Below are 54,762 nucleotides of genomic sequence, written 5' to 3'. Positions count from 1 at the left end.
ACCGCCCCCGTGCCCGCCCCCACGCTCCCCTCGGCCACCTCCTCCCCTGCGGCCAAGGCGGCCCCATACCCCGCCTCCCGCGAGGGGGGCCGGAAGACCTCCCCCCGGCCGAGATCGTAGAGCACGGCGGCGGGGACGATGGGCACCACGCCCCCAGGGGTGGGAAACCCCTTCCCCCGTTCCCGGAGGTAGGCCATAACCCCCTCCGCCGCCCCTAAGCCAAAGGCGCTTCCCCCCGTGAGGAGGACGGCCTGCACCCTCTCCACGGTGTTCTCGGGGAGGAGGAGGTCCGTCTCCCGCGTGCCCGGGGCCGCCCCCCGCACGTCCGCCGCCGCCACCGCCCCCTCCTCCACCAGGACCACGGTGCACCCGGTGCGGGCCTTGGGGTCGGTGAAGTGCCCCACCCTAACCCCGGGGAAAAGCGCCTCCTTGCCCCACAAGGCTTCCGCCATAGGGCCAGTATGGGGTAGGCTTAGGGGCAAGACAAGGAGGCGGTATGTGGGAGTACCTCATCCACGGCGAACCCTCGCCCAGGCTCCAAGCCTTTTTGGAAGGGGTGGGCAAGGCGCTGGAGGCCCAGGGCTTCCGCTTTAACCCGGGTGCGGAAGCCCCCAACCTGGTCCTCAACGCCATCACCCCAGAAAACCCAAGGCCTTACCGCCGCAAGGCCCAGGCCACCTTCGTGGCCTCCGCTTTGGAGCTGCCCGAGTACCCGGAAGACCCCTTGCGCGAGCTCTACCCCTACCTGGTCCGGGCCCTTTCCAATGTGCTCTTGGCCTACGTGCCGGGAAAGGGGGTCAAGTTCCTCACCCTGGAGCTCGGCCACTATGAGGAGCCCGAGGGGGAAGGCTTCTTTGAGCGGGTGGCCCAAAGGCTTAAGCCCATCGCCTGTAGCCGCCTCGTCCTCAACAACATCTTTGAGCCCGACCTCGAGCCCGAGCTTTGGCACGGGGATGCGCTCACGGAAAGCATGTACCGGGCGGGGAAGAAGCTCAAGGAATGGGACCTCCTCCCTGCCCCCTTCCCCATTGAGGAGATCCTCCCCCCCGAGGACCTCCGCCACGTGAAGCGCCTCTACGGCATCGGGGGGCTTTCCTACGGCAACCTCTCCGTGCGCAAGGACGAAAAGCGCTTCTGGATGTCGGCGAGCGGGGTGGACAAGGCGAACCTCAGGGAGATCGGCCGGGACATCCTCATGGTGAAGGACTACGATCCGGAAAGGAACGCCATCCTCCTCTCCGTCCCCCCCCACGTGGAGCCCAGGCGGGTGAGCGTGGACGCCATAGAGCACTGGATGATCTACCGGGAACACCCCGGGGTGGGGGCCATCCTGCACGTGCACGCCTGGATGGAGGGGGTGCCCGCCACCCCCTTCAACTACCCCTGCGGCACCTACGAGCTGGCCCAGGCGGTGGCGGAGAAGGTGCGCCAAGCCCCCGACCCCACCCGGGCGGTGGTGGGGCTTAAGAACCACGGCCTCACCATCACCGGGCGGAGCCTGGACGAGATCTTAGAGCGCATTGAGGGCAAGCTCATCCGCACCGTGCCCATGTCATGAAGGCCCTCCTCTATACCCCCTCCCTCCCCCGCTTCCTCGGGGCCCGGGTCCTGGGAAAACGCTTCCCCAAGGGGCTCCTTCCCCTGGCCCTCGCGGAAGTCCCCCTGCCCGAACGGGAGGGCTTCGTGCGGGTGAGGGTCCGGCTAAGCGGGGTCTGCGGCTCGGACCTCGCCCTCCTCTACGGCAAAAGCCCCCCCTCCATAAGCCCCTTCTTCTCCTTCCCCGCCGTCCTGGGCCACGAGATCCTGGGGGAGGTGGAAGGGAACCTGGTGGCGGTGAACCCCCTCCTGGCCTGCGCTGACCGGGGGCTTCCCCCCTGCCGGAGGTGCCAGGGGGGAGAGGAAGGCCTCTGCGAGAACGTGGCGGAGGGGGCTTTGGCCCCGGGGATGCTGGGCTACAACCGGGACCTCCCCGGGGGGTGGGGGGAGTGGGTCCTGGCCCGGCCCGAGCGGCTCTACCCCATCCCGGACGGGGTCCCGGAGGAGCGGGCGGTGCTCGCGGAGCCCTTGGCCGTGGTGCTGAGGGGCCTCAAGAAGCTCAGGCCATGGCCCGGGGAGGTCCTTGTCTTGGGGATGGGCACCCTGGGCCTTCTCGCCGTGCGCCTCCTCAGGGCCTTGGGCTATGGGGGAAGGGTCCTGGCCGTGGCCAAGTACCCCCACCAGGCGGAAAGGGCGAAGGCCTTCGGGGCGGACGAGGTCTTCGCAAGCGCCAAGGAGGCCCAAGGGGCGAGAAGCCGGCGCTACCGCTACCTCCTCTTCACGGGCCACAGGGGCGGGTACCCAGGGGTGATAGAGGCCTCGGGAAGCGGCCGGGGCTTCCGGGAGGCCCTCGCCCTGGCGGAGGAAGGGGGTAGGGTCCTCCTTCTGGGCGCCCCAGGGCTTGAGCCCGTGGACCTTTCCCCCTTCTGGTTCAAGGAGGTGGGCCTTGTGGGGAGCTACACCTACACCCGGGAGGAGTTCGCGGAGGCGGTGAGCCTCCTCCCCGAGCTTGGAGGCCTGGAGGCCCTGATCGGCGGGGTCTACCCCCTTCCCGCCTGGAAGGAGGCCCTTTCCGCCCGGGGCAAGGCCCTCTTCCGGCCAAATGTGCCCTAGGCGGGGATGGCCCCAGGGAGCTAGGGCTATACTCCCGGCAAAGCGGAGGGAGGGGGCATGCCCTGGGAGGAAGAGCCTTTCATAGAGGCCGGGGAGAAGCTTAGGCGGCTCCTCAAAGAGGTCAAGCGGGTCATCGTGGGCCAGGACCACCTCCTGGAGAGGATGCTGGTGGCCCTTTTGGCCCGGGGCCACCTCCTCATTGAGGGGGTGCCCGGCCTGGCCAAGACCCTGGCGGTGCGGACCCTGGCGGAGGCCCTGGGGGGGAGCTTCAAGCGCATCCAGTTCACCCCGGACCTGGTGCCGGCGGACCTCCTCGGGACCCGCATCTACAACCCCAAGGAGGGGGTGTTCCGCACGGAGCTCGGGCCCATCTTCGCCCACCTCCTCCTGGCGGACGAGATCAACCGGGCCCCGGCCAAGGTGCAGTCGGCCCTCCTCGAGGCCATGCAGGAGCGCCAGGTAACCCTGGGGAAGGAAACCTACCCCCTGCCCAAGCCCTTCCTCGTCCTGGCCACGCAAAACCCCATTGAGAGCGAGGGCACCTACCCCCTGCCCGAGGCCCAGCTGGACCGCTTCCTCCTCAAGGTGGTGGTGGACTACCCCGCCTTCCACGAGGAGTTGGAGATCGTCCGCCGCATGACCACGGGGGAGGAGATCCGGGTGGAGAAGGTGCTCTCCCTGGAGGAGCTTTTAGAACTCTCCCGCCTGGCCGACCGGGTCTACGTCCACCCCAAGGTGGCGGAGCACGCCGTGGCCCTGGTCCAGGCCACCCGGAACCTGGAAGGGGCGGGGCTAAAGGAGCTCAAGCCCTACGTGGCCTTTGGGGCAAGCCCCCGGGCCTCCTTGGCCCTGGTCCAGGGGGCCAAGGCCTTGGCCCTGGTGCGGGGCCGGGCCCACGCCCTCCCCGAGGACGTGCGCGACCTCTACCTGGACGCCCTCCGCCACCGCCTCGTCCTCTCCTACCAGGCCCTGGCGGAAGGCATCACGGCGGAGGCGGTGCTCCGGGGCATCTTGGAGCGCCTCCCCGCCCCCTTCGTGCCCCTGCATGACCCTTATGGAGACGCCCGAAGCGCTCCTAGCCCGCCTGGAGCTTAAGGTGGTGCGTCCCCTGGATGGCCTCCTCTTCGGGGACTACCGGGGGGTGTTCTACGGCAAGAGCCTGGAGCTCGCCGAGATCGCCCCCTATAACCCTGGGGACGAGGCGGAGCGCATAGACTGGCCCGCCACCGCCCGCACGGGGGAGCTTCACGTGCGCCGCTTCCGGGAAGAGAAGGAGCTCACCCTCTGGCTCCTCCTGGACGGGAGCCCCTCCATGCGCTTTGGCTCCCGAAGGCGGGAGAAGTACGCCCTGGCCCTGGAGCTCGCCCTGAGCGTGGCCTACATCGCCCTAAGGCACGGGAACCGGGTGGGGGCGGTCCTCCCCTCTGGCCTCCTCCCCCCCAGGGGTGGCAAGGCCCAGGCCCTCCTCCTGGCGCAGGAGGCGCAGAAGGAGGGCCCCGCCAGGCCCCTGGCTGAAGGGCTTGACCTCCTCGGGCGGGTGGCCCGGCGGCGGAGCCTGGTCTTCGTCCTCTCGGACTTCCTGGACCCCTTCGCCGAGGCCCTGGCCCGCCTCGCCGCCCGGCACGATGCGGTGGCGGTCCTGGTGGAGGACCCCCTGGAGCGGGCCCTGCCCGAAGGCGGGGTCTGGCGCTTCCGCGACCCGGAAAGGGGCCTGGAGGTGGAGGTGAACGCCTTTGACCCCCGGGTGCGGGAGGCCTACCGGAAGCGGGCGGAGGCCCTAAGGGCGCACCGGATCCGGGAGATCGGGAAGGCGGGGGCGGACCTCCTCCTGGCCTCCACGGAGATGGACCTCCTCCCCCTCCTGCTCCGCTTCGTGGAAAGGAGGCGCAGGTGGCCTTCAAGAGCCCAGAAACCCTTCTCCTAGGGGCCTTCCTCCTGGGGGTGGCGGGCCTCCTCCTCTTCCTCCTGGCGGAAGGGGGGAAAAGGCGGCTAGAAACCGCCCTGGACCCCCCCTTCGCCCCCAGGCCCAAGCCCATCCCCCTCCCCTACCTCCTTGCGCCCCTCTTCCTCCTCCTCGCCGCAGGCCGGCCCGAGGCCACCCTTCCCTGGCGGGAAAACCTCACCCAGGCCGTGGTGGTGGTGGACACAAGCCACTCCATGGCCGCCGACGACGAAAACCCAAGCCGCCTGGAGAAGGCCAAGGCCCTGGCCCAAGCCTTCCTCAAGGGGCTGGACCCCTCGGTGAAGGTGGGCCTCGTGAGCTTTGGCCCCCAGGCGGTCTTGGTCCTCGCCCCCGCCACCGACCGCCAAGCCCTCCTGGAAGCCCTCTCGGGCCTGAAGCCGGGGGGTGTAAGCCCCTTGGGCCAGGGGCTGGAACAGGCCAGGCGGGTCCTCCGCCCAGAGGGCCCCGAACGGGACCTCCCGGAGGCGAGGCCCCCCGCCGCCATCCTCCTCCTTTCCGACGGGGCGGCCAACGCCGGCAAAGACCCCTTGGAGGTGGCGGCGGCGCTCGCCCGCGCCCAGGTTCCCGTCTTCGTCCGGCCCCTGGGGGACCCCCGGGGGGCGGTGAGCCGCATCGGGGAGGGGCTTTACTTCGTGCCCACGGACCCAGGCACCCTCCTCCGCCTGGCCCAGGCCACGGGGGGTGGGGTGCTCGCGGAGGACTTCCGCCCCCTCTACCAGGCGCTTAAGCCCCACTACGTCTGGAAAAACCGCCCCCAGGAGCTCACCCAGGCCCTAGCGGTGGCGGGGTTTCTGCTCCTCGGGTTTGGGGCCTACCTGGCCCTGGCCCGGGAAGGGAGGTGGCCGTGAGCCTCTTGGCCCCGGAGGCCTTAAGCCTCCTTCTCCTCCTCGCCTTCCTCCTCCTGGGGCTTTGGCGGGGAAGGCCCAAGGCCACCCTGCCCCACCCCCTGGCATCCCTCCTCCAGGAGGCGGCCCGGGAGGCCAAGGGGCCCCTGCCCTGGCTCCCCACGGCCCTCTTCGCCCTGGGGCTTTTCCTCCTGGCCCTCGCCGCAAGCCGCCCCGTCTTGCCCCTCCTAGGGCGGACGAGCGAGAACGTGGTGATCCTGGTGGTGGACGTGAGCCGGAGCATGATGGCCACGGACCTGAAGCCGAACCGCCTCGAGGCCGCCAAGGAAGCGGCCCGCACCTTCCTCGAGGAGGCCCCCAAAGGGCTCCGCATCGGCCTCGTGGCCTTTAGCGGCTCCGCCCAGACCGTCCACCCCCCCACCCCGGACCGCAAAAGGCTCCTGGACAGCCTGAATAGCCTGGAGTTCGGCCGCTCCACCGCCATCGGGGAGGGGATCGTGGAGGCCCTAGCCCAGATCCGCCAGGCGGGGGGGAAGGGGGAGATCCTCCTCCTCACCGACGGGCGGAACCGCACGGGCATGGACCCCTTGGAGGCGGCCGCGGAAGCGGCCAGGATGGGCGTGAAGGTCCACGCCGTGGGCGTGGGGGTGCCGGGCTGGACCCCGGGGCCCGAGGACCCGGTCATGGGCTTCGGCTTCTTCCCGGGGGCCTACGAGGTGGACGAGGAGCTCCTTTGGGCCATCGCCGAGATGACGGGCGGGGAGCACCACCTCATCCGCTCGGAAGGGGAGCTTGCTGAGCTCTACCGCCGCCTGGCCCAAGGGATGCGCCTGGAGGTGGCCAAGGAGGAGGCCACAGGCCTCTTCGCCCTCCTGGGCGGGGTGTTCGCCCTTCTGGGGGTGGGGCTAAGGCGCTACCTCTCCCCCGCCTAGGAGCCGCCAAAGGGGTTGGGCACGGGCTCCACCGGGAAAAGCTCCTGGGGCTCGCCACCCGGGACGGGAAGCATGCGGAAAAACTGCCCGTTTAGGAAGAGGTAGACCTGGGGCTCGCAAACCCCCTCCCCTTGGGCAGGCGGCAAGGCGAACTGCACCGGCGCCGCCTCTCCAGGACGGGCCAGGAAGGCCATCCCCGCCCCCAGAAGCCCTCCCAGGGCTAGGCCCAGAAGGAAGGGTTTCATAGCCCAAGCCTAGCAGCCCTGGCCTTGGCAGAAAAGGCGGAGGCTCCCTTTCCTTGGAGGCCAGGCCACCATTTCTTTCAAACGTCACCCTTACGCTAAGAGTATGCGCGCCCTCGCCTTCCTCCTCCTTCTAGGCTTCCTCCGGGCGCAAGCCCTCGCCCCTGGGGATAAAGCCCCCATCCTAGAAGCCCAGGACAGCTACGGCCGCCCCGTGGACTTCCGGGGAAGCTACGTGGTCCTCTGGTTCTACCCCAAGGCCAAAAGCCCCGGATGCACCGCCCAGGCCAAGCGTTATAGCGAGCTCTATGAGGAGTTCCGAAACCTCGGCGTGCGGGTCTACGGCGTAAGCCACGATCCCGCCAACGAGCAGTGCGATTTTATAGAGAAACTCTCCTTGAAAGGCGGCATGATCCCCGACCCCCAAGGCCGGCTCGCCCGGGCCTACGGGGTGCGGAGCCTCTTCGGCTTCTACAGCCGGGATACTTTCCTCCTGAACCCCGAAGGACGCGTGGAAAAGATCTGGCGGGGGGTAAACCCCTTTAAGGATGCGGACACCGTCTTGGCCTACCTGCGGGAGCACCTGCGTTAAAGGCCATCTCATCCGCAAGCCCCAAGGCCCTGCGTAAGATGTAGGGCGTGTACGCCTTCCGCCAGGGCCTAAGGCAGATCCTCCGCCACCCCACGGCAAGCCTCGCCACCTTCTTCACGGCGCTCGTGTCCTTTGCCCTCCTCTACTTTCTCGGGCTTCTCCTTTGGAACCTGGAGCGGGTGGTGGAAACCCTGGAAAGGGATTTAGAGGTGGCGGCCTTCCTGAAACCCGAGGCCAACCTAGAAGCCATCCTTAGCGCAATCCAGGTCTGGCCCGAGGTGGGGGAAGTCCGCCTGCAGACCAAGGAGGAGGCCCTGGCCCAGCTGGTCCTGGACTACCCCTACCTGGCGGAGGCCAAGGACCTGGTGGAAAACCCCCTCCCCGACACCCTGCGCCTGCGGCTCAAGGACCCCGAGGAGGTGCGCAAGGTGGCGGAGCGCCTGAAGAACCTCCCCGGCGTGGAGGAGGTGGAGTACGGGGGCGAGCTCACGGAGCGCCTGGTGCAGGTGCTCGCGGGAAGCCGCCTCGCCATGGGGGTTTTGGTGGGGCTTCTCCTCCTCAACACCTTCTTCAGCGTCATGGGGGCCATCCGGCTTTCGGTGGAAAGCCGCAAGGAAGCCCTTTCCATCATGCTCCTGGTGGGGGCCACCCGGCGCTTCATCCAGGGGCCTTTCGTGGTGGAGGGGCTTCTCCTCACCCTGGGGGCAGGGGCCTTGGCCCTGGTGTTGGGGGGGCTTCTCTACCGGGGCCTGGCCCAGGCGGTCCAGGGGCTTCTCCCCTTCGTGCCGGTCCTAAGCCCGGGGGACCTCCTGCGCACCGGGCTTGGGGTTTTGCTCCTGGCCGGGGTTTTGGGGGCGGGCGGAGCCTACATGGCGAGCCGGGCTTACCTGAAGGAGGTCTAGAGTGCGGCTTTGGCCCCTTCTTCTCCTGGCCCTCTCCCTCCTAGGGCTCGCCCAGGACCTCAAGGCCCAGGAGGAGGCGGTGCGCCGCCTCGAGGCCCAGACCGCCCGGGCCCGGGCCCTGGAAGAGGAGGCGGCAAGACGCATCCAGGCCCTCAACCGGGAGCTTAGCCGCCTCTCCCAGCGGGTGAAAGACCTCCTCCAGGAAAAGGCCCGCCTGGAAGGGGAAATCGCCCGCCTGGAGGGCGAGCGTGCCCGGCTACGCCAGGAGATCGGGAGGCTCCAGGAGGCGGTGCGGGAAACCGAAGGGCGCATCGCCAAGCTGGAGAAGGACCTGGAAAACCTCAAGGCCAGGCTCCAAGCCCTCATGCGAAGCCTCCACCGGGAAAGGGCCGGGCGCTACCTGCCCCTCCTCAGGGCCCAGTCCTTCGCCGACCTGGCGGTGAGGGCCCGCTGGGTGGGCTACCTCTCCCGGCAGGACGCCGCCTTGGTGCGCGCGTTCCAGGCCACCTTGAAGGCCCTAAGGGAGGAAAGGGAGCGGCTAAGCCTCCTCCTCGCCGACCTTTCCCAGAAGGAGCGGTCCCTGGCGGAAACCCAAGCCGCCCTGGAGCGGGAGAGGCGGGGCCTCGAGGCCACCTTAGCCGCCTTGCGCAGGGAAGAGGAGGGGAAAAGGGCCCTCCTGCGGGACACCCTCCAGGAAAGGCAACGCCTCCAGGCGGAGCTCGCCGCCCTCCAGGCCCGGGTCCTGGCGGAAAGGGCAAGGCTTTTGGAGCTTAAGCGGCAAGAAGAGGAGCGAAGGCGGCAAGAGGAGGCGCGAAGGAGGGAGGAGGCCGCCCGCCGCCAGGCCGCCCTGCGTCCCCAGGTGGTGGTGCCCCCCCCACCCCTCCCCGCCCAGGTGGGCCGCCTGGCCTTCCCCGTGCCCGGGGGGCGGGTCCTGGTGCCCTACGGCCAGGAGGGCCCCTTCCAGGTCATCCAGGGGCCCGCCCCGGGAAGCCCGGTCCAGGCCGCCGCCGAGGGGTACGTGGCGGGCATCCTCTACCTCCCCAACCTGGGCTACACGGTGATGCTGGTGCACACGGAAACCCTCTCCACCGTCTACACCAACCTGCAAGAGCCCCTGGTCCAGGAGGGGCAGAAGGTGGAACGGGGCCAGCTTCTCGGGTACACGGGGGGCGGCCTCCTCATCCGCCCCGAGGAGCTGGAGTTCCGCGTGGCGGTCCGGGTGGGAAGCGAAACCCGCTTCGTGGACCCCGCCGCCTACTACTAGCCCCGCCCCGGGGCAGGTGGGCTTTCAGGCGGGCTCAATGAGCCCGTAGTTCCCGTCCTTGCGGCGGTAGATGACGTTGATCTCGTCGGTTTCGGCGTTGCGGAAGACGAAGAAGTCGTGCCCCAAGGCCTCCATCTGGAAGGCCGCCTCCTCCGGGGACATGGGCTTCATCTCAAAGCGCTTCACCCGCACGATACGGGGGCCTTCCTCCTCCTCGGGCTTGCGCAGGGCCTCGAGGTCCCGCACCTCCGGGGGCGGGGGGCCTTGGTAGGAGTGGCGCTTGCCGATGAAGCGCCGCTCCTTGAAGCGCTTGAGCTGGGTTTCCAAGCGGTCCACCATCCGGTCAATGGCGGCGTAGAGGTCCGGGTCCTCCTCCTCCACCCGCACCAGCCCCCCGGGGAGGTCCACCTGCACCTCGGCCTTGGCCTTCCGCTCCACGTGGGGGCTTGCCGCCAAGGAGAGGACCACCTTGGCCATGAGCTCCCCGTTCTGGTAGCGGTCCAGGCGGGAAAGCTTCTTTTCCACGTACTCCCGGATGGCGTCGGTAATCTCCAGGTTGCGGCCGATGAGCTTGTAGACGTTCATGTGCCCTCCTTTCCGCCCCGGTCAGGGCTTTCCCTTACCCTTATGCTACCACCTTCCCCGGGACGCTCGTCCCGCACCACCTGCCCTGCCTTGAGGACCACCACCCGGGCGGGGTAGGCCTCCAGAAGCTCGCGGCTGTGGGTGGCCACCACCACCGTGGCCCCGCGGCTGTGGGCGGCCTTGAGGATGTCCAGGACCTGGAGGGCGTTTCCCAAGTCCAGGTTGCCCGTGGGCTCGTCCGCCAGGATCACGGGGGGGTCTAGGAGGAGGGCGCGGGCGATGGCCACCCGCTGGGCCTCCCCCACGGAAAGCTCCTCGGGAAAGGCCCGCTTCTTGTGGGCAAGCCCCACCCGGCGAAGGGCGGTGGCGATGCGCTCAGCCCATTCCTTGCGGGGCACCCCCTGCACCTCCAGAACGAAGGCCAGGTTCTCCTCCACGGTGAGGTCGGCAAGGAGGCGGTGGTCCTGGAAGACCATGCCGATGCGCCGGCGGTGGAGGGCCACCTGGTCGCCCCTTAGGTTTTTCAGGTTCTGGCCGGCGAAGTAGACCGCCCCCTGGGTGGGGAGAAGCCGCCTCAGAATGAGGGAGAGGAGGGTGGACTTCCCCGCCCCCGAGTGCCCCACCACGTAGACGAACTCCCCCTTCTTCACCTCGAGGTTCACGTTGTAAAGCGCCTTGGTCCCCGTGCGGGGGTACTCCAGGCCCACCCGGTGGAAGGCGATCATGCCCCCACTATACGCAAGGCGGGCCACGGTTGCTTCTCATGGAAGGGCGCTATAGTGGAGGCTAGGTGAGGGAGAGGATGAAAAAACGCGCGTGGTTCATCGCCGGGATCGGGGTGCTCCTTGCCCTGGTCTACGCCCAGCTTCCCAGGCCCCAGGCGGAAAGCCTCCTGCAAAACCCCAACGGCCAGGCCCTCCTGGAGGTCTACCAGCGGATCCAGCAGGACTACCTGGAAACCTTGCCCAAGGAGAAGCTCAACGCCCTCCTGGAAGGAGCCATCGGCGGCATGGTGGCCGCCTTAAAGGACCCCTTCACCAGCTACTCCCCGCCCCAGCGGGCCAGCCTGCGCCAGGAGGACCTTAGGGGCGAGTTCTTCGGCATCGGGGCCACCCTAACCCCCGCCAACCCCGACGGCACCGGGGCCAAGATTGAGGGGGTCATGAAGGGCCTCCCCGCCCAGCGGGCGGGGATGCGGGCGGGGGATGTGATCCTCGAGGTGGACGGGGAGGACGTGACCGCCCTGCCCCTCCAGGAGGTGGTGGCCCGCATCCGGGGCCGGGAGGGGACCAAGGTCACCATCAAGGTGCGCCGGGAAGGGGTGCCGGCTCCCTTGGTCTTTGAGCTCATCCGGGAGAAGGTGGAGATCATCTCCGTCTCCACCGGCAAGATCGGCGACGTGGGCTACATCGCCCTGGAAACCTTCGCCAACTTCAAGGTGGAGGACCAGCTCAAGAAGGCCATTGAGGACCTGAGGGCCCAAGGCGTCAAGAAGCTCATCTTTGACCTTAGGGACAACGGGGGTGGCCTCCTGGACCAAGGATGCGCCGTGGCGAGCGCCTTCCTGAAAGAGGGCCCCATCGTCTACACCCGCACCAAGAACCTCACCCGGGTCTGGTGCGAGGCCTCGGGAAGGCCCCTTTGGGATGGCCCCATGGTGGTCCTGGTGAACGGAAACTCCGCCAGCGCCAGCGAGATCGTGGCCGGAGCCCTCCAGGACTACGGCCGGGCCAAGGTGATTGGGGAGAAGACCTTCGGCAAGGGCGTGGGCCAGACCCCTTACACCCTGGCGAACGGCGGGGAGCTCACCCTGGTCACCTTTGAGTGGCTCACCCCCAAGCGCCGGGCCATCAACAAGGAAGGCCTGAAGCCGGACATTGAGGTCAAGGACACCCGCTTCCCCACCCCCTTCTCCTTCCAAGGGGCCGGGGCCCCGCCGGGGGCGGAGGTGAGCGTCACCCTAAACGGCAAGACCATCAAGGTGAAGGCGGACGCCGAGGGCAAGTTCACCTACGCCGAACCCCAACGCCAGCGGCCCCTCCCCGAGGAAAGGGGCCAGGCGGTCCTGGACCTAGAGAACGACGCCATCCTCAAGCGGGCCCTGGAAGAGCTAAACCGCTAGCCCCTTGGGCGTGGGGCCGGGGCTAAAGCCCCGGCCCCCCCTTTCACCTCACCACCGCCCCCGGGGGGATATCCCCTTCCACCGTGACCAAGGCGAGCTTCTCCCCTTCCTGGGCCGCCAGGATCATGCCCTGGCTCTCTATGCCCCGAAGCCTGGCGGGCTTGAGGTTCGCCACCAGCACCACCTTCTTGCCCAAGAGCTCCTCGGGCCGGTACCACTGGGCGATGCCCGAAACCACGGTGCGCTCTTCCTTCCCCAGGGAAAGCCGGAGGACCAGGAGCTTGTCCGCATTCGGGTGCTTCTCCGCCGCCACCACCTCCGCCACCCGGAGCTCCACCTTGGCAAAGTCTTCTAGGGCAATCCTTTCCATCCCTTCCTCCTTTTTGGGGGACCTGACCTCCTTGGGGAAGAGGACCGGGGCCTCCTCGGGGATGGGGAGGGGCTCGGCCAGGCCCCACCTTTCCGCCTCCTCGAGGCCTCCGGGCTCCTTAAGCCCCAGGGCCCGCCTAAGCTCCGCCATCTTCTCGGGCATGGCCGGGGTGAGGAGGATGGAGGCGATCCTTAGGCCCTCCACCACCCGGTAGAGCACCGCCTGGGCCGCTTCCTTGTCCTCCTTGTGGAGTTCCCAGGGCTTCTTCTCGTTGATGTAGCGGTTCAAGGCCTTCACGTAGGCCATGGCCTCCTCGAGGGCCACGTGGAACCTAAGCTCCCGCACCAGGCCCCGAAGCCTCTTGGGAAGCTCCGTGCCGTAAGCGAGCTCTTCCCCGGCCGCGGGCTTTGGGATCCGCCCCTCGGCGAAGCGGAAGAGCATGGCCCGGGTACGTTGCACCAGGTTGCCCAGGTCGTCCGCCAGGTCCGCCTCGTACCGGGCCCTCAGGGCCTCCTCGCTCACCGGGGTGTCCTGGCCGTAGGGGATCTCCCGCAGGAGGTAGTAGCGCAGGGCGTCCTTGCCGTAGCGCTCCGCCAGGGAGAAGGGGTCCACCACGTTCCCCAGGGTCTTGCTCATCTTGCGGCCATCGGGCCCGAGCAGATACCCCCCCACGTTCAGGCGGCGGTACATGGGGATGCCCGCCGCCTTGAGCATGGTGGGCCAGAAGACGGCGTGGGGCTTCAGGATGTCCTTGCCGATGAGGTGCCAGGCATGGGGCCAGAAGGTCTGGAAGCGCTCCCCCTCGGGGTAGTCCAGGGCGGAAACGTAGTTCAAGAGGGCGTCAAACCACACGTAGGTCACGTGGTCCTCGTCCCAAGGCAAGGGGATGCCCCAGGGGACCCGGGCCTTGGGCCGGGAGATGGAAAGGTCCCCGATAGGCTCGGAGAGCATGGCCAAGACCTCGTTGCGGTAGCCCTCGGGGCGGATGAGGTCGGGGTGGTCCTGGAGGTAGCCGATAAGCCACTCCCGGTACTTCTCCATGCGGAAGAAGTAGTTCCCTTCCTTCCTCCGCTCCACGGGACGGCCGTGGATGGGGCAAAGCCCCTCCACGAGCTCCTTCTCCGTGTAAAAGCGCTCGCAGGAAACGCAGTAAAGCCCCTCGTACTCCCCGTAGTAGATGTCCCCGGCCTCGTAGACCTTCCTCAGGACGTACTGCACCACCCGCTTGTGCCGCTCCTCCGTGGTGCGGATGAAGTCGTCGTAGGCGATGCCGAGAAGCTCCCAGGCCCTGCGGAACCGCTCGGAAACCCGGTCCACGAAGGCCTTGGGGTCCTCCCCCGCCCGCTCCGCCGCCCGGAAGACGGTTTCCCCGTGCTCGTCCGTGCCGGTGAGGAAAAAGGTCTGGTAGCCGTCCAGGCGGTGCCAGCGGGCCAGGAAGTCCGCCACCACCGTGGTGTAAGCGTGGCCCAGGTGAGGCTCGGCGTTCACGTAGTAGATGGGGGTGGTGATGTAAAAGACCTTCTCCATGCGCCCTCCTCCAAGAAAAAACCGGGGCATGCGCCCCTAGCGCCGGGGCATGCCCTTCATGGGAAGGAGTTTACACCCTAGGGCAGAAGCTCTTCCACCCCCAAGGGCCCGGCCACCAGGGCGCGGGTGGCGAGGCCCAGGAAAAGCCCCGTTTCCACCACCCCGGGGATCTCCAGGAGGGCCCGGTGGAGGCCAAAGGGGTCGCCGATGGGCCCAAAGCGGCAGTCGGCGATGAGGTGGCCGCCGTCGGTGAAGTAGAACTCGTCCCCGTCCATGCGGACTTCAGGCTCCCCCCCAAGCTCGGCGATGGCCCTTAGCGTGGCCCGGTAGCCGAAGGGGACGATCTCCACGGGGACGGGCCCCCGGCCCAGCACCGGCACCCTCTTGGTGTGGTCGGCGATGACGATGAACTCCTTGGCCGTGCGCTCCACGATCTTCTCCCGGAGGAGCGCCCCCCCCATGCCCTTGATGAGGAGGAGGCCAGGGGCGATCTCGTCCGCCCCGTCAATGGCCAGGTCCACCCCTTCCGGGGGGAGGTCCACCAGGGGGATGCCCTCTTTCCGGGCAAGCTCCTCCGTGGCCCGGGAGGTGGGCACCCCCACCACCCCCTTAAGCTCCCCTTCCCTAAGGCGGCGGGCGAGCTCCAAAACGGCGTAGCGGGCGGTGGAACCGGTGCCCAAGCCCACCACCATCCCGTCCTGCACGTAGGCCACGGCGGCGTGGGCCGCCTCCTTCTTGTAGCTCTCCAAAGGGTGTTCCATCAGCTTCCCCTTAGGGCCTTCAGGGCCTCCGCCACCTCGAGGGCGTGCCCCTCGGGGGAAACCTTGCGCCACACCTTGGCGATCCTCCCCTCGGGGTCAATGAGGAAGGTCTGGCGCAAGACCCCTTCCACCTCCTTGCCGTAGAGGTTCTTCTTCCCCCAGGCCCCGTAAAGGGCGATGGCCTGGCGCTCGGGGTCGGCGAGGAGGGGGAAGTTCAGGCCGTACTTCTCGGCGAAGCGCTTGTGGCTCTCCACGTCGTCGGCGGAAACCCCGAGGACCACCGCCCCCAAGGCCTTAAGGCTTCCCATGTGGTCGCGGAAGCCGCAGGCCTCCTTGGTGCACCCTGGAGTGTCGTCCTTGGGGTAGAAGTAGAGGACCACCCACTGGCCGCGGTAATCGGAAAGGCGGTGGATGCGCCCCTCCTGGTCGGGGAGGGCGAAATCGGGGGCTAGGGTGCCTTCCATGCCGGGCATTATAGCTTGTAGCCGAAGCGGCGGAGGAGGTCCTTGCGCCAGGCCACCTCGGCCTCGTCCTCCACCCCCAGGGGCTTAAACCCGTCCATCACCCCCAGGATGGCCCGCTGCTCCCCTTCCTCCGCCACCACCACCTTGAGGGGATTGGCGGTGGCGGCAAAGATGCGCACCACCTCGGGGCAGGCCTTCACCGCATGGAGGACGTTGATGGGGTAAAACCCCTCCCCCAGGACGATGAGGAAGGTGTGCCCCGCCGCCAGGTTCAGGAGGTTTTTCACCGCCAGCTCCACCAAGCCCTCGTCCGTGCCCGAGCGGCGGATGAGGCGCTTGCCGCTCGCCTCGGAGAAGGCGAGGCCGAACTTGATGCCGGGCACGGCGGTCACCAAGGCCTCGTGCAGGTCCTCCACGGTCTTGATGAAGTGGGCCTGGCCCAGGATCACGTTCAGGTTCTCCGGCTTCTCAATGGGGATGAGCTTGAGCTCCATGGGGCCATTTTACCCGTGGCCCAGGCCCCCATGCCGGGGGACTCTCCGGTGTAGCATAGGGGGCATGGACGTCCTGGAGAAGGCCGTGGCCGGGGAGAGGCTTTCGGAAAGGGAGGTCCTGGCCCTCTTTGACCTCCCCCTCCCCGAACTGGCCGCCGCCGCCCACGAGGTGCGGCTCAAGAAGACGGACCCCGAGGTGGTCACCTTCCTCATAGACCGCAACATCAACTACACCAACGTCTGCACCGTGGCCTGCGCCTTCTGCGCCTTCTACCGCACCAAGCGTCAGAAGGACGCCTACACCCTAAGCTACGAGGAGATCGCCAGGAAGGTGGAGGAGCTCTACCAGGTGGGGGGAAAGCGCATCCTCATGCAGGGCGGGGTGAACCCCGACCTCCCCTTGGACTGGTACCTGGACCTCCTCCGCTACCTCAAGGGGCGCTTCCCCGACCTCCGGATTGACGCCTTTAGCCCCGAGGAGATCCTGGGCCTAGAGCGCCTCACGGGCCTTAGGGCCGAGGAAATCTTGGAAAGGCTCAAGGAGGCGGGCCTGGACGGGATGCCGGGGGCGGGGGCGGAGATCCTGGTGGACGAGGTGCGGCAAAAAGCGGCCCCTGCCCGCATCCGGACGGCGGACTGGTACCGCATCGTGGACGCCGCCCAGGCCCTGGGCCTCTACACCCTGGCCAGCATGGTCATCGGATTTGGGGAAGGCCCCAAGGAGCGCACCGCCCACCTCCTGGGCCTCCGCGCCCAGCAGGATAGGGCCCTGGAGCGCCACCAAAACGGCTTCGCCGCCTTCGCCCTTTGGACCCTCCAGGTGGAGCACACCCGCCTCAAGGGCAAGGCCCCGGGGGCCACGGCCCACGAGTACCTGAAGACCTTAAGCATCGCCCGGCTTGCCCTGGACAACTTCGCCCACTTCCAAGCCTCTTGGCCCACCCTGGGCTTCAAGGTGGCCCAGGCCGCCCTGTACTACGGGGCGGACGACTTCGGCAGCACCATGCTGGAGGAGAACGTGGTGTCGGCCGCCGGGGGGCACAACCGCACCCACGCCACGGTGCGCCAGATCGTGCGCCACATCGTGGACGCGGGCTTTAGGCCGGCGGAGCGGGACCCCCTTTACCGCATCCTCCGCTACCCCGACCCCGAGGCCATCCTAAAAGAGCCCGAGCCCCTGGAGCTACCCCTGGCCTAGCCCGTGCGTTTGAGCTTCCCGGTGCGCTTGGCCCAGCGCTCCGCCAGGCCGAACACCCAAAGGCCCAAGGGGATGAAGGCAACCCCCATGAGGAGGAGGACCCCGAGCTCCGGGAGCACCGCCCCCAAGGGGGCCCCCACCAGGTGGCCGGGGGCGGAGTCCGGGTGCGGGATGCCCAGGAGCTTGCGGCTGGCCTCGAGGGCGTAGGTGGCGGGGGAGATGTAGGCCAAGGGCTGGAGCCAGGCAGGCAGGACGGAAACCGGGTAGTAGATGCCGGAAACCAAGAGCAAGACCCCCTGGAGGATGTTGGTGGCCTGGGCCCCGTTTTCCGGGCTCATCACCGGCAGGATGGCGGCCATGAGCCCCAGGCCCATGAAGGCCAGGCTCCCCACCAGAAGCACCACCAACACCCCCCAAAGGTTGGCCCCGGCGAGGTCCAGGTCCACGAAAAGGGCCAGACCCAAAAGAATGACCGCGGTGCGCACCACGCTGTAGAAGGTGGCGAAGAGGCTCACCCCCAAAAGGTGGACCAGGCGGGACACGGGGGCCATAAAGGTGTACTCCAGGGTGCCCTCCCAGCGCTCGTAGGCGATGGAGTTGGCGATCTCCTGGTACATGGCGGAAAGGTAGCTCCAAAGGAGCGCCCCCAGGACCAAGGTGAGGGTGAGGCGGAAATCCCCCTGGGCCACCCCGATGAGGGCGATGGTGGCGGCGTTGACGATGGCGTAAAAGGTGAAGACCACCACCCAGGAGAAGTAGCGCCGCGTCAGGTGGAAGTCGCGGAAGACAAAAGCCCACATGGGCAAGAGGTACTTACGAAGCATCGGTTTCCTCCTCGAGGCCCTCCCCCGTCATGCGCAAGAAGGCCTCCTCCAGGTTCCCGGCCCCGGCCACGGCCTTGAGCTCCTCCACCGTCCCCTCCGCCACCAGCCTTCCCCGCACCAGGAAGCCCACCCGGTGGGCCAGGCGCTCCGCCTCGGCCATGTCGTGGGTGGTGAGGAGGAGGGTGGTGCCCTCCTCCCGTCTGAGCTCCTCCAAAAAGCCCTGCACGTCCCGGCGGCTTCGCGGGTCTAGCCCCGTGGTGGGCTCGTCCAGGAGGAGGAGAGGCGGGCGGATGAGGAGGGCGCGGGCGATGGCTACCTTCTGCTGCATGCCCCGGCTCATCTCCTCCAAGGGGTCGTCAAACCGCCGGGTTTCCAAGCCAAGCCGCTCCAAGATGGCCATGGCCCTCCCTTCCGCCTCCTTGGGGGGGATGCCGTAAAGCTGGGCGGCGAAGAGGAGGTTTTCGCGGGGGGAAAGCTTCTTGTAAAAGGCGGCGTCCACGCTCACCCGGCCAATCCTTTCCCGCACCCGCCGTTCCTCCTGGGGTAAGGAGTAGCCCAGGATGCGCACCCGACCGGCATCGGGCACGAGCAAGGTGGAGAGGATGCGGATCAAGGTGGACTTGCCGGAGCCGTTAGGCCCCAAGAGGGCGTAGGTTTCCCCTTCCGCCACCCGGAAGGAAACCCCTTTCAGCGCCCACTCCTCCTGCCTGCGGCCGAAGGTGGTCTTGCGGAATACCTTGGAAAGGTTTTCTACTTCAATGGCCCACACGCGCGCCTCCTTCAGGCATAACCCTGGAAACCAGCGCACCAGCAGAGGAGGCTAGCGGGGGATCCGGGTACCCTCTAGGGTACCCGGGCAGGCTCTTTGGCGCAAGTCTCAGACCGGCTCTTTCAGGTAAAGCCCTTCCCGGATCTCGGCCAGGAGAGGGCTTAGGGGCTCCCCCCTTTCCAAGGCCCGGATTAGGGCGCTCCCCACCACCACCCCGTCCGCCACCGCCGCCTGGGCGGCCGTGGCCTTGCCGGAAACCCCAAAGCCCACGGCCACGGGCAAGGACGTCTTGGCCCGGATGCGGCGCACCAGGTCCTTTACCTCCTCGGGCAGGCGCTCCCGCTCCCCGGTGACCCCGGTGACGGACACGGCGTAGACGAAGCCCGTGGCGTGGCGGACCACGGTCTCTATCCTTTTTTCCGTGGAGGTGGGGGCGAGAAGGAAAACCGTTTCCAAGCCGATTTCCTGCGCGAGGCGCACCAGGGCGGGGTCCTCGTCGGGGGGGAGGTCGGGCAGGATGAGCCCCGTGGCCCCCGCCCCGTGGAAGAGGCTAAAGAAGCGCTCCGGCCCCCAGGCCAGGACGGGGTTCAGGTAGGTCATGAGGAAGAGGGGCTTGTCCGTGAGGGCCCGCACCTCCTTCACCAGCTCCAAGACCCCTTGCACGCTCATCCCCTTCCTCAGGGCCACCTCGCTCGCCCGCTGGATCACGGGGCCGTCCCCCAGGGGATCGGAGTAGGGCAGGCCGATCTCCAGGAGGTCGGCGAAGGGAAGTACCTCCTTCACCGCCTCCAAAAAGCCCTCCCGGCTGGGGAAGCCGGCGGTGAGGTAGGGGATGAGGGCGGCCCGCCCCTCCCCCTTGGCCTGGGCGAAGGCTTCCTTCGTGGTCATAGCTCCCCTCCAAGGAGGCGCATGGCCTCGGTCACGTCCTTGTCCCCCCGGCCCGAGAGGTTGATGACCACCACCTGGTCCTTCCCCATCTCCGGCACCACCTTGGCGGCGTGGGCGATGGCGTGGGCGGACTCCAGGGCGGGGATGATGCCCTCGAGGCGGGCCAAAAGCTTAAAGCCCTCCAAGGCCTCCTCGTCGGTGACGCTGGCGTACTCGGCGATGCCCATATCGGCGTAGTAGCTGTGCTCCGGCCCCACCCCCGGGTAGTCCAGGCCGGCGGAAACGGAGTGGGCCGGAGTGATCTGCCCGTCGTGGTCGTAGAGGAGGTACATGTAGCTCCCGTGCAAGACCCCCCGCTTCCCCGCCCCGATGCTGGCGGCGTGCCGCCCGCTGGCAAGGCCTTCCCCTGCGGCCTCCACCCCGATGAGCCTGGGCCTTTCCCCCTCGGGCAGGTAGGCGAAGGGGGCGAAAAGCCCGATGGCGTTGGACCCTCCCCCCACGGCGGCGATCAGGGCGTCGGGGTAACGGCCAAAGGTTTCCAGGCTTTGCCGCTTCACCTCCTCCCCGATGACGCTCTGGAAGTCCCGCACCATCATGGGGTAGGGGTGGGGGCCCACCACGGAGCCCAGGATGTAGAAGGTGGTGCGCACGTGGGTGATCCAGTCCCGGATGGCCTCGTTGGTGGCGTCCTTGAGGGTGCGGCTCCCCGCCGCCACCGGCCGCACCTCGGCCCCCAGGAGCTTCATGCGGAAGACGTTTAGGGCTTGGCGCCGCACGTCCTCCTCCCCCATGTAGACCACGCACTCCATGCCGAAGAGGGCGGCCACCGTGGCCACGGAAACCCCGTGCTGTCCCGCCCCCGTTTCGGCGATGACCCGCTTTTTCCCCATGCGCCGGGCGAGGAGGGCCTGGCCCAGGGTGTTGTTGATCTTGTGGGCCCCCGTGTGCAGGAGGTCCTCCCGCTTCAGGTAGACCTGGGCCCCGCCCCAGTACTCCGAAAGCCGTTTGGCGTGGAAAAGGGGCGTGGGCCGGCCGGCGAAGGTCCTCAGGTAGTGCTCCAGTTCCTCCAGGAAAGCGGGGTCCTTTTTGGCCTCGAGGTAGGCGGCCTCCACCTCTTCCAAGGCAGGGATGAGGGTTTCGGGAACGTACCGCCCCCCGTAGGGGCCAAACCGCCCCCGGGGGTCAGGCAAAGGAAAATCCGGCAAGCGTAGCATCTTCACTCTCCAAAAGGCGCCAAGCGCCCAAAGCCTATTTATCCTATCGCCCTCCGCCGACAGGGAAAAGGCCAGGGCCTCGGTAGCGCCCGTGCTTCCTTATTGAAGGCGAAAGGGGTCCTTGCCCGCATAGGCTCAGGGTAGACCGGAAAGGCCCACGGGGCAAGTAGACTTTAGGGCATGGAGCTAGGACACGCGATTCCCGTCCTGGACAAGGGCTTCGTGCGCCTGGTGGACGTGATGGGGGATGACGCCGCCATCGTCCAGGCGGCCCGGGTTTCCTACGGGGAGGGGACCAAGACGGTGCGGGAGGACGCCGCCCTCATTGACTACCTCATGCGCCACCGCCACACGAGCCCCTTTGAGATGGTGGAGTTCAAGTTCCACGTCAAGGCCCCCCTCTTCGTGGCGCGCCAATGGTTCCGCCACCGCACGGCGAGCGTGAACGAGGTTTCCGGGCGCTACTCCGTCCTTAAAGACGAGTTTTACGAGCCTAGGGCCTTCCGCCGCCAGGCCAAGCGGAACAAGCAGGGCTCGGAAGGCGAGCTCGCCGACGAGGAAGCTTTGTCCCTCCTCCTGGAGTCGGAAAGGGAGGCCTACCGGGCCTACGAGAAGCTCTTGGAAAAGGGGGTGGCCCGGGAGATGGCCCGCATGGTCCTCCCCCTAAACCTCTACACGGAGTTCTACTGGAAGCAGGACCTCCACAACCTCTTCCACTTCCTCAAGCTCCGCCTGGCCCCCGAGGCCCAGTGGGAGATCAGGGAGTACGCCAAGGCCATCGCCGAGATCGTCAAGGCCCGGGTGCCCCTGGCGTGGGCCTCCTTTGAGGAGCACGTCCTATACGGGGCCAACCTTTCCCGCACCGAGCTTGCCGCCCTACGGGGGCTTCTCACCCCGGAGCTTTACGAGAAGGCCCTCAGCGCCCTAGGGCTTTCCGGCTCCCGGCTCAAGGAGGCCCTGGAGAAGCTCTTTGGCCCCAGCTAGGCCAAAAGGGCCTCGGGCGCCTTCCCCGTCTTCTCGGCGATGAGGCCCCACAAGGCCTCCTCGGTGAGGATGGGCACGCCCAAGGCGCGGGCTTTCTCCAGCTTGCTCCCGGGGTTTTCCCCCACCACCAGGTAGCTCGTCTTCCGGCTCACCGAGTCCGTGACCTTGGCGCCAAGGCGCCGCAAGAGGGCCTTCACCTCCTCCCGGGGGCGGGAAAGCTCCCCGGTGAGGACAAAGGTAAGCCCTTTTAGCGCCTCTCCCCCCCGTTCCTTGGCCTCCATCTCCACCCCCGCCTCCTTCAGGCGGCGCACCAGGTCACGGAAGGCGGGGTCCCGAAGGGTTTCCCAAATCCCCCGGGCGGTGAGCTCCCCCACCTCCTCCACCTCCAAAAGCTCCTCCAGGGAGGCCTCGAGGAGGCGGTCCATGGTGCCGAAGCGGGCCGCCAGGTTGCGGGCCAGGACCTCCCCCACCCCGGGAAGCCCTAGGGCATAGAGGAGGCGCTCTAGGCCCCGGTGCTTGCTCTCCTCTATCTGGCGGAGGAGGTTATGGGCGCTTTTCTCCCCCATGCGCTCCAGGCCCAAGAGGTCCTCCTTCCTCAGGCGGTAAAGGTCGGCCACGTCCCGGATAAGCCCCTTTTCCAAAAGCTTTTCAATGAGCTTCTCCCCCAGGCCCTGGATGTCCATGGCCTTGCGGGAGGCGTAGTGGCGGATGGCCTCAAAGCGCTTGGCGGGGCACAAGGGGTTGGGACAGCGGTGGACCTTGCCCTCCTTCACCAAGCGGTGGCCGCACTCCGGGCAGCGTTCCGGCCAGACAATGGGCCTTTCCGCCCCGGTGCGCTTCTCCTTTAGGACCCTTAGGACCTCGGGGATCACCCCCCCCGCCTTGTGGACCAGGACCCAGTCCCCGATGCGGATGTCCAACTCCTCTATGTAGCTTTCGTTGTGCAGGGTGACGCGGGACACCTCGCTCCCCTCCAGAAAGACGGGCTCGAGGAGGCCCACCGGGGTCACCCGTCCCGTGCGCCCCACCTGGAAGACCACGTCCAAGAGCCGGGTTTCCTTCTCCTCCGCCGGGAACTTGTAGGCGATGGCGTAACGGGGGGCGCGGGCGGTGTAGCCCAGCTCCCGCCAAAGGGCAAGCTCGTCCAGCTTCACCACCACCCCGTCCGCCTCAAAGGGGAGGGTGCGCCTCTTTTTGAGCCAGTCCTGGTAGACCTGCTCCACCCCCTCGGCCCCAGTGGCCCGGGCGAAGCCGTGCTCCACCGGAAAGCCCTTCTCCTTAAGCCAAAGGAGGAGGTCGTACTGGGTCTTCACGCCGCTTTCCTCCAGGCCAAGCCCCAGGGCGTAAAAGGTGGCCCTCAGGCCCCGCTTGGCGGTGATGCGGGGGTCTTTTTGCCTTAAGGAGCCGGCGGCGGCGTTTCTCGGGTTCTTGAACACCTTCTCCCCCGCCTCCTCCAGCTCCTCGTTGAGGCGGAGGAAGGCCTCTATGGGCATGTAGACCTCCCCCCGCACCTCCAGGCGCTCCGGCACCCCCTGGAGCCTGCGGGGAATGGTGGGGATGGTGAGGAGGTTCTGCGTCACCTCCTCCCCCACCTCCCCATCCCCCCGGGTGGCCCCCCAGACCAGGACCCCTTCCTCGTAGTAGAGGTTCACGGAAAGCCCGTCCACCTTGTGCTCCACGGTGTAAACAAAAGGCCCCTTACGGCCTAAGGCGCGCTCTATCCGCTCCTCAAAGGCTTTCAGCTCTTCATGGTTGAAGGCGTTGTCCAGGGAGTACATGCGGCTTGGGTGGCGGACGGGGCGGAAGGTGGCCTCGAGGGGCCTCGCCCCCACCTGCTCCGTGGGGGAGTCGGGGCTTTTGAGCTCGGGGAAGCGCTCCTCCAGGTCTTTAAGTTCCCGAAGAAGCCGGTCGTACTCGGCGTCGGAGATCTCCGGGTCGTTGAGGACGTAGTACCGGTAGTTGTGGTAGCGGATGAGGTCCCTAAGCTCGTTGATCCGCCTTCTCGCCTCCTCCAGGGTCATGCCTTGAGTTTACCGCCGGGTATAATAGCCCCTGGCGAATAGCCGCAGGAGGTGAGCATGAAACGTGTACTGGCGCTTATTGGGGTTCTAGCCCTGGGCCTAAGCCTGGCCCAGGTGCGGGTGGGCATCGCCTTTGACGCCGGCGGCAAGTTTGACCGCTCCTTCAACCAGTCCGCCTGGGAAGGGGCGCAGAAGGCGGCCAAGGACTTCGGGGTAAAGCTCTTTGACTTTGAGCCCGCCGACCCCTCCCAGGTGGGGCAGGGCATCCGCACCTTCGCCGAGGAGGGCTTTGACCTGGTGATCGGCGTGGGCTTCGCCAACGAGCCCGCCATCACCGCCACGGCCAAGGAGTTCCCCAAGGTGAAGTTCGCCGTGATTGACGCCGTGCCCGGGGAAGGGAAGCTCGCCAACGCCGTGGGGCTCGTGTTCCGCGAGCACGAGGGCAGCTTCCTGGTGGGCTACATCGCCGGCAAGATGAGCCGCACCGGGGTGGTGGGCTTCATCGGCGGCATGGACATCCCCCTCATCCACAAGTTTGAGGCGGGCTTCCGCGCCGGGGCGGAGTACGCCTTCAAGGAGGACAAGATCCAGGGCAAGGTCCTGGTGGGCTACGTGGGGAACACCCCCGCCGCCTGGAACGACCCCGCCAAGGCCAAGGAGATCGCCGCCGCCCAGGTGCGCCAGGGCGCCGACATCATCTACGCCGCCGCGGGTGGTTCGGGCCTCGGGCTCATTGACTACGTGAAGCAGACCAAGTGCCTCAAGGAGGGCGGCAACATCCGCTTCGTGCGCAAGGCGGACCCCTACGCCAAGGTGGCCAAGTACGCCGACTACACCAAGGCCTGCGGCACCGACGGCACCAAGGCCACGCCCCTCTTCTTCATCGGCGTGGACGCCAACCAGAACTACCTGGGCGACACGGACAACAACCCCGCCACCCTCAACCACGGCCTCACCTCCATGATGAAGCGGGTGGACGTGGCCACCTACGAGGTCATCAAGAGCGTGGTGCAGAAGACCTTCAAGGGCGGGGTGCGGGAGTTCGGCCTGAGCAACAACGGGGTGGGCTACGCCCTGGACGAGTACAACAAGGCCCTGATCCCGGCGAGCGTGGTGAGCAAGCTGGAGGTGCTCAAGCAGCAGATCATCAAGGGCCAGCTCAAGGTGCCGGAAACCCGCTAAGGCGGGCCGTGCGAAAAGCCGGGGCTTGCCCCGGCTTTTTGTATACTCCTCCCGTGAAGAAGGCCCTGGTCCTTAAGGACATCACCAAGCGCTTCCCCCTGGTCCTCGCCAACGACCACATCTCCTTGGACCTGGAGTGGGGCGAGGTTTTGGCCCTGGTGGGGGAAAACGGGGCGGGAAAGTCCACCCTCATGAAGATCGTCTACGGCCTCCAGCTCCCGGACGAGGGGGAGATGTGGGTGGACGGCAAGCCCTACCGGCCGAGAAGCCCCCTGGACGCCATCGCCGCCGGCATCGGCATGGTGCACCAGCACTTCATGCTGGTGGAGCCGTTTACGGTGCTGGAGAACCTGGTCCTGGGCCTGGAGCCCGGAAGCCCCCTTTACCTGGACCTCGAGGCGGCAAGGAAGCGCGCCCAAGGCCTCATGGAGGAGCTCGGCTTCCAGGTTCCCTTGGACGAGCGCATTGAAAACCTCCCCGTGGGCCTGCAGCAACGGGTGGAGATCCTCAAGGCCCTTTACCGCGAGGCCAAAATCCTCATCCTGGACGAGCCCACCGCCGTCCTTACCCCCCAGGAGGCGGAGGAGCTTTTCCGCTTCCTCAGGGCCTACGTGGCCCAGGGCAACGCCGCCATCTTCATCAGCCACAAGCTCAAGGAGGTGCTGGCCGTTTCCGACCGGGTCACGGTGATCCGGGACGGGAAGGTGGTGGGCACGGTGCACACCGCGGAAACCTCCCTGGAGGCCCTCGCCCGGATGATGGTGGGGAGGGAGGTGGTCTTGAGGGTGCAAAAGGGCCCGGCCAGACCCGGCGAGGTGGTCTTGGAGCTGGATAACTTCGCCGCCCCGCCCCGGCTCAAGGGGGTGAGCTTCCAGGTGCGGGCGGGGGAGATCGTGGGCATCGCCGGGGTGGAGGGGAACGGCCAGACCGAACTCGTGGAAGCCCTCACCGGCCTCCGCCGCCACCAGGGGGTGGCCCGCTACCTGGGGAAGCCCCTTCCTTCCCTAGCCCGGGCGGTGCGGGAGCTCGGGGTGAGCCACGTCCCCGAGGACCGGCACGCCCGGGGCCTGGTGTTGGACTTCTCCGTGCGGGAAAACGCCATCCTAGGCGACCAGCACAGGCCCCCCTTCCGGGGCTTCCTGGGCTTTCTGGACGGCGAGGCGGTGGAGGCCCACGCCAAGGCCCTGGTGGAGGGGTTTGACGTGCGGCCCCGGTCCACGGAGCTTTCCGCCAGGCGCTTCTCCGGGGGGAACCAGCAGAAGATCGTGGTGGGGAGGGAGCTGCTAAGGAAGCCCCGCCTCCTCGTCGCCGCCCAGCCCACCCGGGGGGTGGACGTGGGGGCCATTGAGTTCATCCACCAGCGCCTCATAGAGGCCCGGGACCAGGGGATGGCGGTGCTCCTCGTTTCCGCCGACCTCTCCGAGGTGCTAAACCTCGCCGACCGGATCCTCGTCATGTACGAGGGGAGGATTGTGGGGGAGCTCTCCCCGGAGGAGGCCACGGAGGAGCGGCTTGGCCTCCTCATGGCGGGCGTTCCCGCCTAGTCCTTAAACTCCCCCGCCACCCTCCCCAAGACCACCACCTCGCCCTTCTCCAGGGCGTAGCGCACCCTCTCCCCCCGTACAAAGCCCTTCTCGTCCCGGCTTTCCACGTTCCCGAAGAGGTAGGCGAAGCCCTCCTTCTCCCGCACCAAGGCCCTGTCCGCCTTGGTGGTGCGCCCGCCTTGGGCGAACTCCACCCCATAAAGCCAAAGCGCCTCCTCGTCCAGGAGGTAGCGGAGGCTTTCCGCCTTGCCCGAAAGGGGCTTTTCCCCTTCCCGCTTGATCTCCAGGGGGCCTTCCAAAAGGGCCTCTCCGGTGTCGTTCTTGTAGCGAAGCCTTCTCCCCTTCACCCGGGTGGCGCCTTCCTCCACGTAGACCTCCCCGGGGGCGGGGTTCACCTCGAGGCGCCCCTCCTCCTCCAGGTACCGGGCGCCCCCCCCGGAGAGGAAAAGGGTTTCCTCGCTCCCCCGCTCCACCACGGCCAAAGGCCCCGTGGCCCGCACCGCTTCCCCCAGGCGCACCTCCACCCCCCTGGGGTCAAAGAGGACGAGGCGGAGGTACCTTTCCCCTTTTCCCTCCCCCGCCCGGCGCAGGCGCAGGAGGTGGGGAAGCCCCTCCTTCGTGTAATCGGGGTTGTAGGCGGCCTCCACCCGGTCCCCTACCTTAAGCCCCTCGTCCACGGCGCTTCCCCCGTCGCGGAAGAAGGCCCGCCCCGCCACCGCCACCTGGGCCTCGCCCAAGGCCTCCAACACCCCCACCATTAGGTCCCCGTAGTCGGCGTAGAAGAGGCTATCCTCCTCCCCGCTCACCCAGGCCACCACCTTCTTGTCCTTGCGGACGAGCTCCACCTCGGGGCGGAAGGCCTCCTGGGCCAGGGCGAGAAGGAGGAAGAGGGCGAGGCCCAGGAGGAAAGGGCGCATCACTTCTCCCCGAGCTTTTTAAACTCCTCGGTGGGCAGGCGGAAGGTCCGGCCATAGACCCGCACCTGGTGGCGGTTCACGTTGTGGAGGAGGGTGCTTCCGGAAAGCTTGAAGCCTTCCTTCTTGTTCTCGCTCAAAGCCGGCTTCCCCAAGACGATGGCCTCCCCGGTGGTGTCGTCGTAGTAGAGGCTATCCCCCACCGTGACCAGGTCCCCGTCCACCAGGCGCACCCCCCCCGTGGCGATGAGGCGCTTGGAGCCGGTGAGGCTCCGCACCTCCTTGGCCCGGATGACCAGGTCCCCGTCCTTGCGCTTGCGGACGAGGACCACCTCCTTGGGGTCCGTGAAGACGGCGAGGCCCTTTTCCTCCTCATAGTAGACGAAGCCGGCCCGCCCTTCCTGGTTGCCGCTTCTGAGGAGGGCGTTTTCGCTGGTGGAGGTGTCCGTGTCCACCTGGAAGGTCATGCGGCTCGCCTCCACCTCCACGGGGTCCTCCCCGGGCTTGGGCTCCTGGCGCATGCGGGCGGGCCCCAAGAGCTCCCCCTCCCCCGTCTTCTCCCGGTAGACCAATACGGGCCCCCGGGCCTCCACCCGGCCCCGGCGCACCACCACGCCCCCTTCAAACCGGGCCTCCCTTTCCCCTTCCGCCTCCTGCATGGTCTTGCCCTTGGGAGCGGTGAGGGTGGCCTTGGGGGCCTGGATCTGGAGGTCCTTGACCCGCCCTTTCACCTCCCCCTCAAAGGTCCAGGGGCCATAGCGCAGGTCCCCGGAGAGCCTGCCGCCTTCCACCTGAATGACCCGCACGCCCGAAGCCGCTAGGGCCAAACCGAGAAGGGCCAACGCCGCCATTTTTCTCATGAGCTACCTCCTTTTACGGTGCAGGGACCAAAGCTTCCCCCTGCGGGGAAGGAAAACCTTGGGTTTTGCGCCTCGAGGCGCTCCAAGGCGAAGTCCGAGCGGAAGGCCTCCGCCTCGCCCCTGAGGTTCGGGGCCTCTATCCGCACCCAGGGGGCGAAGAAGCCTTCCTTCTGCCGGATGAGGACCTCCCCCTTGCCCGGGGCGGAAAGGGCCAGGCGGTAGCAACCCCTTAGGATCTCCACCTCGGCGTAGGGGGCGCGCAGGTTGTCCCCAGGCTCCACCACCACCTCGGGCGCTTTCAGCCTGAGGTCCAGACGCCCCCCCACGTACCGCTCCCCAAAAAGCCCCCCCCGGATGCGGAACACCCCGCCCTCCTCCACCATCTCCTCCGCCTGGAAGCGCCACTTCACCCCTTCCTCCTCGGGGAAGAGCCAGAGCTCCACCCCCTGAAGGCGCACCCCTGGGGCCGGGGAAGGCCCGGAAGGCCCGGGGCGAACCCAAAGGAAGAGGAGGAAGAGGACCAGGGCGAGGGGGAGGAGGTACCGCACCACGCCCCTCACCCTAACGAAAAGCCTTTGAGAAGGATGACAAGGCCCTTTACCCCAGGACATCCCGCGGGTTCCCCCGCACCTTGAGGTTCACCCAGGTCTTGCGCAGGCGGAGGAGGGCCTTCAAGGGGCGGTAGAGGGGGGAGAGGGGCAGGGTGTAGGCGGGAAACTGCACCCTCTTCCCGCCAAAGCCTTCCTTGAAGCGCCAGATCCCCTCGGCGTGGCTCCCTTCAGGGGTCCGGGGGACGCCCCAAAGGTCGTAGATGCGGTAGCCCCGGGCGATGCCGTGGCGGATGGCCATCAGGTGCATCCCCATGGGGGCTTTGGCCTCGGGATGGTGGCGGCTACTCCCCCCATAGAGGTAGTCCACCTTCCCCGCAAACCCCACGAAAAGCCCCGCCGCCAAGGGCTCGCCCTCCTTGGCGGCCAGGGCGAGGAAGGCCTCCCCCAAGGGCTGGTTCATCTCCCTTAGTACCGCCCGGTAGTACGCTTCCGAATGTTGCAGAAGCTTCGCCCGCCGGTTCGTTTCCTCAAAAAGGCGGAAGAACTCGGGGAAAGCCTCCTCCCCCGCCACGAAAAGCTCGGTGCGCTTCTGCGCCAGGCGGGCGTTGCGGCGGTGCATCTCCTTCATGCCCTTGAGCAAGGCCTCTTCCCCCTGGGTGAGGTCCAGCCAAAGGGAGTACCCGGGCTGGATGGGCTCTTCCGGCAAGAGACCAGAAAAGGCGGGAGGCGTCTCCTCCGCCAAAAGGCCCGCCTCCGGCTCCAGGACCAGGTGGGTGCCCCTCACCCCTTGGGCCAGGGCCCGGGCCACCTGGGGGAGGTCGGCGAGGCGCCACAGGGCCGGGCCCCGGGGGGCGTAGGCCAGGCGAAGCCCCCCGGGAAGGCGTTTCAGGAGGACCTGGGCCGCCCCCAAAAGCCTATCCCCCTCGTACACGGCGAAGCGCTTGGGCTCCCAGCCGGAAAGCCGCTTCACCTCCCCCCAGCCAAAGGACTGGAGGGCGCTCGTGATGGGGAAGCCGGAAACCAACCGGTTCCAGGCCTCGGGTTCGTGAACCTCCGCTAGCTCGGCCATCCCCTAAGCGTAAAGGGTTTCCGCCAGTTCCTCCAGGAGGCCATCCCCCTCCAGGGGGAGGCGCCCCGCCCTCAGGTACTCCTGGAGAAGCGGGGCGAAACGAGGGTCCCCCGCCCGGGCGGCCCGCTCCTTCAGGGAAAGGAGGGGCCAGCCGTAGGCCAGGTGGCCCAGGATATCGTAAAGGTCGTACTCCCCCGGCACCAGGCGGCGCAAAAGGGCCTCGGTCCAGCCCTTGGCCACCAGGTTGGCGAGGAGGGCGCGGCGGCTTTGCGCCTTGCGCCAAAGGAGGCGGAAGCGCTCCTCCTCGGGCAGGGCCTGCCGAAGCCTCTCCCCCACCTCCTCCAAGGTGCCTACCCGCTCGCCCCCGGGGAGGAGGTAACCCTCCCGGGAGAGGAGGCTTTCCACCGCCTGCTTGAGCCGGCGCCCGCTGATGGGCTTTTCCAGGAAAAGGTCGGCCCCCAAAGCCCGGCTTGGCCCCTCCAGCTCCCCTCCCCCTCCGGTGAACATGATGACGGGCACCCGGCTCAGGCGGCGCACGGCCCGGATGCGGCCCAACAGGGTAAGGCCGTCCATGTCCGGCATCATGATGTCCAGGAGGATGAGGTCAGGGGTTTCCTTCCGCAGGAACTCCAAGGCGTCCTTGGCTGAGGCGGCCAAGACTACCTCGTGGCCCGAGCCGGAAAGGACCACCTCGAGGAGGTGACGGATGCGGGGGTCATCGTCCACCACGAGAAGCCGCGCCACGAAGGCCATGCTACGCCAGCCCTTTTTCCCCTGTCCAGGGTGCCTGTACCATGGAGGGCATGAGGATCGCCTTCCAGGGCACCGAAGGGGCGTACAGCGAGGAAGCCCTCCTCAAGACCTTCCCCGGCGCCACCCCCGTGGGCTTCCCCACCTTTCACCAGGTCTTTGAGGCGGTGGAGGCGGGGGAAGTGGAGCTCGGCGTGGTGCCCGTGGAAAACACCACCGCCGGCAGCATCAACCAGACCTACGACCTCCTCCTGGAAAGCGACCTCCACGTGGTGGGGGAGATCGTCCACCGGGTGGAGCACTGCCTTCTCGCCCCTAAGGGCACCGAGCTGAAAGACCTTAAAGCGGTGAAAAGCCACCCCCAGGCCCTGGCCCAGTGCGACGGCTTCCTGGCCCGGCTCCGCCTCACCCCCATCCCCGTCTACGACACCGCAGGGGCGGCCAGGGCCCTGGCGGAAAGCCCCGAGCCCGGGGTGGGGGCCATCGCCTCGAGGCGGGCGGCGGAGCTCTATGGCCTCACCGTCCTGGCGGAAAACATTGAGGACTACTCCCACAACTACACCCGCTTCTTCGTCATCGGCCGCGAGGAGGCGCAAAAGGGGGAAGGCCCCCACAAGACGAGCATCGTCTTCGCCGTGCGCCACCGCCCCGGGGGGCTTTTGGAGGCCTTGCAGGTCTTCGCTGAGGCCGGGGTGAACCTCACCAAGCTGGAGTCCCGGCCCCGGCGGGACAAGCCCTTTAGCTACCTCTTCTACCTGGACCTGGAAGGCCACCTGGAAGACCCTGGGCCCGCCCAGGCCCTTTTGGGTCTCCTCCGCCGGGCGGCCTTCCTAAAGGTCCTGGGCTCCTACCCCGCCTACAGGAACGGCGCCTAGCCCGGGCGGACGTCCACCACCTTTTCCCCGGCGGCCTGGAGCCGCTTGGGCACCCCTTCCACGTCCTCCCCCACCACCCGCATCACCAGGCGCTGGTAGCCCTGGAGGTGGGCAGCGGTGGCGATGGAAACGATGTTGGCCGGGGGCACCGCCTGGGCCATCTGGGCAAGCGCCCCGGGAACATCGGGGATGTCCACGGTGATGCGGAGGCCCCCAAGCTTCAGGCCCAAGACCTCAATGAAGGCCCGGAGCACGTCGGTCACGGTGATGATGCCCACGAGCCCATCTCCCTCCATCACCGGCAGGCCCCCGATCTTCCGCTCCTCCATGAGGAGGGCCGCCTTCTCCAAAGGCTCGTCCGCCCCCACGGTGACCACGGGCTTGGCCATCACCTCCTCCACGGTGAGCTTGGAGAGGAGGTAGTTCATCTCCCACACCGAGAGGGTGGTGGCCTTGGAGGGCATGGCGTCCTTGAGGTCCTTGTCCGTCACCAAGCCCACGAGCTTCCCGTCCTTCACCACGGGCAGGCGCCGGAAGCCCTTTTGCTTCAGCAGGTTGATGGCCTCCAATACGGGGGTGTCGGGGCTTACCGTGAGGGGGTCCTTGGTCATCCAGTCCCGGACCAGCATCTTTAACCTCCTTTCATCTCCAGATTAGCCTAGGGTCAAAGGAAAAATGTCCCCGCCCATTAGGCGGGGAGAATAGCGTGTGGCTTTACCTCAGGGTCGCCCCAAGCACCGCACGGCTATGGCTGCTGCCACCTCCGAAGGGGTAAAAGTACTCCCCGTCCAGGAAAATGCCTGTCCTGGGGTCTAGCAGCAACTCAACCCCCAAGGAAAGGTGAAGGCCAAGGTCGCTATTCTGGGCGAACCGCCCGGCAAGGCCCCCACCAAAGTAGGGCCTAATCCCCCGGAGGTCCCGGTCCAACTCGCCCAGATCCGGCTTAAAAAGGAGCTCGCCGCCCACCAGGAAAGTCGGCCCGCCAGGAAAGAGGTCCACGAAGCCCCGGAAGGCCAGGTTCCGCTCCAAGGGGGCCTCGAGGCCGAACCCGAGCCCCGCAGGGGGCAAGGAGAGCCGGAAGGAAACCGCCCGCTGGGCAAAGGCCAAGGAACCCAACACCAGCAATAGCACCAACCCTAAAGCTTTGCGCATACCTCTCACCTCCAAGGAGTATCCTACCCCCCACCCCCTCAAGGGGAAAGGGAGCCTTCTCTCACCTTGGCCTAACCGGAAGGAGATAGGCTTTACCCCATGAAACGGCTTCCCCTAACGGCCCTTTTCCTGGCCCTCGGCGCCCTCCTTACCCCCATGCTGGCCCAGAACAAGAACGTGGCCACCCGCATCGGCTTCGTGGACGCAGACGCCCTGGTCCAGGCCCATCCCGACTACAAGAAGGTCCAGGACGTGCAGTCCCAGGCCAAGAAGGAGCTTTCCCCCCTCGAGGAGAAGCTCAAGCCCCTGGACCAGAAGGTGCGCTCCGGGCAGGCCTCGGCCAAGGAGCGCCAGGACTACGACGCCCTCCTCAAGACCTACCAGGACACCCTTAAGAAGTGGCAGGACCGGCAGAACCAGGTCCTGAAGCCCATCCTCGAGGACGTGGACGCCGCCATCGCCAAGGTGGCCAAGGCCCAGGGCTTCGCCGTGGTCATGAGCCGGCAGGTGGCGGCCCAGTCTGGCCTGGTGGTCTACGCCGACGAGGACACGGACCTCACCCAGGCGGTGATCCGGGAACTCAAGCGCTAAAGCCTAGGCCCCTTGCCCCGCCTGGGCCTACTCCCAGGCGGGGTAAGCCTCTTTGGGCAGGCTCCAGCGCACCTCCTCCAAGGCCCCATCAAAGCGGAGGATGGCGGCGAGGCGTTTCCTGGAGTACACCCGGTAGGGCTCCTTCGGGATAAAGGCGGTGACGATGTCCACGTGCCGCGGCTTGGCGTACTCCAGAACCACGTGCAAGGGAAGGCGCAGGCGGGGCGGGAAGACCATGTAGCCCAAAACCAGCATCCGCTGGTCCTCGGGGTAGATGCAAAGCTCCCTGCCCCATTCCAGGGCCCTGAGGATGTCCAGCTCGGTGAACCCCTCCTGGAGCATGTGCTTGGCCACGTGGGGACCCAAGCGGTAGCGCCCTTCCCTAAGGTGGGGGAGGAGGTCCGGAAGGCGGCGAAGCTTCTTCACGTCCACCCCCTTTCTCCCCAGTCTAGGGCTTTCGGTCCAAAAAAGTGTGGCCCTTACCGGTAGGGCCCCAAGGCCGCTGGGTCCCGCACCGCCAGGAAGGCCCCGTAGACCCTCTCCGCCCCCGCCTGGAAAAGGGCCTCCTTGGCCCGGAGGAAAGTGGCCCCGCTCGTGAGGACGTCGTCCACCAAAAGCCAGGCCCCCTCCACCCGAACCCTGGGCGCGAAGAGGCCTGGGGGCAGCTGGGTCCTTCCCCGCCCCCGGGTGGGCTGGCCCGGGGCGTAGCGCACCCGCGCGAGGACCCGCCGGTAGGGAAGGCGGAGGAGGCGGGCGAGTTCCCTGGCCAAAAGCTCGGGCGGGTTATACCCCTTCCGGAGAAGCCGGGTCAGGAGGGTGGGCACCGCCGTCACCCCCGAAAGCGCCCAGCCCTGGGCCAGGATGCCTTCCGCCAAGGGGCGGGCAAGGAGGGGGGCTAGGCCAGACCGGCCCCCGTACTTCAGGGCTCGGGCGAGCCCCCCCACCCGGCCGTAGAGCCCCAGGTAGACGCTCTCCCCCTGGACCCAGGCCCGAAGCCCCTCCCGGCAGGCGGCGCAGAGGAGAGGCTCGTCCAGCCTGCCGCCGCAACCCGGGCAGGTGTGGCCCAAAAGGGCTTCAAGAAAGGCCCAGGGCATGGCGAAGGGCCTCGTCAAAGGGCGGGTAGAGCACGCCCTTTTCCGTGACGATCCCCGTGAGGTAGCGGTGGGGGGTGATGTCAAAGGCGGGGTGGTAGGCGGGAAAGCCCTCGGGGGCGAGGCGCACCCCCTTGAGCGCCAACACCTCCTCCGGGGAGCGCTCCTCAATGGGGATGCCCTCCCCGCTCGCCAGGGTGGGGTCCACGGAGGAAAGGGGCAGGGCGGCGTAGAAGGGGATCCCGTGGTGGTGGGCCAGCACCGCCAGGGTGTAGGTGCCGATCTTGTTGGCGAAGTCCCCGTTTAAGGCCATGCGGTCCACCCCCACGATGACAGCGTCCACCAAGCCCCGTTGCATGAGGAAGCCCACCATGTTGTCGGCGATGAGGGTGGCGGGAACCCCGGCCTTCATGAGCTCAAAGGCGGTGAGCCGGGCCCCTTGCAGGTAGGGCCTGGTTTCGTCCACCCACACGTGGCTGACCCGCCCCTGGCGGTGGGCCTCGAGGATCGCCCCCAGGGCCGTGCCGTACCCCCCGGTGGCCAGGGGCCCCGTGTTGCAGTGGGTGAGGACCTGGCCCCTTAGGACCTTGGCCCCGTGCTGGCCAATGGCCCTCTCCGTCTCCTCCACCTCCCGCCAGAGGGCCTTGGCCTCCCTTAGGCTCCCCTCCAGGTCCCCCCAGTGGGGCCGCAGGCGGTCCAGGGCGTGGAAGAGGTTCACCGCCGTGGGGCGGCTTTGGCGGAGGAGGGCGTCCGCCTCCTTTGGGTCTTCCCCCCGAAGGTGGGCGAGGACCATGCCGAAGGCCGCCGAAACCCCGATGGCGGGGGCTCCCCGCACCACCATGGCCCGGATGGCCTCCGCCATCTCCCTTGCGGTGCGCACGGGCACCCAGACCTCCTCGAGGGGAAGCCGCCTCTGGTCCAAAAGCCAGAAGACCCCTTCCCCCTCGTCAAAACGGAAAGGCAAAAGACGCTCCACGCCCTAAGCCTAAAGGAGGCGGAGGACCTTGTCGTCCCCCGGGCGCACCCGGCCCCGGCCGTCCCGGTTGGAGGTGGTGACGTAAAGGGCCCCATCGGGCCCCACCTGCACCTCCCGCAGGCGGCCGAAGCCGGAAAGGGCCGTTTCCACCCCCGCCACCCGCCAAGCCCCCTTGCCCCCCGCAAGGGCGAGGCGCAAAAGGGCCTCCCCCCGAAGCCCCGCCAAATAGAGCGCCCCCCGCCAAAAGGCCAGGTTTCCCGGGGGGAAGCCCTGGGGGAAGAAGTGGAGGGGGTCCTGGTAGCGGGCGTCTCCCAGGCGGCCCACCCCCCTGGGCCAGCCGTAGTTGCCCCCGGGGAGGATGAGGTTCACCTCGTCGTGGCCGAAGCCTTGCTCCCCGCTCGGGCCGTGCTCGCTGGAGAAGAGCTCCCCCGTTTCCGGGTGCCAGGCGAGGCCCTGGGGATTGCGGTGGCCCAGGCTATAGATCTCGGGCCGGGCCCCCCGCCTCCCCCAAAAGGGGTTCCCCGGGGCGGGCTCGCCCTCCGGGGTGATCCGCAGGATCTTGCCCCCCAAGGAGGCCAGGTCCTGGGCCATCTCCCGCTCGTACACCTCCCCGGTGGTCACGTAGAGCATCCCATCGGGGCCGAAGGCGATGCGCCCGCCCGAGTGGAGGCCGTGGGAACGGGCGGGGATGCCGTCCAAGATGACCCGATCCAAAACCCCCCTATCCCCCTCGTGCCGGAGGCGCACCACCTGGTTGCGAAGCCCTCCCTCCTCCACCGTGCGGTAGGCGTAGACGTAGGGCGCCTGGGGAAAGCGGGGGTGGAGGGCGAGGCCCAAAAGCCCCGACTCCCCCCGGTGGTACACGGGAAGCTCGGCGTACAGGCCCACCCTCCCTCCCCGCACCAGCCGGATTCGCCCCGGCCGCTCGGAGACCAGGAACCCCCCTCCGGGCAAAAAGGCGAGGGCCCAGGGGACCTCCAACCCCTCCGCCACCACCTCCACCCGAAGACCCTGCCCCCGGGCCAGGGCCAAGGCGGCAAGGGCCGCTAGGAAACGCCTCCTCGTCATCCTCTTCCCCCTTTCGGGAAGAGGCTACCCTAGGAAGGACTACGCCTTCGGGTCCAAGATTACCTTCACCCCTTGGCCCGAGGCCAAAAGCTGGAAGGCCTCCCGGTAGCGGCTCAGGGGCAGGCGGTGGGTGATGAGGGGGGTGAGGTCCACCCGGCCCGAGTAGACCAAGGCTGTCCCCTGCATCCAGGTCTGCCAAAGCCGCCTGCCGGCGATGCCGTAGGCGGTAATCCCCCGCATGACGAGCTCCCCCGCCAGGTCAAAGCGGATGGGGTCGGAGGGGATGCCGAGGATCCGGGCCTCGCCCCCCGGGATGAGGGCCTTTAGGCCCTGGTGGATGGCGCTTTCGTTGCCGGAAAACTCCAAGAGGACCTCCACCCCGCTTCCCGTCACCTGCCGGACCACCACCAAGAGGTCCTCCTCCAAGGGGTTGATGAGCCGGTCGGCGTAGGGCTTGGCGAAGGCCAGGCGGTAGGGGTTGGGGTCGGAGACCAAAATGGGCCCCGCCCCGCTCGCCCGGGCCACCATGGCCGCCATGAGGCCGATGGGGCCAGCCCCGGTGATGAGGACGCTCTTGCCCGAAACCCCGCTCCCGGCGTACACCGTGTGCACGGCGTTGCCGAAAGGCTCCAGGATGGCCCCCACCGCAAAGGGGAGGTCTTTGGGGTTGACCCAGGCGTTTTCCGCCGGCACCACCACGTACTCGGCGAACCCCCCGTCCCGGTCCACCCCCAGGATCTCTGTGTTCAGGCAGACGTGGTAGTTGCCCGTGCGGCAGGCGGGGCAGGCGTGGCAGACGATGTGGCTTTCCACGCTCACGTGGTCCCCCACCTGGGGGCGCTTGACCCCGGGACCCACCCGCTCCACCACCCCGCTGAACTCGTGCCCGGTGATGAGGGGAGGGCGGACCCTGCCCCGGGACCAGGCGTCCCACTTCCAGATGTGGAGGTCGGTGCCGCAGATGCTCGCCGCCTCCACCCGCACCAGGATCTCCCCAGGCCCCGGCTCGGGCACGGGGCGTTCCACCAGGGTTAGGCCCTCCTCGGGGGTCAGCTTGGCCAAAGCGCGCATACCGGGGCCATGCTACCACCGGTAAAGGGCGCCCACACTAAAGCGTACGCTTTCCCCGCTTTCCATCCCCAGAGAAAGGCCCAAGGAAGGCGTCAGCTCATACCCTATCTGGAGGGCCACGGTTTGGTAAGTGCCCTCCCCCACCGGGAACTGCGAGCTCAAGGAAAAGGTCAACCTGTCCTGCCGGTATTGGGCAAACAGGCTTTGCGTTCCCCGGAGGTCCACCTCGTACCCCAAAAACAGGTTGGGCGTCACGTATTTGCCCACGGAAAAGCGGGTGTCCTCAAGCTCCCCTCCTTGGAAAAGGGGCGCACGGATCTGAAACTGGTCTACCCCCAAGACCCGTGCAAGTTCCCGCTCCAACTGGCCCACCAACAAACTTTCCAACGCAGCACTTAAAACGGCTTGGGGCAAGGCATCCAAAACCTGGCCAAGATCCTTGGTGCCCAGGATCAGGAGCGAGTACGCCTCTAACTCGGTCAACTCCGGTTCCGTGGTCAACTTGGGGTCCAAACGGAGCTTGACCCGGCCATTCTCGCGGAAAAAACTGCCCTCCGCTTGGAGGTGCAGGGTATAGCCGCGCGCCTCGCCCGTGGCCTGAAGGGTGAACTCGGGTAGGATGCCGCGGCTAGGGCTAAACCGGATCGTGCTACCCTCAGGCACCACGTTGAAAAGAACGTCCCACAGGCGAAAACTTCCCCTTAGCGGGTGGGCTTCCCCGGAAAGGTATGGGTCCTGGTAAGACCCGCCCAAGTACAGCTCCCCACCCACCTCACCTTGGACCAAGCTTTCTTGGATCAGAACCCCCCTCTCGGCATAAAGACGCACATTCTCAAACACCAGGGGTAGAGGCTCAGAAGGCACCGTTTTCTGGGGCTCTTTGGGCTCGTTTTCGGCATCCGATGCAAAGGCCAAGCGAGCGCGCACCACTTCGGCGTTGGCCGTCAAGTGGTAGTTTCCTCGTTCTTGGTATAGAAAAAAGCTCTTCACGTCCAAAAGCCCTTCCTGCAGGTAGAGACGAGGATAGCTCAAGTTCAATCGGCCATAGCCCGCAAACCGCAAGGGAAAGAGGGTTCCCTGGGCCTCTAGCCCTCCTAGGCGAACCTCCACCAGGCCTGTGGGGTAGCGAAAGACCACCTCTGCCGGGGTGGCCTCTTTGAGGCCCGGAAGGGAAACCTCCCCCTTGGCGCTCACCCGGAAGTCCTCCAACTGGCCCTCGAGGCCAAGCCTGGCCCGCCCGGGGAAGGGGGCCGTTAGGGTGAGTTCCCCTTCCGCCTTAGCCCCCCCGTTCAGGGAAAGGAGCCCTTGGGGCAGGTACCCCGCCACCGGGCCAAGGCGGAAGCGGAAGTCCTGGAACCCCGCCTGGAAGCTATCCCCTTGGAGCCGCAAGGCGAGGCTTCCCGAGCCCTCGGGCCGGTAGGGCTTCAAGGCGGGCACCACCTGCAGGACCGGGGTGAAGACCGTGTCCTTCAGGTTCAGGTAAAGGTCGCTTCCCTCTGGGCTCCAGTACCCCCCGCCCTCCCAGACGCCCCGGCCCGCCAGGCGGAGGGCGTCCACCCAGACCCTTCCCCCCTCGAGGCGGAAAGCCGCCTGGCCCTTAAGCTCATCCCCCCCGCCCCGGAAGACCAGGCTTTCCCCCACCAAGACCCCCTCCCCCCGCCAGGGGTCGGCGAGGGGAAGGCGCAGGCGCACCGCCCCCGTCCAGTAGGCCTCCCCCTCCAAAGGCCCCGCCACCGCAGCGAGGAGGAGGTGGAGGGGGAAGCCCCGGGGGCTTGCCCTAAGGTCCAGCCTCCCGCCCTCCAAGGCCACCCGGAAGGGGGTTTCCCCCAGGCGCCCTTCCCCGGCGAAGCCCGTCCCTTGGAGGCGCCCCTTAAGGCTTAGGGAAAGCCGCTTCCCCGCCACCGCCACCTCGCCGGACACCGCCCCTTCCGCCTTGCCCCCCCTCAGGGCGAGGCCGCCCGAAACCCGCCCCTTCAGGTAAGGGGCGTACCGGCCCACGAAGTCCTCCAGGGCGGCCTCCTTCAGGGTGAGGTCCAAGGCCAAGGGGAGAAGGGTCCCCTTGGCCTCCACACGGCCCACGCCCCCCGCCAACACCCCCTCCACCCCGTACCCCTCCCCGTACACCCGGCCCTGGAAGCGGCTTTCCAAGGGGGGAAGGGGGAGGTCCACCCTGAGCTCCCCTTCCGGCGGGTAGGCGAGGCTTCCCTCCAGGTAGGGCCCCTGGGCGGTGAGGCGGGCGGTGAGGAGGCGCCCCTCCAGGCTCACCCTCTCCTCCCCGGCTCGGTAGTCCAGGCGGTAGGCCCCGTCCAGGCCCACCTCCCCCTCCAGGCGCCCCGCCCCCGCCGCCCACCAGGCCCATGCGGGGTGCTCCCCCGCCACGGACACCTTCTCCCCCTCCCCCCCAAGCCGCAGGGCGAAGCCCCGGAGGTTCAGGCCCAGGCTCCCCGCAACCCGCCCCCCCTGGTAGACCAAAGCCCCTTCCCCTTCCGGGCTCGTGAGGGCGAGGGAAAGGGCCCTCAGGTCCAGCCGCCCCTCCAGGGGCAGGCCGAGCCCCGGCACCCGGTAGGCGAGCCGGACCCCTTCCCCTTCCCCCCGGGCCTCGAGGCCTCCCGGGAGGAGGCCCTCTAAGAAAAGCGCCTCCCCCGAGGCCTCCCGGGCCAGGAGGTCCAGGCGCAAGGCCCCAAGGGCGAGCCTGGGCCAGGCGAAGGCCACCTCCTCCCCCAGGACCACCCCCCGTAGCCGGGGAAGCCCTTCCCCTTCCAGGGAAAGCCGCCCTTCCCGGAAAGCCACCTCCCCCCGCCAGGCCCCGTCCCAAGCCACCTCCCCCTCCAGGTCCCCCTTCAGGGCGAGGCGCAAGGCCCCTTCCCCGTACTCCCCTTCCGCCCGCGCCTCCCGGCCAAAGGCGGCGAGGCGGAGGCTTAGGGCCACCCGCCGCCAGGGGCCCTTCACCTCCCCCGAAAGGCGCAAGGGCCCGTAGGCGAAGCCGGAAAGGGCAAGGGCTACCCCCTCTGGCCCCACCTCCCCCTCCACCCCCCTCCCGGAAAGGGCCACCCTGAAGCCGGGTAGCCCCTCCAGGCCTAGGCCCACCTCCCCGTAGGCGTACCGCCCCACAAGCCACTTCCCGGGGTAGGTCCCCTCGGCCCAAAGCTCCCCAAGCCCCCTGGGCAGGGGCCCCTCGTAGCGGTAGGCCAGGCGGAAGGGGAAGAGGTCTAGCCTCCCCCTTAGGGGAAGCCCCTCCCCCACCAGGTCAAAGCCCCCTTCCCGCCCCAGGAAGCGCGCCCCGCCGTAGGGGCTTTCCGCCACCCCTTCCCCGGACCAGGCCCCCAGGTAGCCCTCCTCCGCCCGGTAGCGGTAGGCCCCCCGGAAGGCGAACCCCCGGTAGGCCAGGTCCAGGGCGAGGGCGGCCTCGAGGCCCGGGCACGCCCCCAAGGGCCTGGGCAGGCAGAAGGTACCCTCCCCTTCTCCCCCCAAAGCCCCCTCGCCCTTTAGGGCAAACCGCCCCGCCTTTAGGTCCACCTCGGCCAAAAGGGCCCCGTCGGAAAGGGGGTAACGGGCCTGGAGAAGCCCCGAAAGCGCCTTCCCGTACCGGGCCTCCCCCACCACCTTTGGCCCCTGGAAGCGGAGGGAAAGCCCCTCCGCTCCATACGCCCCCTCAAAGCGCTCCCCGTAAGCCTCCCCCTGGAACTCCGCCCGCAAGGGGGAAAGCCAGGCCCGCCCCGCCACCGCCCCCTCCGGCCTTTCCAGGCGGAAGGCCAAAGGCCCTTGCCAGGGGCCCTCCCCCTTGGCCTCGAGCCGGGCGGGAAGGCCAAAGGGGGTGAGGTCCAGGTCGGCCCAGAGGGAAAGCCTCTCCTCTTCTAGGCGAAGCCGTAAGTCGGGCGCCTCCGAAACCAGGCGAAGTCCCGCCAGGGAAAACCCCTCCTGGGCGAAGCGGAAGGGAAGGCTCGCCCCTTCCCCCTGCAAGGCCCCTTCCCCCTCCAGGGAGAAACGGGGCAACTCCCCCCAAAAGCCCGCCTCGGCCCGAAGCTTGGCCTTGCCCGCCTCGAGGGCGTACGTGGCCTTCCCGGAAAGGGCTAGGCCCCTTAGCTCCCCCTGGGCCAGGAGGCTTCCCGGAAGCCCTTCCCCCTCCACGAGGAAGCGCAAGGGGCCCTCCCCTTTGGCGGTGAGCCTTAGCCCCTGGCCCCTTGCAAAGAGCGCCCCCTGGTACCCCGCCTCCCCATAGGCCAGATCCGCCTCCAAGGCAAAGCCCATGACCTCGCCCTTTCCCCGCAAGGAGAAGGCAAGCCCCCCGTCATAGGCCGCCTCCAGGGCCAAGGGGGCTTGCCAAAGGGCCTCCACCCTCCCCCCTTCCCCCGAAAGCCAGAAAGGGCCCTCCTGGACCAGGTACTGGAGGCTCTTAAGCCGCCCCTCCCCCCGGTAGCGGGCGCCCTCCCAGGTGAGGGCCACCTCCCCTTGGGCGTAGGGAGAGGCGTGGCGCAAAACCCCTTCCCCCTTAAGCCCCAAAAGGTCCAGGGTGGCCTCTAAGGCCGTCTCCCCCAAGGCCTCCTCCCGGTAAACCCCCTGCACCCTTAAGGCCCCAAAGGGCCCCGAGAGGCTTAGGACGAGGCCCGGGTAGCGGAAGGCCGCCTCCACCCCTTTTAGGTCCAGCCTCCCCCCGCCCGCCAAGGCCCCAAGGCCCCTCAGCTCTCCCTCCCTAGGCCGCCAACCGAGGCCTAGCTCCCGCTTGGGAAGCCAAAGGCGAACCTCCCCCCCCCGGTAGGCCAGGGCCAGGGGCTCCCCCCCGTAGGAAAGGGCCGCCTCCGCCTCGCCCCGCCCGTCCAGGCCCACCGCCCCTTCCGCCCGCCCGCTCAAGGCCACCCCCAAGGCCCCCGCCAAGGGAGCCACCTCCTCCAGGCGGAAGCGCACCTCGTCCCCCTCCAGGGCCACCTCCCCCCCGGCGTAGCGCAAGGCAAGGGCAAAGGCCTTCCCGTACCCGCCCTGGAAGGCGAAGGGAAGCCCCCCAAACCGCCCCTCCCCCTCCCAGGCCAAGGAAAGCCCCTCCCCCTGGAACTGCCCCGCCACCTCCCCCTCCCGGCCCAGGGCCCGGAAGGGAAGAGCGAAGCTTCCCCGGTAGGAAAGCCCCTCCCCCTCAAGGCGCACGGGGCCCTCCAGGGCGTAGCGCAAGAGCCCTTCCCGCCACACCCGCCCCCGGAAGGGCAAGGGGTCCAGGTANCGCGCCGGGGGGGGGGGGGCCCGCGGGGGCGAGGCGGTAGCCTTCGGGGGAAACCTCCCCCTCTCCCTCCAGGTAGGGCCCGAGGAAGCGCACCCGGGCCCGAAGCATCTCTTCCCCTTGGAGAAGGGCCTCCCCGTAGGGGCTTTCCAGGCGAAGCCTTCCCCCCCGGCTTCCCCAGGTCCCCGTGGCCTTCAGGGGGAGGCCCCAAGGGGAAAGGTCCAAGCCTTCCGCCTGGAGGAGGAGGCGAAGCCCCTCCCCCTGGACCCTAAGCCCCGGGCCCCTCCCCCAAAGCCGGAAATCCGCCCCCCGCCCCGAGAGGCTTAAGGTAAGCCCTCCCTTGGGGAAGAAGGTCTCCCCCCGGTAGGCGAGGGCCAGGAGGTCCACCCTCCCCGAAAGCCTCCCCTCCCCCAGGAAGGGCACCTCCCCCTGGCCCTGGAGGCGGAGCCCTTTCCAGGGGCCTTCCCCCGCCACCTCCCCGTAGGGGGTAACGAGGCGCACCCTGCCCCCCTCGAGGTCCCCCTGGGCCCAAAGCCGCCCCTCCACGCCCCGGTAAAGGAAGGGGAGGTCCAGGCGGAAGGGGTACCGGCCCCGAAGCCCCACCTCCCCCACCCCCGCCACCCGGAAGGCCTCCCGGTCCAGGGTGAAGGGAAGGGGCGGAAGGCGAAGCCCCTCGGGCAAGGGTGGAAGGAGCCTGCCCGCAACGTGAAGGCCAGGGTAGACCTCCCCTTCCCCCTCCACGTACCCCCTAAGGCGCAGGGCAAGCCGCTTCCCCTCCCCAAGAAGCCTCCCCTCCACCCCGTAGGCCCGTACCTCGGCGTAGCCCCTAAAGCCCCCCTGGTAGGCCAGGTCCGCCCGCAGGGCCAAGGGCCCCAAGGCGGCCTCCCCCTCGAGGCTCAGGGCCTCCTTGTAGGCCAGGGTGAGCCCCCCGGCCCTGAGCCTAAGGCCCGGCCCGGGGTCGTAAGCCCCGGCGAAGGGAAGCTCCCCGAGGGGCGTCTTAAGCCTTCCCGAAAGCTCCGCCCCCAGACGGCGAAGGGTGGCGGCGGCCTCCAGGTAGCGCCCCTCCGCCCGAAGCCTCCCGGAAAGGGCCCCCTCCCGGTACGCCGCCTCCCCCCAAAGCCGCACCTCGTCCAGGGCCCGCACGGGAAGACCCCATAGGCGCAAGGAGAAAACCCCCTTCCGGTACGCCCCTTCCCCGTAGGGGCTAAAGAAGCGGAAGCCCGAGGCCTCCTGCGCCACCCCAAGGGGAAAGGCGGCGTAGGGGGAGGCGTAGCGGAGGGTGGCGGAAAGCCGGCCCCGCTGGAGGCGGCCTTCCCCCTCGAGGCCCCCCACCGCCAAAGGGGTAGGGGCGAGGGCCAGGAAAAGGTCGTCCCAGGTTCCCGAAAGGGCCAAAGGCCCAAGCCGCCCGGAAACCCTCGCCCCCTCCCCCCGCACCTCCCCGGAGAGGTCCAGGGGAGCGAAGAGGGGAAGCGCCACCCCTGGGCTTCGCACCCCCACCCGGTAGCGGCTCCCCTCCAGGGCGAAGGCCACCTCCGCCCTTCCCTCTAGGGGCCTCGGCCAGGCCGCCACCCCACCCCCCCGCAGCCGCCCCCCCTCCCCCGCAAGGGCAAGCCGGCTCCCCAGGGCATCGGCGTAGGTGGCCCGGTACCTGTTCCCCTCAAGGGCGAAGCCCAGGCGGTAGGTGCGGTCAAAAAGCCGCCCCTCCGCCTCCACCTCCAGGGAGAAAAGCCGGTCAAACCCAAGCCGCCCCCAGTGGCGGAAGGGCTCCCCCAAGAACCGCCCTTCCCCCTGGAAGCCGCCCGTGAGCTTGAGCTCCGCCCAGCCCTCCCCCTCGAGGCGCAAGCGCCCCTCCCCTTCCACGGGCAGGGAAAGACCAAAGTGCCGCGCCAAGGCAGGAAGCTTGGGCCTACCCTCCAGCCGGAAGCGGTAGCGCTCCCCCTTCAGGTCCACTTCCGCTTCCGCCTCCAAGGGCCCCTCGAGGCCCACCCCCCTAAGGCGCGCCTCCACCTGGTCCTCCCGGAGATGGATGGGGCCTGCCACCCGGGTGAGGGTGAAGCCCACGAGCTCCACCACCCCGCCCTCCACCTGGGCCTCCCCCGCCATGCCCCTAGGGCCAAGCCGGAAAAGCCCCGAAAGCCTCCCCCCCTTAAGCCCCGGGTAGAAGAAGGAAAGCCCCGAAACCTCGCCCCCAAAGCGCACCTCCCAGGCGGAAAGGTCCGGGGCAAGGGCCCTCGCCTCCCCCTGGAAGCTCCCCCCGGGAAGCCTCGCCAGGAAGCGGTAGGGGTTTTCCCCCGTGAGGGTGAGGCGCAAGGGGGGAAGGAAAAGCCTTTTTCCTTGGGGGAACTCCACCTCGGCGTCCTCCAGGACGAGGCTTCGGAGGACCACCTTGAGGGCCGGCGGCGGGCCCGGCTGCTCGGGGATGAGAGTCTCCCAGGTGGGCTTTAGGCGGGCCCCCTGGAGGCGGAGGCTTAGGGGAAGCTCCCGGCGCAAGAGCCCCAGGAGGTCGTAGCGGAGGCCCACCTCCTCCGCCTCCAGAGAAAGCCCCTCCCCCTGAAGCCTCACCCCCCACAGGGTGAGGCCCAGGAGGAGGTGCCCCCGCACCCCCCCCACCTCCCCCTGGAAGCCCCCCAGGGCCAGGCCCCGCTCCACCGCCCCCTTGAGGAGGGGGGGCCAGGCGAGGAGGGCCAAGAGGGAGAGAAACCCCAGGAGAAGGAGGAGAAGCCCCCGCCGCATCTCCTTAAGCATAGGGAAGGGAGATGAAAGCGGCATGGCAGGCCCCGTAAAATGCCCTCATGCCGCGCCTGGTGGCCTTGGTGAAGGGAAGGGTGCAAGGGGGGTGGGGTACAGGGCCTTCGCTCAGAAGAAGGCCTTGGAGCTAGGCCTTTCCGGCTATGCGGAAAACCTGCCGGATGGCCGGGTGGAGGTGGTGGCGGAAGGCCCGGAGGAGGAGCTTCGGGCCTTTCTCCACCACCTCAAGCAGGGCCCCCGCCTCGCCCGGGTGGACGAGGTGGAGGTGCAGTGGGCCGAGGCGACCGGGCTAAAGGGCTTTCACGTGTACTGAGCCCAGGCCTGGGGCCTGGCCCCGGCCCGAAGGAGCGCCTCGGCCAAGGCCGCCCTGAGCTCGGGAAGCCCCGTGCCCTTCAGGGCGGAAACCGGCACCCCCCCAAGCCGCTCCTGGAGGTAGTAGACGTCGTACGGGGCCGCCCGGTCCGCCTTGGAAAGGGCGAGGACCCGCGGGGCCTCCACCCCAAGCTCCTCGAGGAGGGCCTCCACCACCCGGTACCGCTCCAAGCCCCCTTCCTCGGAAGCGTCCAGGACGTGGACCAAGAGGTCCGCCTCCCGCACCTCCTCGAGGGTGGCCCGGAAGGCCGTGAGGAGCTCCTCCGGCATCTTCCGGATGAAGCCCACGGTGTCCGTGAAGAGCACCTCCCCCACCCCGGGCAGAAAGCCCCGCCGGGTGAGGGGCCTTAGGGTGGCGAAGAGCTTGTCCTCCCCCGGCTCCCCGCCCCGGGCCAGGGCCTGGAGGAGGGTGGTCTTCCCGGCGTTGGTGTAGCCCACCACGGCGATGAGGGGCACGCCCCGGCGCTTCCTTTGCCGCCTCGCCTCCTCCCGCCTTTTGGCGTACTCCTCCAGCTTGCGGCTCAGGTGGGCGATCCTTTCCTGGAGCCGCCTCCGGTCCACCTCCAGCTTGGTCTCCCCGGGGCCCCGGGTGCCGATCCCGCCGCCAAGGCGGCTCAGCTCCTTCCCCTTCCCCACCAGGCGGGGGAGGAGGTACTTGAGCTGGGCCAGCTCCACCTGGGCCTGGGCCTCGGGGGTCTTGGCGTGGAGGGCGAAGATGTCCAGGATGAGCTGGGTGCGGTCCAGGACCTTAAGGCCCGTGGCCTTTTCTATCTCCCGGGCCTGGGCGGGGGAAAGCTCCAGGCCGAAGATCAGGGTGGAGGCGTTCTCGTGGTAGGCGAGGCTTTTGAGCTCCTCCAGCTTGCCAAGCCCCACCAGGTAGCGCGGGTCCAGGGCCTTGCGGTAGACCAGGACCTTCTTCACCGGCACGCCCCCAGCGGTGCGGGTGAGTTCGGCGAGCTCCCTTAGGCCCGCCTCCGCCTCGGGGCCTTCCCCCAGGTCCACCCCCACCAGGATGGCCCGCTCCCCGCTTCCGTCCTGGAGTTCCCGCACCCGGGCCTGGCGGGCGAGCTCCTCCTCCAGGGCCTCCACCTCCTTGCGGTGGTCCAACTCCAGGTATTGGAAGTAGGGCTTAGGGGGCAGGATGCGCCAGTCCTCCTCCAGGGCCTTGGGCGGGGAGAGGAAGGCCAGGTGGAGCGTGGTGGGCCTCCCCTCCGCCACCTCGAGGGCGGCCATGCTGTCCAGCCGGTTGAGGAAGAGCACGGAAAGGTCGGGCCGGGAAAGCCCCCCGGGGGAAAGGTGGGTGTGGAGGAGGCGGAAGCCGGAAAGCCTGCGCTCCGCCCTCGCCCCCTCGGGGATGGGAAGCTCCTTGGCGTCCCCCACCCCCACCCGCACCACCCGGCCCTCCCGGTCCAGAAGGAGGCTTAGGGGGCGGCCCACCTCCGCCGAGAGGAGGGCCAAGGCCTGGGCGAGTTCGGGGGTGATGACCCGCTCCGGGGGCACCCGGCGGCGGTACAGGTTGGAAAGCTTCTTAAGCTCGCTCTTCTTGAGCCCTTCCGTCCTACCAAAGATCTTCTCCAATGCCCCTTTAGTATAGCAAAACCTGGCCGTTTGGGCGTAGAGTAGGGCCCGTGCGCCCGCTTTGGCTCGCCTTCCTCCTCCTCCCCGCCCTCGCCCAAGGGGACTACGCCTGGATCGTGGTCCTGGGGGCAGCCCAGTACGGGGGAAGACCCTCCCCCGCCCTGGAGCGGCGCCTTCAGGCCGCCCTCTCCCTCTACCAAAAGGGCCTTGCCCCCCGGATCGCCGTGGCCGGGGGGAAAGCCCCGGGGGACCGGTGGAGCGAGGGGGAGGTGGGCTGCCGCTACCTAAAGGCCAGGGGGGTGCCCGAGGAGGCCCTCCTCTGCGAAACGCAAAGCCAAAACACCTACGAGAACCTCCTCTTCCTTAAGCCTTACCTAAGGGGCCCCGTCCTCCTGGTCACCGACGCCCCCCACCTCCCCCGGGCCCTCTTCCTGGCCCGGCTCCTGGGGATACCGGCCCAGGGCCACCCCGTGCCCGGCCCCTACCCCTTGGGCTACTGGGTACGGGAAGCCCTCTACCGCCTTTGGCTCTACCTGGGCCTAAGGCCCCTTCCCGGCGGGCTTAAGCCTCCCCTTCCAGCCGCCGCAAGGACTCCAGATACCCTTCCAAAAGCCCCTTGAACTGGGCGAGGAAAAGGGCCTTCTCCCGCCTAGCTTGCTCAATCTCTCCACGGATGCGCCTAAGCTCCTCCGCCGCCTCCCTTAGGACCTGCTCCTTGGCCGCCTGGGCCTCCTTCTTGATGAGCTCGGCCTCCCGTTCCGCCTGGGCCTTGAGCTCGCGGGCGATCTTCTCCGCCGCCACCACCGCCCGCCTCAGCTCCCCTTCCGCCTCCTTGAGCCGGGCAGCTTCCTCCTCCAGGGCCCGCACCCGCTCCTTGAGGGCCTCGTTCTCCTGGATGAGGGCCTCCATCACCTCCGCCACCCGGGCCAGGTAGCCCCGCACCGCCTCCTTCTGGTAGCCGCGAAGGCTCGTGGGGAACTCCTGGTAGCGCACGTCCAAAGGGGTTAGGTCCATGTGTCCCTAGTCTACAAAAAGGGCCCGCCCGATCCGCACCAGGGTGGCCCCCTCCTCCACCGCCCAGACGTAATCGTCCGACATGCCCATGGAGCGCTCGGGAAGGCCGAAGCGGTCGGCGAGCTGGGAAAGCCTTTTGAAGATGGGGCGGACCACCCTTTCGGGGCCTATGGGGGGCACGGTCATGAGGCCCAGGGGCTCCAGGTGCTCCATCTCCCGCACCCGGGCGAGGAGCTCGGGAAGCTCCTCCTCCAAAACCCCGTGTTTCTGCGGCTCCCGGCCCAGGTTCACCTCCACCAGGACCTTAAGCCGCTTCCCCTCCTTGGCCCCCACCCCCTCCAGGGCCTCCGCCAGGCGCAAGGAGTCCAGGGAGTGGACGAGGGCAAACCGGGGGGCGAACTTGGCCTTGTTGCGCTGGAGGTGGCCGATGAGGTGCCACTCCGCCTCGAGGACCTCCATCTTCCTCAGGGCCTCCTGCACCCGGCTTTCCCCCAAGGGGAAGTCCCCGTAGCGGAGGACCTTGTCCCGGATCTCCTCCGGGGTGCGCCCCTTGGTCACCGCCACCAGGCGCACCTCCCCTGGGCTTCGCCCCGCCCTTTGGCAGGCTTCGGCGATGCGCTCCAAAACCTCGGGAAGCCCCATTAAAGCGCCGCCAAAATGCCCCGCACATAGCGGCGGAAAACGGGCCCCGTTTCCGCCGCCACCCTTAAGACCTCCTCCTCCGTGGCGTGGTGCTCCCGCTCGGGCACGGCCATGTCCGTGATGGTGGAAAGCCCCAAGACCCTGGCCCCCAGGTGCCTCAGGGCGATCACCTCGGGCACCGTGGACATACCGATGGCGTCCGCCCCGAGCTCCCGGAGCATCCTAAGCTCCGCCCGGCTGGCGAAGCTCGGCCCCATGAACCAGGCATAGACCCCCTCGTAGAGGTGGAGGTCCTGCTTGCGGGCCACCCGGCGGGCGAGGTCTATCAGCCCGGGGTCGTAGGCCTCAAACATCACCGGGAAACGGGGGCCTAAGCGCTCGTCGTTCGGGCCCCTTAGCGGGTTTGCCCCGGCGAAGTTGATGTAGTCCAGGTGGAGCATAATCCCCCCGGCGCGGAAGCGGGGGTTAAGCCCCCCGGCGGCGGAGGTGAGGAGGAAGGTCTTGGCCCCGAGGAAAAAGCCCACCCGCACGGGGAAGACCACCTCGCTGGCGCCATACCCCTCGTAGTAGTGGACCCGGCCCTGGTAGACCAGCACCCGCTTGCCCTCGAGGTGCCCCAGAACAAGCCGCCCGGCGTGGCCGGGGGCGGTGGAAAGGGGGAAGTGGGGGATCTCCCCGTAGGGGATCTCCGCCACCTTCTCCACCTCCTCCGCCAAGGGCCCAAGCCCCGAGCCCAACACCACCCCCACCTCGGGGGTGAAGTCCGTCTTGGACCGGATGTAGCGAACCGCCTCCTGGATTTCCTCGTAGACGCCCATCCCCGCCATTTTACTCTCACCGCCCCTTCACCGCTTTCCGGTATGCTTTCCGCCATGAAGCGCCTCCTTACCCTAGCCTTCTTAGGCCTTCTGGCCCTGGCTGCCCCCCTAAAGGACGTGGTGGTGGAAGGGGGAGACCCCGTCCTCCAGGCCCTGGCCCGGGCCGCCCTGCCCTTTGGCGTGGGGGACGAGCCGGGGGATCTGGAAGCGGCCAGAAAAGCCATCCTGGCCACGGGCTACTTCCGGGACGTGTCGGTGCGCCTCGAGGGGGACGTCCTCAAGGTCGTCCTCACCCCCTACCCCCCCATCGCCGAGGTCAAGGTGGAGGGAAAGGCCTTCCCCCAAGAAACCCTCCTCCGCTTCCTGGAGGAGAACTTCGCCATCGGCAAGGAAGCCATCTACAACCCCTTGCGGGCCCAGGAGGCGGCCCAGGCCCTGGCGGAGGCCTACCGGCAAAACGGCTTCCCCTTCACCCCCAAGGTGGCGGTGGAAACCAAGGAACAAGGGAGCGGCATCCTCCTCACCTTCCGGGTGGAGGAAACCCCCGAGGTGAAGGAGGTGCGCCTGGAAGGGGTTTCCCTCCTGCCCGAGGCCGATCTCCTCAAGCTCCTGGAACCCCTCAAGGGCCCCTTTGACTTCGCCAAGTACCAGGAGGCCCTAAGGGGTATCGCCGGGCGCTACGAGCGGGCAGGCTACCGCTTTAGCGGCCCCGACCTTCAGGAAAGCCGCCTGGAAAACGGCGTCCTCAGCGTGCGGGTGCGGGAACTGAAGGTGGTACGGGTGGAAGGGGAGGACCTGGACCTCTCCGGCTTTCCCCTAAAGCCCGGGGACTACCTGAACTATAGCGCCCTCCTGGAAGGGGTGCAGGCCCTCTCCAAGGGGCTTTCCCGGGTGGTGAACTTCAGCCTGGTGCCGGAAGGGGAAGGGGTGGTGGTCAAGCTCCAGGTGGGGCCCGAAGGGGGCGTGATCCAGCGGGTGGCGCTTAGCGGCAACACCGCCTTCCCCACGGAAACCCTCCTCGGCCTCCTCCGCCTCAAGCCCGGGGAGGTCTACACCCCCGCCCTGGCCCAGGAGGACGCCCGGCGCATCGCCAGCTTCTACCAGGAAAAGGGCTACGAGGTGGCGGACGTGCGCTACCGCTTCCAGGAGGGCACCTTCCAGCTGGAGGTGGTGGAGCTCAAGATCGGGGGGTACCGCCTGGAGTGGCAGGGGGGCCACCGCACCCAGGAGGAGGTGATCCTGAGGGAGCTTCCCAAGCCGGGAAGCCTCTTCTCCGTACAAGCCCTCCGCCAAGGCATTGCCCGCCTCATGGCCACGGGGCTCCTCGCCGAGCCTCCCACCGTACGCCTCTCCCCTGGGGAGAAGGAGGATGAAATCACCGTGGTCCTTGGCCTCAAGGAGGCCCGCACCGGACTTTTCCAGCCCGCCATCGGCTGGAGCTCCTTAGAGGGCTGGTCGGGAAGCCTGACCTTCAAGGAAATCAACCTGTTCGGCCTAGCCCACCAGGCGGCGGTGGAGCTCTCTTGGATCCAGAACGATGCCAGGGATAACCTATCCTTCTCGGCTAGCTACACCATCCCCTGGCTTTACCTGGACGCAGGGGACCTCAAAGAGGTGCGCACCTCCCTCTCCCTAAGTGCCTACTCCGTCCCCGTAGGCAACAACATCCTCTACGATGGCAGTACGGATACGGGATGGCAGTACACGGAAAGGCGAAGCGGCTTCGGGTTAAGCGTTGCTCGGCCCTTCTCCAAAGATCTACCCAACCTCCGGGTTTCTTTAGGTATTGCCGCCCAAAGGCTTAGGTACGCCTTGGAGGTCTACGATGGAAAGGCCCCCTGTAACCCATCTGCCGGCCCTTCCGACCCTGCCTATTGCGACGGCACCGGATACAAGAACGTCAACCTCGCCCAAAGCCTCCTGCCCACACCCGCTTGGAACCTCCGCCTGGACACAGGCCTTGCCTATATCCTGGTGGATAACCCCCGCTTCCGCACCCAAGGGTACGAGCTAAACCTCTCCACAGGCGTCGGCCTCTCTTTCCCGGATACCGGAGGCCGGCAAGCCTACGTGCCCTTGGTGGCCACGGGGAAAACCTACTTCCCCCTTTCGGAAGACCGGCGCCACGCCCTGGCCCTCCGCCTCTCGGCGGGCACGCTGTTGGGTTCTCCTCCCCAAAGCGAACGCTTCTACCTTTCCGGAGCTGGAGCTGAAGCCTTCCTCCTCAGGGGATACGACGAGCGCAAGTATAGCGGCCTGTCCTTCACCACAGGCTCGGTGGAATACCGCTACGACTTCAACCTCGCGCCCCAAGGAGGAACGAACCTCTACGGCATCGTCTTTGCCGATGCGGGCCTCACCGACAACACCCAGGGCCTAAAGTGGGGAGCGGGCATCGGCCTGCAACTGGATTTGGATGTTTTTGGCGTTCTGCTCCCCTCCTTGCGGCTGGACTACGCCTTCAGCCCGGAGAAGCCCACGGGCATCCTGCACTTCCGCATCGGGCCCATGTTCTAACCTGTTCTTGAGGCCCATGAAGGCGTACCTGGGTCTATACACGGCGCGGCTGGAAACCCCCGCCCGGAGCCTCAAGGAGAAGCGGGCCCTCATCAAGCCGGCCCTGGAAAGGCTCAAGGCCCGCTTCCCCGTTTCCGCCGCCAGGCTTTATGGCCTGGACGCCTGGGGGTTTGAGGTGGTGGGCTTTAGCGTCCTGGGCAACGACCCCGCCTGGGTGGAGGAAACCCTAAGGGAAGCCGCCCGCTTCCTGGCGCAAAACGGGGGCTTCCAGGTGGCCTTGGAGGAGTACCGCCTCGAGGCCTTTGAGCTGGACGGCCTCCTCTAGACCATCTCCAGGGCGAAGGCCACGGACCCCCCGGTGCCGTGGCAGATGGCGGCAAGCCCCCGCTCCTCCCCCTTCACCCGCAGGGCGTTCAGGAGGGTGACCAGGATCCTGGCCCCGCTCGCCCCGATGGGGTGGCCCAGGGCCACCGCCCCCCCAAAGACGTTGAGCCGCTCGTAGGGCACCTTAAGGAGGCGGCTAAAGAGGACGTTATTCAGGGCGAAGGCCTCGTTGTTCTCAAAGAGGCCGAAGTCCTCCACCCGCATCCCAAGCCGGTCCAAAAGGCGCTTGGCCGCCGGGACAGGGGCCTCGGGGAAGCGCCAAGGCTCCCCGGCGACCCAGGCCCCCCCCAGGATGCGGGCCAGGGGCTTTAGGCCGTGGGCCTTCACCGCCTCCTCCGAGGCGAGGAGCAGGGCCGCCGCCCCGTCGGAGATCTGGCTGCTATTCCCGGCGGTGAGGACCCCGTCCTTCTTGAAGGCGGGCTTTAGGGCGGCCAGGGACTCCAGGGTGGTTTCGGGCCGGATGCCCTCGTCCTTGTCCACCACCACCTTCCCCTTTTTCCCGGGGAGCTCCATGGGGGCGATCTCCCAGGCGAAAAAGCCCTTCTCCGTGGCCTCGGCGGCCCGCTTGTGGGAGAGGTAGGCGGCCTCGTCTATCTCCTCCCGGCGCACCCCGTAGTCCTGGGCGAGCCTTTCCGCCTGCTCTCCCATGGCCTCGCCGGTGAAGGGGTCGGAAAGCCCGTCCCGGAGGAGGATGTCCTGGAGGCTTTCCGGCGAACCCAGGAGGAACTTGTACCCCCACCTCGCCCGGTGGGAGAGGTAAAACCCCGCCTGGCTCATGGACTCCATCCCCCCGGCCAGGGCCAGGCGGGCCTCCCCCGTGCGCAGGAACTGGAAGGCGTTCAAGGTGGCCATCATCCCCGAGGCGCAGACCATGTCCACCTGGTAGCCGTCCACCTCCTTGGGGATGCCCGCCCTCAGGGCCGCCTGCCTGGGGAGAAGCTGCCCGTGCCCCGCCCTGAGCACGTTGCCGAAGACGTAGAGGTCCAGCTCCTTCCCCTCCACCCCGGCCCGCTCCAGGGCCGCCCGCATGGCGTGGGCCCCGAGCTCCACCGGGCTTACGTCCTTGAGCGCTCCCCCGAACTTGCCGATGGGGGTGCGGGCTGCGGAAACGATGTAGACCGGTTGCATGGGGTCATCATACCATCCCGATGGAACCACTTGGGCTATATTGGTTCCATGAAAAATTTCAGCTCCATAAAATGCCGAGGGCTCACCCTCCTGGAGCTCCTGGTGGTCTTGGCCCTTCTGGGCCTCCTCTTGGGCCTAGGAGGGGCTTGGTGGTTCCGGGAAAGGGAAGGCCTCCTGCTCGCCGAGCTGCGGTCTTTCCTGGAAAGGGGGCGAACGGAGGCCATCCGGCGGGGAGAGATGGTGGCGGTGGTGGCGGAGGGAGACGGGCTGCTTGCCTGCCTAGACCTGGACCGAAACGGGACCTGCCAAGGAAACCCGCTTCTCGCCCGCTTCCGGCCAGGCTTGGGGGCAAGGGTAGAGCTCCACACGGGTTTCCAACCCGGCCTCCGCTTCAACGCCCTAGGCCGGCCCCACACTGGGGTGCGGGTAGCCCTGTGGATGGGTTCCCAACGTGTCCTTCTCTGCGTGTCCATAGGGGGGAGGGTGCGGGAAACCCCAAACGCCAGTTGCTGACCTCCCTTTTGGGGGATACCCCAAAGGGCTAGACCAGAAGAAACTAAGGGCGATACGGGGGCTCACGCTTTTGAAACTTCTTGCGGTCATGGGAATTTTGACCGTCCTGGGATCGCTCGTCTACCCCGTTCTTTACGCTCCCTACCGGCTTCGTGCCACTTTGGCTGAAGGCCGGACCGCCATCCAGCAAGGCCGCACGGAGGCGATCTGCCGCGGGGAGACCCTAAGCTTCAAGGCGTCAAACGGGGCTTGGGAGCTTGAGCAAGGTGAAATCATACTGCGGAGATGGGTTCTTCCCCAAGGCATGGAAGCCTTAGGCGAACTCCAGGTCAATGCCCTGGAAGGGTCAATGGATGGACAGGTCCAAAACCTCCGGCATTACGTGGGGCAGCGCCAAGCATCCCTCTGCCTAAGACCAGGGGGAAGGGTTTGGGAGGTGATGGGCGGTGGGTGTTAAAGGGCTCTCCCTTTTGGAGGTCCTCTTGGCCGTGGTCCTGTTGTCCATGGTAAGCCTCGCCTTCCTCGGCCTGCAGGTCAC

52 protein-coding genes and 1 pseudogene (2 of these 53 cut by a window edge) are annotated in these 54,762 nt (G+C 67.9%); 22 read left to right on the top strand and 31 right to left on the bottom strand.

The window, feature by feature from the left end; genetic code table 11:
• Positions 1-452, bottom strand: the beginning of a protein-coding gene (locus LXN00_RS05175; protein ID WP_234505762.1) for a P1 family peptidase. It extends 523 nt beyond the left edge of the window; 452 of the gene's 975 nt are visible here — the first part of the coding sequence; its start codon is at positions 450-452; its stop codon lies off the left edge, out of view.
• Positions 453-496: 44 nt separating this feature from the next.
• Here LXN00_RS05175 and LXN00_RS05170 point away from each other — a divergent pair, with 44 nt between their 5' ends.
• Genes LXN00_RS05170 through LXN00_RS05145 form a run of 6 tightly spaced genes read left to right on the top strand, consistent with a single transcriptional unit; the run spans position 497 to position 6,389 of the window.
• Positions 497-1,558 (top strand): class II aldolase/adducin family protein, encoded by a 1,062-nt coding sequence (locus tag LXN00_RS05170; RefSeq protein WP_234505758.1) that lies wholly within the window; start codon positions 497-499, stop codon positions 1,556-1,558.
• Positions 1,555-2,649: a zinc-dependent alcohol dehydrogenase gene (locus LXN00_RS05165; protein ID WP_234505755.1), complete on the top strand. Its 1,095-nt coding sequence runs from the start codon at positions 1,555-1,557 to the stop codon at positions 2,647-2,649. The genes LXN00_RS05170 and LXN00_RS05165 overlap by 4 nt, the downstream gene beginning before the upstream one ends.
• Positions 2,650-2,706: 57 nt before the next feature.
• On the top strand, positions 2,707-3,744 hold the full coding sequence (locus LXN00_RS05160) for an AAA family ATPase (protein ID WP_234505752.1): 1,038 nt from the start codon (positions 2,707-2,709) through the stop codon (positions 3,742-3,744).
• Positions 3,704-4,573 (top strand): DUF58 domain-containing protein, encoded by an 870-nt coding sequence (locus LXN00_RS05155; protein ID WP_234505748.1) that lies wholly within the window; start codon positions 3,704-3,706, stop codon positions 4,571-4,573. The genes LXN00_RS05160 and LXN00_RS05155 overlap by 41 nt, the downstream gene beginning before the upstream one ends.
• Positions 4,540-5,460 (top strand): vWA domain-containing protein, encoded by a 921-nt coding sequence (locus LXN00_RS05150; RefSeq protein WP_234505745.1) that lies wholly within the window; start codon positions 4,540-4,542, stop codon positions 5,458-5,460. The genes LXN00_RS05155 and LXN00_RS05150 overlap by 34 nt, the downstream gene beginning before the upstream one ends.
• Positions 5,457-6,389 (top strand): vWA domain-containing protein, encoded by a 933-nt coding sequence (locus tag LXN00_RS05145; protein ID WP_234505743.1) that lies wholly within the window; start codon positions 5,457-5,459, stop codon positions 6,387-6,389. Before LXN00_RS05150 ends, LXN00_RS05145 begins: the two co-directional genes overlap by 4 nt.
• On the opposite strand, the gene LXN00_RS05140 is transcribed toward LXN00_RS05145, so the two are convergent.
• Positions 6,386-6,634 carry a hypothetical protein gene (locus LXN00_RS05140; RefSeq protein WP_234505739.1) on the bottom strand — a complete coding sequence of 83 codons (249 nt, stop codon included), beginning with the start codon at positions 6,632-6,634 and terminating at the stop codon, positions 6,386-6,388. The genes LXN00_RS05145 and LXN00_RS05140 overlap by 4 nt on opposite strands.
• Positions 6,635-6,737: 103 nt before the next feature.
• Here LXN00_RS05140 and LXN00_RS05135 point away from each other — a divergent pair, with 103 nt between their 5' ends.
• Genes LXN00_RS05135 through LXN00_RS05125 form a run of 3 tightly spaced genes read left to right on the top strand, consistent with a single transcriptional unit; the run spans position 6,738 to position 9,389 of the window.
• Positions 6,738-7,223: a peroxiredoxin gene (locus LXN00_RS05135; protein ID WP_234505736.1), complete on the top strand. Its 486-nt coding sequence runs from the start codon at positions 6,738-6,740 to the stop codon at positions 7,221-7,223.
• A gap of 47 nt (positions 7,224-7,270) precedes the next feature.
• Positions 7,271-8,125 carry a cell division protein FtsX gene (locus LXN00_RS05130; RefSeq protein ID WP_234505731.1) on the top strand — a complete coding sequence of 285 codons (855 nt, stop codon included), beginning with the start codon at positions 7,271-7,273 and terminating at the stop codon, positions 8,123-8,125.
• A 1-nt stretch (position 8,126) separates the two neighbouring features.
• Positions 8,127-9,389 (top strand): murein hydrolase activator EnvC family protein, encoded by a 1,263-nt coding sequence (locus LXN00_RS05125; RefSeq protein WP_234505728.1) that lies wholly within the window; start codon positions 8,127-8,129, stop codon positions 9,387-9,389.
• Positions 9,390-9,413: 24 nt separating this feature from the next.
• On the opposite strand, the gene hpf is transcribed toward LXN00_RS05125, so the two are convergent.
• Entirely contained in the window at positions 9,414-9,974 is a 561-nt protein-coding gene (gene hpf / locus LXN00_RS05120; RefSeq protein WP_234505726.1) for a ribosome hibernation-promoting factor, HPF/YfiA family, read from the bottom strand.
• Positions 9,971-10,699, bottom strand: a complete 729-nt coding sequence (gene ftsE / locus LXN00_RS05115) for a cell division ATP-binding protein FtsE (protein WP_234505723.1) — start codon at positions 10,697-10,699, stop codon at positions 9,971-9,973. Before ftsE ends, hpf begins: the two co-directional genes overlap by 4 nt.
• Positions 10,700-10,776: 77 nt before the next feature.
• Between ftsE and LXN00_RS05110 the strand changes: the two genes are divergently transcribed.
• Positions 10,777-12,096, top strand: coding sequence for a S41 family peptidase (locus LXN00_RS05110; protein WP_234505721.1), 1,320 nt, complete (start codon positions 10,777-10,779; stop codon positions 12,094-12,096).
• A gap of 43 nt (positions 12,097-12,139) precedes the next feature.
• Here LXN00_RS05110 and metG read toward each other — a convergent pair whose 3' ends face one another.
• The 4 genes from metG to LXN00_RS05090 all read right to left on the bottom strand — a co-directional run bounded on the left by metG (position 12,140) and on the right by LXN00_RS05090 (position 15,712).
• A complete protein-coding gene (gene metG, locus LXN00_RS05105; RefSeq protein ID WP_234505718.1) occupies positions 12,140-13,993 on the bottom strand; it encodes a methionine--tRNA ligase in 1,854 nt (617 codons plus the stop codon).
• 77 nt (positions 13,994-14,070) lie between these two features.
• Entirely contained in the window at positions 14,071-14,754 is a 684-nt protein-coding gene (gene rpiA, locus LXN00_RS05100) for a ribose-5-phosphate isomerase RpiA (protein WP_234505716.1), read from the bottom strand.
• Complete coding sequence (gene bcp, locus LXN00_RS05095; RefSeq protein WP_234505713.1) at positions 14,754-15,227, bottom strand: thioredoxin-dependent thiol peroxidase; 474 nt, start codon at positions 15,225-15,227, stop codon at positions 14,754-14,756. The genes rpiA and bcp overlap by 1 nt, the downstream gene beginning before the upstream one ends.
• A complete protein-coding gene (locus LXN00_RS05090) occupies positions 15,227-15,712 on the bottom strand; it encodes an adenosine-specific kinase (protein WP_234505710.1) in 486 nt (161 codons plus the stop codon). The genes bcp and LXN00_RS05090 overlap by 1 nt, the downstream gene beginning before the upstream one ends.
• A gap of 64 nt (positions 15,713-15,776) precedes the next feature.
• On the opposite strand from LXN00_RS05090, the gene mqnC reads away from it, so the two are divergent.
• A complete protein-coding gene (gene mqnC, locus LXN00_RS05085; protein ID WP_234505707.1) occupies positions 15,777-16,910 on the top strand; it encodes a cyclic dehypoxanthinyl futalosine synthase in 1,134 nt (377 codons plus the stop codon).
• Here the strand turns inward: mqnC and LXN00_RS05080 are convergent.
• From LXN00_RS05080 to trpB, 4 genes are all read right to left on the bottom strand, one after another.
• Entirely contained in the window at positions 16,907-17,734 is an 828-nt protein-coding gene (locus LXN00_RS05080; RefSeq protein WP_234505704.1) for an ABC transporter permease, read from the bottom strand. The two genes, mqnC and LXN00_RS05080, sit on opposite strands and share 4 nt — an antisense overlap.
• Positions 17,724-18,503 carry an ABC transporter ATP-binding protein gene (locus LXN00_RS05075; protein ID WP_234505702.1) on the bottom strand — a complete coding sequence of 260 codons (780 nt, stop codon included), beginning with the start codon at positions 18,501-18,503 and terminating at the stop codon, positions 17,724-17,726. The genes LXN00_RS05080 and LXN00_RS05075 overlap by 11 nt, the downstream gene beginning before the upstream one ends.
• Before the next feature lie 108 nt (positions 18,504-18,611).
• Positions 18,612-19,391 (bottom strand): tryptophan synthase subunit alpha, encoded by a 780-nt coding sequence (trpA, locus tag LXN00_RS05070; protein WP_234505699.1) that lies wholly within the window; start codon positions 19,389-19,391, stop codon positions 18,612-18,614.
• Positions 19,388-20,605, bottom strand: coding sequence for a tryptophan synthase subunit beta (trpB, locus tag LXN00_RS05065; RefSeq protein ID WP_234505696.1), 1,218 nt, complete (start codon positions 20,603-20,605; stop codon positions 19,388-19,390). The genes trpA and trpB overlap by 4 nt, the downstream gene beginning before the upstream one ends.
• 180 nt (positions 20,606-20,785) lie before the next feature.
• On the opposite strand from trpB, the gene thyX reads away from it, so the two are divergent.
• Positions 20,786-21,589: an FAD-dependent thymidylate synthase gene (gene thyX, locus LXN00_RS05060; RefSeq protein WP_234505693.1), complete on the top strand. Its 804-nt coding sequence runs from the start codon at positions 20,786-20,788 to the stop codon at positions 21,587-21,589.
• On the opposite strand, the gene ligA is transcribed toward thyX, so the two are convergent.
• Positions 21,586-23,610, bottom strand: a complete 2,025-nt coding sequence (gene ligA / locus LXN00_RS05055) for an NAD-dependent DNA ligase LigA (RefSeq protein WP_234505689.1) — start codon at positions 23,608-23,610, stop codon at positions 21,586-21,588. The two genes, thyX and ligA, sit on opposite strands and share 4 nt — an antisense overlap.
• A 57-nt stretch (positions 23,611-23,667) precedes the next feature.
• Here ligA and LXN00_RS05050 point away from each other — a divergent pair, with 57 nt between their 5' ends.
• Both LXN00_RS05050 and LXN00_RS05045 read left to right on the top strand, forming a co-directional pair.
• Complete coding sequence (locus LXN00_RS05050; protein WP_234505687.1) at positions 23,668-24,792, top strand: BMP family lipoprotein; 1,125 nt, start codon at positions 23,668-23,670, stop codon at positions 24,790-24,792.
• A gap of 53 nt (positions 24,793-24,845) precedes the next feature.
• Positions 24,846-26,336: an ABC transporter ATP-binding protein gene (locus LXN00_RS05045; RefSeq protein WP_234505683.1), complete on the top strand. Its 1,491-nt coding sequence runs from the start codon at positions 24,846-24,848 to the stop codon at positions 26,334-26,336.
• Here the strand turns inward: LXN00_RS05045 and LXN00_RS05040 are convergent.
• Genes LXN00_RS05040 through LXN00_RS05020 form a run of 5 tightly spaced genes read right to left on the bottom strand, consistent with a single transcriptional unit; the run spans position 26,333 to position 30,483 of the window.
• Positions 26,333-27,253, bottom strand: a complete 921-nt coding sequence (locus LXN00_RS05040; protein ID WP_234505681.1) for a hypothetical protein — start codon at positions 27,251-27,253, stop codon at positions 26,333-26,335. The two genes, LXN00_RS05045 and LXN00_RS05040, sit on opposite strands and share 4 nt — an antisense overlap.
• Entirely contained in the window at positions 27,253-28,110 is an 858-nt protein-coding gene (locus LXN00_RS05035) for an LptA/OstA family protein (RefSeq protein ID WP_234505678.1), read from the bottom strand. The genes LXN00_RS05040 and LXN00_RS05035 overlap by 1 nt, the downstream gene beginning before the upstream one ends.
• Positions 28,107-28,661 (bottom strand): hypothetical protein, encoded by a 555-nt coding sequence (locus tag LXN00_RS05030; RefSeq protein WP_234505675.1) that lies wholly within the window; start codon positions 28,659-28,661, stop codon positions 28,107-28,109. Before LXN00_RS05030 ends, LXN00_RS05035 begins: the two co-directional genes overlap by 4 nt.
• 46 nt (positions 28,662-28,707) lie before the next feature.
• On the bottom strand, positions 28,708-29,730 hold the full coding sequence (locus LXN00_RS05025; protein WP_234505671.1) for a lipid II:glycine glycyltransferase FemX: 1,023 nt from the start codon (positions 29,728-29,730) through the stop codon (positions 28,708-28,710).
• A 3-nt stretch (positions 29,731-29,733) separates the two neighbouring features.
• Complete coding sequence (locus tag LXN00_RS05020) at positions 29,734-30,483, bottom strand: response regulator (RefSeq protein ID WP_234505668.1); 750 nt, start codon at positions 30,481-30,483, stop codon at positions 29,734-29,736.
• Between the two features lie 50 nt (positions 30,484-30,533).
• Here LXN00_RS05020 and pheA point away from each other — a divergent pair, with 50 nt between their 5' ends.
• Positions 30,534-31,355, top strand: a complete 822-nt coding sequence (gene pheA, locus LXN00_RS05015) for a prephenate dehydratase (RefSeq protein WP_234505665.1) — start codon at positions 30,534-30,536, stop codon at positions 31,353-31,355.
• Here pheA and LXN00_RS05010 read toward each other — a convergent pair.
• Positions 31,352-31,984 (bottom strand): CBS and ACT domain-containing protein, encoded by a 633-nt coding sequence (locus LXN00_RS05010; protein ID WP_234505663.1) that lies wholly within the window; start codon positions 31,982-31,984, stop codon positions 31,352-31,354. The genes pheA and LXN00_RS05010 overlap by 4 nt on opposite strands.
• Positions 31,985-32,069: 85 nt before the next feature.
• A complete protein-coding gene (locus LXN00_RS05005; RefSeq protein ID WP_234505660.1) occupies positions 32,070-32,507 on the bottom strand; it encodes a hypothetical protein in 438 nt (145 codons plus the stop codon).
• A 99-nt stretch (positions 32,508-32,606) separates the two neighbouring features.
• On the opposite strand from LXN00_RS05005, the gene LXN00_RS05000 reads away from it, so the two are divergent.
• A complete protein-coding gene (locus tag LXN00_RS05000; protein WP_234505657.1) occupies positions 32,607-33,098 on the top strand; it encodes an OmpH family outer membrane protein in 492 nt (163 codons plus the stop codon).
• Between the two features lie 27 nt (positions 33,099-33,125).
• Here LXN00_RS05000 and LXN00_RS04995 read toward each other — a convergent pair whose 3' ends face one another.
• The 6 genes from LXN00_RS04995 to LXN00_RS04970 are packed head-to-tail and all read right to left on the bottom strand — an operon-like array spanning position 33,126 to position 42,482.
• On the bottom strand, positions 33,126-33,524 hold the full coding sequence (locus LXN00_RS04995) for a DUF4258 domain-containing protein (protein ID WP_039456264.1): 399 nt from the start codon (positions 33,522-33,524) through the stop codon (positions 33,126-33,128).
• A gap of 53 nt (positions 33,525-33,577) precedes the next feature.
• On the bottom strand, positions 33,578-34,192 hold the full coding sequence (locus tag LXN00_RS04990; protein WP_234505653.1) for a ComF family protein: 615 nt from the start codon (positions 34,190-34,192) through the stop codon (positions 33,578-33,580).
• A complete protein-coding gene (gene mtnA, locus LXN00_RS04985; RefSeq protein WP_234505651.1) occupies positions 34,173-35,165 on the bottom strand; it encodes an S-methyl-5-thioribose-1-phosphate isomerase in 993 nt (330 codons plus the stop codon). The genes LXN00_RS04990 and mtnA overlap by 20 nt, the downstream gene beginning before the upstream one ends.
• Positions 35,166-35,174: 9 nt before the next feature.
• On the bottom strand, positions 35,175-36,233 hold the full coding sequence (locus LXN00_RS04980) for a PQQ-dependent sugar dehydrogenase (protein ID WP_234505648.1): 1,059 nt from the start codon (positions 36,231-36,233) through the stop codon (positions 35,175-35,177).
• Between the two features lie 39 nt (positions 36,234-36,272).
• Positions 36,273-37,304 carry an L-threonine 3-dehydrogenase gene (tdh, locus tag LXN00_RS04975; RefSeq protein WP_234505645.1) on the bottom strand — a complete coding sequence of 344 codons (1,032 nt, stop codon included), beginning with the start codon at positions 37,302-37,304 and terminating at the stop codon, positions 36,273-36,275.
• Positions 37,305-37,316: 12 nt separating this feature from the next.
• Positions 37,317-42,482, bottom strand: a complete 5,166-nt coding sequence (locus LXN00_RS04970) for a translocation/assembly module TamB domain-containing protein (protein WP_234506152.1) — start codon at positions 42,480-42,482, stop codon at positions 37,317-37,319.
• 2,820 nt (positions 42,483-45,302) lie between these two features.
• Between LXN00_RS04970 and LXN00_RS04965 the strand changes: the two are divergent.
• Positions 45,303-45,571 (top strand): annotated as a pseudogene (locus LXN00_RS04965) (acylphosphatase).
• Here the strand turns inward: LXN00_RS04965 and hflX are convergent.
• Positions 45,559-47,208 carry a GTPase HflX gene (gene hflX, locus LXN00_RS04960; protein WP_234505642.1) on the bottom strand — a complete coding sequence of 550 codons (1,650 nt, stop codon included), beginning with the start codon at positions 47,206-47,208 and terminating at the stop codon, positions 45,559-45,561. The pseudogene LXN00_RS04965 and the gene hflX sit on opposite strands and share 13 nt — an antisense overlap.
• 50 nt (positions 47,209-47,258) lie before the next feature.
• Here hflX and LXN00_RS04955 point away from each other — a divergent pair, with 50 nt between their 5' ends.
• Positions 47,259-47,828 (top strand): YdcF family protein, encoded by a 570-nt coding sequence (locus LXN00_RS04955; protein ID WP_234505639.1) that lies wholly within the window; start codon positions 47,259-47,261, stop codon positions 47,826-47,828.
• On the opposite strand, the gene LXN00_RS04950 is transcribed toward LXN00_RS04955, so the two are convergent.
• From LXN00_RS04950 to LXN00_RS04940, 3 genes are read right to left on the bottom strand one after another with little or no spacing between them, the layout of a single operon-like run.
• The gene (locus LXN00_RS04950) at positions 47,770-48,222 is read right to left on the bottom strand and encodes a DivIVA domain-containing protein (RefSeq protein WP_234505636.1); all 453 of its coding nucleotides are present in this window, start codon (positions 48,220-48,222) and stop codon (positions 47,770-47,772) included. The genes LXN00_RS04955 and LXN00_RS04950 overlap by 59 nt on opposite strands.
• Before the next feature lie 6 nt (positions 48,223-48,228).
• A complete protein-coding gene (locus tag LXN00_RS04945; protein WP_234505633.1) occupies positions 48,229-48,864 on the bottom strand; it encodes a YggS family pyridoxal phosphate-dependent enzyme in 636 nt (211 codons plus the stop codon).
• A complete protein-coding gene (locus LXN00_RS04940) occupies positions 48,864-49,691 on the bottom strand; it encodes a purine-nucleoside phosphorylase (RefSeq protein ID WP_234505631.1) in 828 nt (275 codons plus the stop codon). Before LXN00_RS04940 ends, LXN00_RS04945 begins: the two co-directional genes overlap by 1 nt.
• 45 nt (positions 49,692-49,736) lie before the next feature.
• On the opposite strand from LXN00_RS04940, the gene LXN00_RS04935 reads away from it, so the two are divergent.
• Both LXN00_RS04935 and LXN00_RS04930 read left to right on the top strand, forming a co-directional pair.
• A complete protein-coding gene (locus LXN00_RS04935) occupies positions 49,737-52,199 on the top strand; it encodes a BamA/OMP85 family outer membrane protein (protein ID WP_234505628.1) in 2,463 nt (820 codons plus the stop codon).
• Between the two features lie 16 nt (positions 52,200-52,215).
• The gene (locus LXN00_RS04930) at positions 52,216-52,524 is read left to right on the top strand and encodes a DUF503 domain-containing protein (RefSeq protein WP_234505625.1); all 309 of its coding nucleotides are present in this window, start codon (positions 52,216-52,218) and stop codon (positions 52,522-52,524) included.
• Here the strand turns inward: LXN00_RS04930 and LXN00_RS04925 are convergent.
• The gene (locus LXN00_RS04925) at positions 52,521-53,711 is read right to left on the bottom strand and encodes a thiolase family protein (protein WP_234505622.1); all 1,191 of its coding nucleotides are present in this window, start codon (positions 53,709-53,711) and stop codon (positions 52,521-52,523) included. The genes LXN00_RS04930 and LXN00_RS04925 overlap by 4 nt on opposite strands.
• Positions 53,712-53,759: 48 nt before the next feature.
• Between LXN00_RS04925 and LXN00_RS04920 the strand changes: the two genes are divergently transcribed.
• Together LXN00_RS04920 and LXN00_RS04915 are read left to right on the top strand one after the other, a co-directional pair.
• Positions 53,760-54,224, top strand: a complete 465-nt coding sequence (locus LXN00_RS04920; protein ID WP_234505619.1) for a GspH/FimT family protein — start codon at positions 53,760-53,762, stop codon at positions 54,222-54,224.
• A 446-nt stretch (positions 54,225-54,670) separates the two neighbouring features.
• On the top strand, positions 54,671-54,762 hold the 5' end (the start) of the coding sequence (locus LXN00_RS04915; protein ID WP_234505616.1) for a prepilin. Its footprint extends 289 nt past the window's final position; only the first 92 of its 381 coding nucleotides appear in the window; the start codon lies at positions 54,671-54,673; its stop codon lies off the right edge, out of view.

This window comes from Thermus brockianus, from assembly GCF_021462505.1.
Lineage (GTDB): Bacteria > Deinococcota > Deinococci > Deinococcales > Thermaceae > Thermus > Thermus hydrothermalis.
Note: the sequence above shows the minus strand (reverse complement) of the source record. Positions and strands in the feature narration are given on the sequence as shown.

Excerpts from the sequence above, each read along its gene's own strand:
- LXN00_RS05050 (WP_234505687.1), top strand. The coding sequence starts at position 23,668 with ATGAAACGTGTACTGGCGCTTATTGGGGTTCTAGCCCTGGGCCTAAGC.
- mqnC (WP_234505707.1), top strand. The coding sequence starts at position 15,777 with ATGGACGTCCTGGAGAAGGCCGTGGCCGGGGAGAGGCTTTCGGAAAGG.
- LXN00_RS05165 (WP_234505755.1), top strand. The coding sequence starts at position 1,555 with ATGAAGGCCCTCCTCTATACCCCCTCCCTCCCCCGCTTCCTCGGGGCC.
- metG (WP_234505718.1), bottom strand. The coding sequence starts at position 13,993 with ATGGAGAAGGTCTTTTACATCACCACCCCCATCTACTACGTGAACGCC.
- LXN00_RS05155 (WP_234505748.1), top strand. The coding sequence starts at position 3,704 with ATGGAGACGCCCGAAGCGCTCCTAGCCCGCCTGGAGCTTAAGGTGGTG.
- LXN00_RS04945 (WP_234505633.1), bottom strand. The coding sequence starts at position 48,864 with ATGGGGCTTCCCGAGGTTTTGGAGCGCATCGCCGAAGCCTGCCAAAGG.
- LXN00_RS05160 (WP_234505752.1), top strand. The coding sequence starts at position 2,707 with ATGCCCTGGGAGGAAGAGCCTTTCATAGAGGCCGGGGAGAAGCTTAGG.
- pheA (WP_234505665.1), top strand. The coding sequence starts at position 30,534 with ATGAGGATCGCCTTCCAGGGCACCGAAGGGGCGTACAGCGAGGAAGCC.
- ligA (WP_234505689.1), bottom strand. The coding sequence starts at position 23,610 with ATGACCCTGGAGGAGGCGAGAAGGCGGATCAACGAGCTTAGGGACCTC.
- LXN00_RS04935 (WP_234505628.1), top strand. The coding sequence starts at position 49,737 with ATGAAGCGCCTCCTTACCCTAGCCTTCTTAGGCCTTCTGGCCCTGGCT.
- LXN00_RS05170 (WP_234505758.1), top strand. The coding sequence starts at position 497 with ATGTGGGAGTACCTCATCCACGGCGAACCCTCGCCCAGGCTCCAAGCC.
- trpB (WP_234505696.1), bottom strand. The coding sequence starts at position 20,605 with ATGCTACGCTTGCCGGATTTTCCTTTGCCTGACCCCCGGGGGCGGTTT.
- LXN00_RS05135 (WP_234505736.1), top strand. The coding sequence starts at position 6,738 with ATGCGCGCCCTCGCCTTCCTCCTCCTTCTAGGCTTCCTCCGGGCGCAA.
- LXN00_RS05020 (WP_234505668.1), bottom strand. The coding sequence starts at position 30,483 with ATGGCCTTCGTGGCGCGGCTTCTCGTGGTGGACGATGACCCCCGCATC.
- hpf (WP_234505726.1), bottom strand. The coding sequence starts at position 9,974 with ATGAACGTCTACAAGCTCATCGGCCGCAACCTGGAGATTACCGACGCC.
- LXN00_RS04990 (WP_234505653.1), bottom strand. The coding sequence starts at position 34,192 with ATGCCCTGGGCCTTTCTTGAAGCCCTTTTGGGCCACACCTGCCCGGGT.
- LXN00_RS05005 (WP_234505660.1), bottom strand. The coding sequence starts at position 32,507 with ATGCGCAAAGCTTTAGGGTTGGTGCTATTGCTGGTGTTGGGTTCCTTG.
- LXN00_RS05035 (WP_234505678.1), bottom strand. The coding sequence starts at position 28,110 with ATGAGAAAAATGGCGGCGTTGGCCCTTCTCGGTTTGGCCCTAGCGGCT.
- rpiA (WP_234505716.1), bottom strand. The coding sequence starts at position 14,754 with ATGGAACACCCTTTGGAGAGCTACAAGAAGGAGGCGGCCCACGCCGCC.
- LXN00_RS04950 (WP_234505636.1), bottom strand. The coding sequence starts at position 48,222 with ATGGACCTAACCCCTTTGGACGTGCGCTACCAGGAGTTCCCCACGAGC.
- LXN00_RS04980 (WP_234505648.1), bottom strand. The coding sequence starts at position 36,233 with ATGACGAGGAGGCGTTTCCTAGCGGCCCTTGCCGCCTTGGCCCTGGCC.
- thyX (WP_234505693.1), top strand. The coding sequence starts at position 20,786 with ATGGAGCTAGGACACGCGATTCCCGTCCTGGACAAGGGCTTCGTGCGC.
- ftsE (WP_234505723.1), bottom strand. The coding sequence starts at position 10,699 with ATGATCGCCTTCCACCGGGTGGGCCTGGAGTACCCCCGCACGGGGACC.
- LXN00_RS05090 (WP_234505710.1), bottom strand. The coding sequence starts at position 15,712 with ATGGAGCTCAAGCTCATCCCCATTGAGAAGCCGGAGAACCTGAACGTG.
- LXN00_RS05080 (WP_234505704.1), bottom strand. The coding sequence starts at position 17,734 with ATGCTTCGTAAGTACCTCTTGCCCATGTGGGCTTTTGTCTTCCGCGAC.
- LXN00_RS05110 (WP_234505721.1), top strand. The coding sequence starts at position 10,777 with ATGAAAAAACGCGCGTGGTTCATCGCCGGGATCGGGGTGCTCCTTGCC.
- LXN00_RS04925 (WP_234505622.1), bottom strand. The coding sequence starts at position 53,711 with ATGCAACCGGTCTACATCGTTTCCGCAGCCCGCACCCCCATCGGCAAG.
- LXN00_RS04940 (WP_234505631.1), bottom strand. The coding sequence starts at position 49,691 with ATGGCGGGGATGGGCGTCTACGAGGAAATCCAGGAGGCGGTTCGCTAC.
- LXN00_RS05140 (WP_234505739.1), bottom strand. The coding sequence starts at position 6,634 with ATGAAACCCTTCCTTCTGGGCCTAGCCCTGGGAGGGCTTCTGGGGGCG.
- tdh (WP_234505645.1), bottom strand. The coding sequence starts at position 37,304 with ATGCGCGCTTTGGCCAAGCTGACCCCCGAGGAGGGCCTAACCCTGGTG.
- LXN00_RS05040 (WP_234505681.1), bottom strand. The coding sequence starts at position 27,253 with ATGCGCCCTTTCCTCCTGGGCCTCGCCCTCTTCCTCCTTCTCGCCCTG.
- LXN00_RS04920 (WP_234505619.1), top strand. The coding sequence starts at position 53,760 with ATGAAAAATTTCAGCTCCATAAAATGCCGAGGGCTCACCCTCCTGGAG.
- LXN00_RS05025 (WP_234505671.1), bottom strand. The coding sequence starts at position 29,730 with ATGGCCGAGCTAGCGGAGGTTCACGAACCCGAGGCCTGGAACCGGTTG.
- bcp (WP_234505713.1), bottom strand. The coding sequence starts at position 15,227 with ATGCCCGGCATGGAAGGCACCCTAGCCCCCGATTTCGCCCTCCCCGAC.
- LXN00_RS05010 (WP_234505663.1), bottom strand. The coding sequence starts at position 31,984 with ATGCTGGTCCGGGACTGGATGACCAAGGACCCCCTCACGGTAAGCCCC.
- LXN00_RS04930 (WP_234505625.1), top strand. The coding sequence starts at position 52,216 with ATGAAGGCGTACCTGGGTCTATACACGGCGCGGCTGGAAACCCCCGCC.
- LXN00_RS05000 (WP_234505657.1), top strand. The coding sequence starts at position 32,607 with ATGAAACGGCTTCCCCTAACGGCCCTTTTCCTGGCCCTCGGCGCCCTC.
- trpA (WP_234505699.1), bottom strand. The coding sequence starts at position 19,391 with ATGACCACGAAGGAAGCCTTCGCCCAGGCCAAGGGGGAGGGGCGGGCC.